Origin of the sequence: Pseudonocardia nantongensis (assembly GCF_046546495.1) — a bacterium.
GTDB lineage: Bacteria > Actinomycetota > Actinomycetes > Mycobacteriales > Pseudonocardiaceae > Pseudonocardia > Pseudonocardia nantongensis.
In genome coordinates, this window is record NZ_JBKGXT010000004.1 from 114616 (window position 1) to 170972 (window position 56357).

Here is a 56357-nt window from a genome sequence, read left to right on the forward strand (position 1 = left end):
GCCACCGTGGCGCTCGCCGCACTGGGTGGCGACGACCCCTCGGTCAAGGACCGCGCGTTCTACGAGGGCAAGGTCGGCGTCGCGTCGTTCTTCGCCAGGACCGTGCTGCCCCGGCTGACCTCGGAGCGCGCGATCGTCGAGAACGCGGACAACGCGCTGATGGAACTCGACGAGGCGGCCTTCTGATCCGCTGAGGCGACGGCGACGAAGACGGCGACGGCCCGGGCACGGACTCCCTGCCCGGGCCGTCGTCGTGCGTGGCCCTCGGGTGCGGCTACTGCGCGATGTAGGACTCCAGCTGCTCCCGCTCGAGTTCCAGCATGTCCATCCGGGCCTTGACCAGGTCGCCGATCGAGACGATCCCGGCCAGCCGGCCGTCGACGAGTACCGGCAGGTGCCGCACCCGCCGGTCGGTCATGATCCGGGCGAGGTCGCCCACGCCGTCGTCCGGGGTGCAGGTGACGACGTCGTGCGTCATCACGTCGGCGACCCGCGCGTTCAGCAGCGCATCGCCCTGCTCGTGCAGCCGGCGGACCACGTCGCGTTCCGAGACGATGCCGACCAGGCGCTCGGCGTCCACCACGGGAAGCGCGCCGAGATTGCCCTCGGCGATGTAGCGCAGCACATCGGTCACCGGATCCCCCGGTGCCACGGTGGTCACCGCGCTGCCCTTGCCCTTCAACACGTCCGCGATCCGCATGGATGTCCCCGATCCCTCCGCCGCTGTGCCGGAGGGATCAGGGTACGAACGTGACACACGTCTCGTCAGCACCTGAGCGAGATCGTCACCGGATCAGCCGCCGCACTGCACGATCGGCTGAGGGTTGTACTTCACCGACCGGGTGTCGCTCCGGGTCTCCCCGGTCTGCACGTTGCGCATGACCCGGGTGTCGGTGGCGGTGAAGCCCGGTGAGCCCTTGCTCGGGCTGCACGCCTCGCCGGGCGGGATGTTCACCAGCTGCGGCTCGGTCGGGTTGGTCCGCGGCCCGGGCTGCGAGGTCACGTCCCACACCTTCTGGCCGAGGAACGACACGGTGACCCGGCTCGGCGTCCAGGACGTCTTGATCAGTACCGCGGTCGGTCCCTCGTTGCGGAACTTCACGTCGATGATGTCGTCGAAGACCGTCGCCTCGCGGGCCACCGGATACCGGCTGATGTAGTAGCTGTGCTCCTGGTGCTCCACGTCGGTCATGCCGGCGAAGTACGAGGCGTTGTACAGCGTGGTGGCCAGCTGCGAGACGCCACCGCCGACCCCGCGGGCCGGGTGACCGTCCTCGATGATCCCGGCATCGACGTAGCCGTTCGCGGCGTTCCGCGGGTTCGTGATCCCGTTCAGGCTGAACGTCTCGCCCGGCTGGACGATCTGGCCGTCGATCGCCTCGGCGGCCCGCTTGATGTTCTGCCCGGAGTCCGCGGCGAACCCGCCGGTGCTGAAGGTGCTGATCTCCTGGGCGTTGCCCAGCGACTGCAGGTCCTCCGTGGTGATCTCGGCAGGCTTCTGCGCGTAGATCGCCTGCACCTGCCGCGGCCCCTCGCCGGTCAGGATCGGCAGGACGTTGGTGAAGGTCGCCGGGTAGTCGATGCCCCGGCCCTCCTGGGACGGGATCACCCGGGGCGGGTTGGCCGCGAGATCCAGGGTCGCGTCGATCCCGGGCTTCTCGGTGCTCGCCAGCTGCTCCTTCGCGGCGTCCTCGAGGATCTGGTCGCTGACCTCGGGGACCAGCTTGGTCGCGCCCTGCGGGTCCGGCGTGAAGCTGAGCGCCTTGGCGATGTCCTCCGGCTGGATGGTCGCGTTCTTGCCCTCGCCGGTGACCACCAGCGGACCGGACACGGCCGGCTTCGCGACCTCGTCGATCGCCTGCTGCACGTCGCCGGGGGTGGTGCTGGCCTGCTCGATGATCAGCGGCAGCTGCACCGGCTCGCCGGAGGCCCACCGCTGCTCGACGACCGAGACCGCCGCGTCCACGTCGAGCTGCTGGCCCGGCTCGGGCGCGACCGGGACCGGGTCGAGGCCCTGGAACTCGATCGAGCCCTCCTTGGGCTTCTGCATCACCAGCGGCGCCATCTGCTCCAGGGCGGTGCGGACCGCGCGGTCGTCGGCGGAGTTGACGACGGCCACGTCGCGGGTCGTGAAGAACGAGCCGATCCGGGTGATCGGGTTCAGCGGCTGCTCCCCGGCCTCGTCCAGGGTGCGCTCGTAGTCGACCTCCAGGCCGGCCGCCTTCGGGTCGATCTCGCTGCGCACCTCACCGGCCTGCACCGGCACCGGCGCCGAGGTCCTCGGCTCGATCGCCGCCTGCAGCTTCTCGGTGGCGGCGGCCCGGGACAGGCCACCGATCTGCTGGTCCGCGACGACGACGCCGCGCGGCACGCTGCCCGAGCTGAACACCAGGTCACCGACGTAGGCCAGCCCCAGCACGCCGAGCACCGCGGCCGCGACGATCAGGCCGGTGCGGCGCTTGCGCCCGGTGGGGCCGCCGTCGCCGTCCGGGCCGGATCCGCCGGGACCGCCCGGACCGCCGGGCCCGCCCGGCCCTCCGGGGCCACCCGGTCCACCGGGGCCGGGTGCTCCGGCCGCACCGGCCGCTCCGGCACCGGGGGCCGTGGTCCCGGGCTGGGGCAGCCGCTCGGTCCGCTCCCCGCCACCGGCCTGCGCGGACGCGGGAGCGACGCGCGGCAGGACCCGGGTGCGCTCCTCGCCGATCGGCGCAGCCCGGACGGTGTCGTCGTCGGCGCCCGGGCGCGCACCGGCCGGATCCCCGACGACCGGCTGCCGCTCGGTGGGTGCATCGGGATCCGTGCCACCGGCCGCGGCGCCCGGGGCGGGGGCCGGCGGAGCCGGAGCTGGGGCCGACGGCACCGACCGGTCCGGTTCGACGGCCTGGCCGGTGATCGAGCGGGCCGCGGTGGAGCCCGCCGGCGCCTGTTCCGCGGCCTCCGCGGGGTCGACGGCGGGGCGCGGGCCGGGGGAGGGACGGCGCGCGGACATCATCGGCCGGTCGGACGGGCCCGCATCCGGCGATCCGGCGGCGCGCTCTCCCGATCCCGGGTCCGCCGGATTCACCTGGTGCTCGGTGTCCCCGCCGGCCGGGGGCTGACGCTCGGGCATGACGTGGGACTTCCTTTCCGCACTGCCGTCATTGCTGGGGAGTCGACCGCGGTCCGCCCGCGACGCCCGCAGGATCAGAGGTACACGCCGGTCCCGTGGTCGGTGCCCTCGGCGGCCACCGCGTGCAGGTCCCGCTCGCGCATGACCAGGTAACCGACCCCGTGGATCTCGACCTCGTACTGGTCGTCGGGGGCCAGCAGGACCCGGTCGCCCGGCTTCACCGTGCGCACGTGCTGACCCACACCGGCCACCTCCCCCCACACCAGACGTTTGGCGACCTGTGCGGTTGCCGGGATGACGATTCCGGCCGAGCTCCGGCGCTCGCCGGCGCCCTCGATCATCTTGATCATGACGCGGTCGTGCAGCATCTGGATCTCGAGTTTGGGCTCGGCCACTCGTCCGATGCTACGGCCCGCCCCCGACACGCCCGGCGGCGCCCGGCGGGGGCGACAGGCGGCCCCGAACGTGGAACGCCCCGCGACTCCATCGGGTCGGGGGTCCGCTGGAGCCACGGGGCTACGTGGGTTTTCGTCGTCCGCCACCCGGGCGTTACAGCGGGCCGGTCGTCAACCGGATTTCACTCGTCCGGACCTGTGCGGGGCGAGCGGTTCAGGCGTTCGCGAGCAGGTATCGCCCGAAGTGCGGCACGGTGAAGGCGATCTGTCCCCGCTGGGCGGAGAACACCAGGCCCTTCTTCAACAGGCTGTCGCGGGCCGGCGACAGCGAGGACGCCCGCCGGTCCAGGTGCTTCGCGATGCCCGAGGTCTCCACCGCGTGGTCCTCGCCCTCGGTCAGCTCGGCCATCGCCCGCAGGTACTCGCGCTCGGCCGGGGTGGCCCGCTCGTACCGGGACCCGAAGAACCCGACGGCCAGCTCCGCCTCCGCCTCCGGCGCTGCCATCGCGACGTCCTGCGCACCGATCGGGCTGGTCGGCGCGGCGTCCCAGGCCGCCTTCCCGTACGCCTGCACGAAGTACGGGTAGCCACCGGAGCGGTGGTAGAGCTCGTCGAGCGCGTCCTGGTCGAAAGTGGCGTCCTCCCGCTCGGCCGGGGCGAGCAGCGCGAAGTCGGCGTCCTTGCGGTCGAGACGGTCGATCCGGGCGTAGGAGAACAGCCGCTCCGAGTACGACTTCGACGCCGACAGGACCGCGGGCACGTGCGGCAGTCCCGCCCCGACCACGACCAGCGGCGCCCGCTCCTGGGACAGCTCGTGACAGGCCGCGCACAACGCGGACACGTCCTCCGGCTTGAGGTCCTGCATCTCGTCGACGAGCAGCGCGATCCCGGATCCGACGTCCTGGGCCAGCTCGGCGACCTCGGTGAAGAGCTCGACCAGGTCGATCTCGATGTCCCCGGAGTCGGCCCGGCCGTTCTTCACGGGGACGTCGATGCCGGGCTGCCAGCGTTCGCGCAGCTTCGTCCCGTCCGGCGACGAGCGCAGCGCGAACGCCTTGAGCACGCCGAGCACCTCGTCGATGCGCTCCGGGGCGCGGTGCCGGACGGCGAGGTCCCGGATCGCCCGGTGCAGCGCCGCGGACAGCGGCCGGCGCAGGTCGGCGTCCGGCCGGGCCTCGATCTTCCCTGCCCCCCAGCCCGCGTTCATGGCCAGCGAGCGCAGCTCGCCGAGCATCACCGTCTTGCCGACACCGCGCAGGCCGGTGAGTACCAGGCTGCGTTCCGGGCGCCCGCGCGCGACCCGTTCGAGGACGATCTCGAACGCGTCGACCTCGCGTTCCCGCCCGGCGAGCTCGGGCGGGCGCTGCCCGGCACCGGGGGCGAACGGATTGCGCACCGGATCCATGGTCGACGACGGTATCCGGCGATCTTGCCCGTGCCGTAGACGTCGCTATGGAATGTCCGGCGTGTCGCGCCGAGCCACCCGGGTGGCCCAGTACCCCGCCGCGCCGGAAGTCATACCGGCTCGTCGACGTCAGATCACTCAGCGTGGCCGGGTTCGCGCCGCGGGGCCCGGTTCCGACGACGCCCGGCGGGCCTCCCGTCGACGGCCGGTGTACCGCCGGGTGCCGAATCACACCGGTGTCGTCACGATCCGGTGGCCTCGTGCACACCCCCTTCCGGTGCCCGGCCCGACCAGCGACACTTCCCCGTGACGCCCGGCCACACCGGATTCGCCGTGGGAGGAAGCGCCGTGACCCGACACCGCGGACGGCACCGCGCCGCCGCACCGACGCATCACTCGACGTTGCGGATGCGCCCGATCACTCAGCGTCGCAGTCGGCTGGACGTGCTGCGCGCACTGCTCGCCGGGTCCCGCCCGGGCTGGTGACGCCGGCGCGGCGATTCGCGCACAGCGCCGGAGCGGCCCCTCAGGAGTCGCGGGGCGGGCGGTCGTCGACGATCTCGCCGTCGATCACCGGACCACCGCCGGAACCGCCCGCGGGTCCGGAGCCGGGTGCCGGCCCCGTGATCGTCGGGTGCTGCCGCTGTCCGGGGGCCGTGTCCGGGCCGACGGTCTCACCGTCGACGACGGTGGCCCCGTACCGGATCCGCGCCGTGCGCAGGCCGGGTGCGCGCCGCTCCGCGGCGTCCACCAGCCGGCGCCGGGCCAGCGCCCGGGTCGGCGGGAACACCAGGGCCAGCCCGAGCACGTCGGTGATCAGGCCGGGCAGGAACAGCAGTACCCCGGCCAGGGCGACCAGCAACCCGTCGGTGGCCTCGGCGTGCGCCAGCTTCCCGCGCTGCACGGCGGTGGCCAGCGCACGGGCGGCGCGCACGCCCTCGCGGCGGGCCAGCAGCAGGCCCAGCAGCGACCCGACGAGCAGCACCAGCACGGTCCAGCCCGCTCCGATCCAGGACGCCAGCGCGACGATCGCCAGCACCTCGAGGACGACGTAGAGCAGCACGAACGGCATACCCGGACAACGCGCGGGCACGCCGTTCTGCTCCCGATCCGCCCGGATTCGTCCGGATCGGGAGCCGAACACCCCCGGACGGAGCAGCCTCACCAGGTGAGGGCGAGGCCCGGGTCCTCCAGCAGGGAACCGACGTCGGCCAGGAACCGGGAACCCTCAGCGCCGTCGACCAGCCGGTGGTCGAACGACAGGGCGAGCTGGCACACCGTGCGCACGGCCAGCTCGCCGTCCACCACCCAGGGCATCGGCTTGATCGAGCCGACGGCCAGGATCGCCGACTCCCCTGGGTTGAGGATCGGGGTCCCGGTGTCGACGCCGAACACGCCGACGTTGGTGATCGTGAAGGTGCCGCCGACCAGGTCCGCGGGGGCGGTCCGGCCGGCCCGCGCGGTCTCGGTCAGGTCGGTGAGCGCCTCAGCCATCGCCCGGAGGTCGAGGCCGTCGGCATCCCGGATCTTGGGCACGACCAGCCCGCGCGGGGTGGCCGCCGCGATCCCGAGCTGCACGCGCTCGTAGTAGACGATCTCCCCGGCGGTCTCGTCCCAGCTCGCGTTGACCGCGGGGGTGCGGGCCGCGGCCAGGCAGGCCGCCTTGGCGGCGAACGCCAGCGGGGTGAGCTTGACCCCCGCGAACTCCCGGGACGCCCGCATCCGGTCCCGCAACGCCATCGTCGCGGTGACGTCGACGGCGAGGAACTCGGTCACGTGCGGTGCGGTGAACGCGCTGGACACCACCGCCGCGGCGGTGGCCTTGCGGACCCCGCGGATGGGTTCGCGCCGGTCGCCGGCGACACCCCCGGTGGCGGCCGCGCCCCCGGTAGCGCCGGCGTCGGCCGCGGGCGCTGCAGCGGTGGCCGCCCCACCGTGAGCGGCCGCAGCGGGAGCGGGAGCGGGGGCGGCGCCGGCGGGTGCGGCGGAGGCGGCCTGCACGTCGTCCCGGGTGATCCGGCCGTCCGGACCGCTCCCGGTGAGGTCGTGCAGGTCGACACCGAGGTCGCGGGCGAGCTTGCGGACCGGCGGCGGGGCGAGTGGCACCAGCCCCGCCGTCGGCCCGGCCGGCGTGCTCGTCCCGGTCGGCGTGCTCGTCCCGGCCGGGGTGCTCGTCCCGGCCCCGGCTCCGCCGGCCGCCCCACCCGGTGCCGCCGTGGCCGACCCGGTCGGTGCGGTGCCGGCCGGCACCGTCTCGGCTGGCATGGTCTCGGCCGGTGTGTCCGGCGAGACGGGTGTGGTTCCACCGCCCGCGAGCGCCCCGGGAACGCGGTCGCCGGGCACGCCGCCGGCAGGAACATCCCCGGCGGGCCCGTCACCTGACGCCGCGTCCGGGCCGGACGCCCCGGGGAATCCCGCACCCCGGCGCGGGCGGCGCTTGGCCGCGCCCTGCCGCGGCCCGTACCCGACGAGGGTGGCGATCCGCCCGTCCTTGCCCGCCTCGCCGATCTTCGCCCCGCCCTCGCCGGCGTCCGCCGTGCCCTCTGAGCCACCGGTCCCGGAGCCGCCGTCCCCGGTGCCCCCGGCCGGGGCGTCGCCGGCGGTGTCGATCGCGATGATCGGTGTCCCGACCTCGATGGTCACCCCGGCCTCGACCAGCAGCTCGCCGACCGTACCGGCCCAGGGCGAGGGCAGCTCCACCGCCGCCTTCGCGGTCTCGATCTCCACCAGCACGTCGTTCACGGCGACCGTGTCACCCGGACCGACCCGCCAGGCGACGATCTCGGCCTCGGTCAGGCCCTCGCCGACGTCGGGCAGGTTGAACAGCTCTCGCACGCGGTCCTCCTCTACCAGGCCAGCGATCGGTCGACAGCGTCCAGCACCCGGTCCAGGTCCGGCAGGTAGTCGTCCTCCAGCCGGGACGGCGGGTACGGGGTGTCGAAGCCGGTCACCCGCAGCACCGGCGCCTCCAGCGAGAAGAAGCACTCCTGCTGGATCCGGGCCGCGACCTCGGCGGTGATCGACGACTCGCCCGGCGCCTCGGACACGATGACCAGCCGTCCGGTGCGGCGCACCGACTCCATGACCGGGCCCAGGTCCAGCGGGGACAGCGTGCGCAGGTCGAAGACCTCGAGTTCCTGGCCGTCCTCGGCGGCCGCGGTGGCCGCGTCAAGGCACGTCTTCACCATCGGGCCGTAGGTGGCGACGGTGAGCGTCGAGCCGGGCCGGGCCACCCGCGTCGCGTGCAGCGGGAAGGCGGAGGACAGGGTGCTGGTCCCGATGTCGACCTCGCCCTTCTCCCAGTACCGGCGCTTCGGCTCGAAGAAGATCACCGGGTCGTCACAGGCGATCGCCTGCTGGATCATCCAGTGCGCGTCGGCCGGGTTCGAGCATGCGACCACCTTCAGGCCGGGGACGTGCGCGAACAGCGACTCCGGGGACTCCGAGTGGTGCTCGACGGCACCGATCCCGCCACCGAACGGGATCCGGACGACGACCGGGACCGGCACCCGGCCCTGGGTCCGGTACCGCAGCTTGGCCAGCTGGGACACGATCTGGTCGTAGCCGGGGAACACGAAGCCGTCGAACTGGATCTCGCAGACCGGCCGGAACCCGCGCACCGCGAGCCCGATCGCGGCGCCGATGATCCCGGACTCGGACAGCGGGGTGTCCAGCACCCGCTGCTCGCCGAAGTCCTTCTGCAGCCCGTCGGTGATCCGGAAGACGCCCCCCAGCTTGCCGACGTCCTCGCCCATCACCAGGACCTTGGGGTCCCGCTCCATCGCGGCGCGCAGGCCCTCGTTGAGCGCCTTCGCCATCGTCGAGGTCGCCACCTCAGGCCCCCTCGTCGACGAAGGACGCGTGGTAGGCCAGGTACTCGTCACGTTGCCGGGAAACCTGGGGGGAGTCGTCGGCGTAGACCTCGGAGAAGATCCGCTCCGGGCCGGGCTGGGGCATCGCCCGGCAGAACGCCCGGATCCGGGAGCCGAGCTCGTCGGCCTCGGCGTCGACGCCGTCGAAGAACTCCGGCCCGACGCCGTGCCGGCGGGCCAGGTGCACCCGGACCCGCTCGATCGGGTCCTTCAGCTTCCACAGCTCCACCTCGTCGGCGAGCCGGTAGCGGGTGGCGTCGTCGGAGGTGGTGTGCGCGTCCATCCGGTAGGTGAACGCCTCGATCAGCACCGGTCCGTTGCCGGTGCGGCACTCCTCCAGCGCCCACCGGGTGACGGCCAGGCAGGCCAGCACGTCGTTGCCGTCGACCCGGACGCCGGGGAAGCCGTAGCCGCGGGCCCGCTGGTAGAGCGGCACCCGGGTCTGGCGGGTCAGCGGCACCGAGATCGCCCACTGGTTGTTCTGGCAGAAGAACACCAGCGGCGCGTCGTAGGCGGCGGCCCAGACGAAGCCCTCGTGCACGTCGCCCTGGCTGGTGGCGCCGTCCCCGAAGTAGCAGATGGTGGCCTCGCCGGACTCCGGATCACCGACCCGGGACTCGAACCGCTGGCCCATCGCGTAGCCGGCGGCGTTCAGGCACTGGTTGCCGATCACGATGGTGTACGGGTGGAAGCGGGTCCCGGAGGAGTCCCAGCCACCGTGATCGGTGCCGCGGAAGATCCCCAGCAGCTCGGTCGGGTCGATCCCGCGGGTCCAGGCGACCCCGTGCTCGCGGTAGCTGGGGAAGGCCATGTCGGTGGGCCGCAGCGCACGGCCGGAGCCGACCTGGGCGGCCTCCTGCCCGAGCAACGGCACCCAGATGCCCAGCTCGCCCTGCCGCTGCAGCGCGTTGCCCTCCCGGTCGGCCCGCCGGACCAGCACCAGGTCCCGGTACAGGTCCTGCAGCTCGGCGACCGACACGTCCTCGGCGTAGCGGTCGAACCGCTCGTCGGGCATCCGCTCGCCCTCCGGGCTGAGCAGCTGAACGAGCTCGGCGCCGCCCTCGTCGACCCCCTTCAGCCCGGCGACGACCTGAGCCTGGCTGGGCCGCGACCGGGGGTCGGTCGGTACCCACGCCTGCGGTTCCTCCACGGCGTACCTCCTCGGTGCCGTCGTCCGGCCGGGGTGACGGCGGACGACGTGGTGCCCGAACCGGATCCCGCACGGGGTGGGCGGACCCGGGACACGATGCGCGTCACCACGATCCTGGCACGCGACCGGGTGCCGGGGACAGGATCGCCCCGCGCCGGGCGGGTACGTGCGGAGCTGGCCGCACACGACGGCCCCGGCACCGTGGGTGCCGGGGCCGTCGGAGGACGCGGCGGGATCAGGCCCCGCGCGGGTCACCCGGGTTCGGCGGGAACGCCGGGGGCTGCTGCCCCTGGCCGCCGCCCTGGCCGGCCTGCGGGTAGTCGCCGGGCCGGTGCCCGTTGCCCCGGTCCGGGGGGTTTCCGGCAGCCGGCCGGCCCGGGGCCGGCGGGGTGGTGCCGGGGGCGCCGTAGCCGAACCCCGGCTGCGGGATGCCGGCGGCGTCCTTGGCCTTGCGGGTGGCGCCGCTGATCTGGTTCGTGTACTTGCCCTTCGTCTGCTTGTCGACGAACTGGGCCGCCTTGTCCAGGGCGCTACCGGCCTTGTCCGGGTTCGAGCGGGCGTAACGGCGGGCGGCCTCGGCCGCCCCCGCGAGAACGGTGAGTCGGCGGAACAGGGACATGTCGAACCTCCGTGAAAGGTGCCGTACCGGCTCGTCGGCGAGCCGAGGGCGATGGGACCACGGTAGGGGAACGGACGGCGTCCGGCTCGGGGTTCCCGGGCCCGCCGGTCCTGCCGGGACCGGACGACCGGGACCGACCGGGACGATGGCACGATCTCGGCCACCATCACGACTCCCCCGAGAGGCCCCGCATGACGCCGACGCGAGCGGGCCGGTCGTTCGCCTGGTTGGCGGCCGCCGCGCTGCTGCTGGCCGGTTGCGGCGTCGGCGGGGACGGCAGCGGCGGCACCGATCCGGGCGCCGCCGCCGGGATCGCGCCCGGCGCCGACGTCGTGGTCCCCCCGGTCGACGCGAACGACGCGCTGGCCGCGCGGGTGCCCGGCGAGATCCGGGCCGACGGACGGCTGACGATCGGCATCGAGCCGACCTACCCGCCGAACGAGTTCACCGCCCCGGACGGGACGACCGTCGTCGGCATGGGGGTCGACCTGGGCAGGGCGGTCGCGGACCGGCTCGGGCTGACCGCCGAGTTCGCCACCGGCCAGTTCTCCGGGATCATCCCGGGCATCCAGGGTGGCCGGTACGAGGCCGGGATCTCGTCGTTCACGGCGAACCCGGAGCGTGCCGCGGTCGTGGACATGGTCGGCTACTTCTCGGCCGGGACCAGCCTGGTGGTGCGGACCGGCAACCCGCTCGGTGTCCGGCCCGACGAGCTGTGCGGCCGGGCCGTCGGGGTGCAGGCCGGCACCGTCCAGGTGGAGGACGTCGCCGCCCGCAACGCCGACTGCACCGCGAGCGGCCGGGAGCCGATCGCGGTCACCGAGCTGCTGGCCCAGACCGACGTGACCCTCGCGCTGGCCACCAGCCGGATCGACGCGATGCTCGCCGACTCCCCGGTCGCGTCCTACGCCGTGACCACCACCGGCGGGATGGTCGAGGTCGTCGGAGCGCCCTACGACACCGCGCCGTACGGCATCGCCCTGAGCAAGGACCGGGGCGGATACACCGACGCCGTGCGCGGCGCACTGCAGACGCTGATCGACGACGGCACCTACCGGGCGATCCTGGACCGGTGGAACGTCGCCGACGGTGCGATCGGAACCGCGGAGGTCTCCGGATGAGCGACGGCCCGACGAGAGCCGAGCCGCGGGACGCCGTCCCGGTCCGGCACCCGCTGCGCTGGGTCGCGGTCGCGGTACTGGCCGTGCTGGCGTCGATGCTGGTCAACACGGTGCTGACGAACGAGAACCTGCGCTGGGACGTGGTCGGGGAGTACCTCTTCGCACCGCCGGTGCTCAACGGGCTCCGCAACACCCTGGTGCTGACCGTGCTGGCGATGGCGATCGGGCTCGTCGGCGGGGTCGTGCTGGCGGTGATGCGGCTGTCGCCGAACCCGGTGCTGTCCTCGGTCGCCGCGGTCTACCTGTGGGTCTTCCGCGGGACACCGCTGATCGCGCAGCTGCTGTTCTGGAACTTCCTGTCCGCGCTGTACCCGCAGCTCTCGCTGGGGATACCGTTCGGACCGGAGTTCGTCGTGTTCGACACGAACGTGCTGATCAGCCCGTTCGCGGCGTGCCTGCTCGGGCTCGGGCTGAACGAGGCCGCCTACATGGCCGAGATCGTCCGCGGCGGGATCGGCTCCGTCGGCCGGGGCCAGACCGAGGCCGCCGACGCGCTCGGCATGACCCGGGCCCAGACCCTGCGCCGGGTGGTGCTGCCGCAGGCCATGCGCGTGATCATCCCGCCGACCGGCAACGAGACGATCGGCATGCTGAAGACGACGTCGCTGGTCGTCGTGGTCGGGTACTTCGAGCTGCTCACCTCGGTGCAGCGGATCTACTCGGCGAACTTCCAGGTCATCCCGCTGCTGATCGTCGCCGCCGCCTGGTACCTGGCCCTGACGTCGTTGCTGACGCTCGGGCAGCGCTCGATCGAGCGCCGGTTCGGCCGCGGCGTCCCGGGGTCGGTGACCGGGACCGAGGGCCCGATGCTGCTGCGCACCGCGCGGAAGCTGACCGGCCGGAACTCCGGAGGTGCCGCATGACGCCGATGGTGGAGGCCCGCGGGGTCGGCAAGAGCTTCGGCGACGTCGAGGTGCTGCGCGGGGTTGACCTCGTCGTCGAGCCCGGACAGGTGTGCTGCGTGATCGGCCCGTCCGGGTCCGGCAAGTCCACGCTGCTGCGGTGCGTCAACCACCTCGAGGCGATCGACACCGGCCGGCTGTGGGTGGACGGCGAGCTGATCGGGCTGCGCGCGGCGGACGGGCGGCTGTACCGGCTCTCCGCGGCCGCGCTGAGCCGGCAGCGTCGCGACATCGGGATGGTGTTCCAGCAGTTCAACCTGTTCCCGCACCGCACCGCCGTGGAGAACGTGCTGGAGGCGCCGGTCGTCGTCCGCCGGGAACGGCGGTCCGACGCGCGGCGCGACGCCCTGGAGCTGCTCGACCGGGTCGGGCTCGCCGACCGCGCCGACGCCTACCCCGCGCAGCTGTCCGGCGGGCAGCAGCAACGGGTCGCGATCGCCCGCGCGCTGGCGATGCGGCCCCGGCTGATGCTGTTCGACGAGCCCACCTCGGCGCTGGACCCGGAGCTGGTCGGGGAGGTGCTCGACGTGATGCGCGAGCTCGCGGCCGAGGGCATGACGATGGTGGTCGTGACCCACGAGATGGGCTTCGCCCGCGAGGCCGGTGACACCCTGGTCTTCATGGACGAGGGCCGGATCGTCGAGTCCGGCGACCCGCGTGCGGTGCTCGCCGACCCGCAGGAGGAACGCACCCGGGCGTTCCTGTCGAAGGTGCTCTAGGAGCTAAGGAGCGTGGTTACCGGCCCATCCCGAAGAACTCCGGGTTCGGCCGCAGCGCGGTGAGGTGGGCGAGCCGGTTGGACATCGCGAACAGTGCGGTGATCGCACCGATGTCCCAGATCTCGTCGTCGGTCAGGCCCGCCGCCCGCGCCTCGTCCACATCGGCATCGGCCAACGCCTCGGACTGCCGGGCCACCAGCAGCGCCAGGTCGACGATCGCCCGCTGCCGCTCGGAGAGCTCCGCGGCGTACGGGTTGGACGCGACCCGGTCGGCGATCTCCGGGTCCTTGTAGCGGATCCGCAGGATCGCGCCGTGCGCCACCACGCAGTACGTGCAGTGGTTCGCCCCCGACGTGGCGACCACGACGAGCTCGCGCTCGGCCTTGCTCAGTCCGTCGTCGGAGTCCATCAGCGCGTCGTGGTAGTCGAGGAACGCCCGCAGCTCGGCGGGCCGGCGGCCCAGCGCCCGGAAGACGTTCGGGACGAAACCGGACCGCTCGGCGATCGCGCCGATCCGTTCCTTCAGGTCCGGCGGGAGGTCGTCGAGATCGACGTGCCCGAACCGGCTCACCTCGTGCCTCGAGGTCGCGGGGGTCGACATTCCCGCACGGTAGCCCGGCGGGACGGGGTGTGACGAGGCCGCCGCGACACCGCCCGCGCCACGACCCGCGTCACGGCCCGGTGCCGGTCCGGCGGCCGGGCCCCGGCCTCCGGAGGAGGCGGCGCGGATCGGGGCTTCTCGGGCGGCCCGGGATCCGGGATCATGTCTCGGCATGGGAGTCCCGGAGGAGGTACGCCGGCATCTCGCCACCTGGTGCGCGACGGTGCTCGGCGAACCCGAGCGGGAACACCGCCGGATCGGCTACACGACAGCGGGCGGCACCGTCACGATCCTGGACCGGCGGCCGCCGACGTTCCCGGAGCTGGGGGCGGCCTGGTCGTCGACGTCGCTGGCCCAGCTGCGGGCCGACGACCCGGAGCCGGGGAGCTGGTCGCTCTACATCCCGGCCGACCCGGCGTCCGGGCGGCGGTGGGAGCGCCGGGACCCGCCCGCGAACGACCCGTTCGTCCTGCTGGACCGGATCTCCGAGAGCGTCCGGGCCGCCGGGCCGGCCTGACGACCGGCCCGGACCGCCCGGCCGCGGTGCCGCTGCTTCGGCCGTCGACCGCCCGGCCTCAGTGCCGCTGCTTCGGCCGTCGACCGCCCAACCTCAGTCCTCCCGGACCGCCGGTGCCATCGCCGACGGTGTCGAGGGCCGCAACGACTCCGACCCGGTCGCCGACGCCGGCGGCCCGGTCCGCGGGGCAGGCACCTCGAGCGCCGGGCCCGCCCCCGTCTGCTGCGCCGGCACCGGGACGATCGGGGCATCGGCGGGCTCGGGCGCCTCGGCCGGCGGCACGGCGGGCGTCCGGTCCCCGGTGCCGCGCAGGAACCGGGCGGAGGCCTGGTTGAGCACCTCGACCAGGGTGGTCCCGGACGACGCGGCGCGGGACTCGCTGCCGACCACCGCCAGCAGCCGCGGCGCGGCCGTGGTCAGCAGCAGGTCGTCGGCCTGCAGCGCCCCGGCGCCGAGCACCACGACCAGGTCGGCGGCGTCGGCGGGCGGCAGCGCGGACAGCAGCCGCTGGACCGGGACCGGGTGCAGCAGCCCGAAACCGGGGGTGCCCGCGGTGGCGTCGGTGGCCCAGGCGCGGGCCAGGTCCGGTGCCGTCGTCGCGAGCTCGCCGAGCAGCGCGGACAGCTCGTCGCGGTCGGCGACCTCGCGACGGGCCCGCCCCAGCTCCTCGAGGGCGGTGGTGTAGGCCGCCGGGTCGTGCGCGCGCAGCGCCGCGACCGCGGCCGCGTGCTCGGGTGCCCCGGTGCCCACCGGCACCGCCGACTCCAGGCCTGCGGCCAGCCGCTCCAGCTCGTCGCCGGCCTCGGACGGGTCGCCGTGCTCGTCGTAGTCGACGATGGCGACGGCGACCCGCTCGGCGGCCGGCAGGTCCGGCACGGCGACCGGGGAGTCCTGCTGCAGGAACAGCACGTCGTGCCGCAGCGCGCCGACCGACCGCGCGGTCGCCGCGACCCGGTCCAGCATCTCGGTCATCGCGGGCAGATCCTCCGCCGAGCGCGGCAGCGCGAGCCCGAGGGCCGTGCACAGCCGGGCGATCTCGTCGTCCCGGCGGGCCAGGTCGAGATGGTTCACGATCGCCGCGACGTGGTCGAGCGTGTGCGGGGTGTCGCCGTCCACCCGGAACCGGCTCAGCGCAGGCTCCGCGTCCCGCTGGGCCTGCGGGCGGAAGTAGGTGCGGCTGCGGCCGCCGGCCTCCAGGAAGTCCAGGTACCCGCGGATCGTGTCGTCCGCGCCGTCCGGGAGCGGCTCCAGCGGCTCGACCACGGGGCCGGCGGCGAACCGGGCCCGGTCGTCGCGCTGGCGGGCGGCCAGTCCCTGCAGCTCCTCGAACTCGGTCCGCAGCCCGCCGTGCACCAGCCGCCCGACGACCTCGCGCAGCCGGTCCGCGTCCGGGGCCTCGGCCAGGATGCCGAGCGAGCGCCGCACGCAGCGGGCGACCTGGGTGACCGCATCCCGCCGGTCGGCGTCGAGCTCGCGCAGCAGCCCGGGCACCACCCGGGCCTCGGCGGTCTCGGCACCGGCCACGGTGCGCCCGGCCCGCTCGCAGCAGCCCGCGACGTCGGCCGGGGAGGGCAGGTCGGACGGTTCCGGCAGCTGCTGCCCGGCCCGGGAACCGGCGTCGGCACCCACGGTCGCGAGCAGCCGGCGCAGCCGGCTCAGGTCGGACGGGGCGAGCGCGGGCAGCCGGTCGACCACCCGGCCGGCGACGGCGGCCGGCAGCGCGGACCGGACGGCGTCCAGCCGCGCCGAGTCGTGGCCGGTCAGCAGCACCCGCATGCCGTATCCGGTGAGCTCGGCCAGTGCCCGGGCGAGCTCGTCGGCCTCGACGCCGGACAGCACGACCAGCGGCTCGCCACCGACGACGTCGAGCAGCGAGTCCGGGCGGCCGTCGTCGGCCTCGGACTGCGGCGGGACCGGCGACTCGAGCGACGCGGCGAGGGTCCGCAGCCCGGCAGGGATCCGGCCGGACCGGACCTCACCGGTGATCCGGGACGTCGCGGCCCGGACCGCCGGACCACGACTCCCGCTGCCGGCCAGTCGCTCGACGAACGCGACGAGCGACTCCGGGTCCGGAGTCTCGGACACCCGGCCATCGAGCATGTGGGCTCACACCTCCGCCGTGACACAGCACCGTCGTACTCGGGACGGCGCTCACGGTGTGTATCGCCGCGGGCCGCCCGGTGTTCCGCCCCCGGCGCTCGCACCGGCTGCGTCCCCGGTCACCGTCGTGACGATCCGCGACGGCCGGGCACCCGGACGGTGCACGCCGGGAACCCCCGCCGCATCGACGACGGGACACCGGTTCCCATCGGAGGCTACCCGGGACCCGGCCTGTACTGCGCCGATCCGTCGGCTTCCGGAAGGGACGCCACCCGGGCGGCCTCCGGCGTCCACACTCGGTGACCACGATCCGTCACGCACTGCTCCATCGGAGTGAAATACGCGCGGAGGGTGGCGCGACGAAGCGCCCCGCCCGAGTACGGGCGGGGCGCTTCGTCGGGTCCGTCAGGCTCCGAGGCGCTGCTTGAGGGCCTCGAACTCGTCGCGGATCGAGGTCGGCAGGTTGTCGCCGATCTTGGAGAACCACTCCTCGATCAGCGGGATCTCGGCCTTCCACTCCTCGATGTCGACGTTCAGCGCGGCCGCCACGTCGGCCGGGTCGGCGTCGAGGTTCTCCAGGTCCATCTGGTCCGGAGTGGGCACGTGACCGATCGGGGTCTCGACCGCGGCGGCCTTGCCCTCCATCCGCTCGATGCACCACTTGAGGACGCGGCTGTTCTCGCCGAACCCGGGCCAGAGCATCCGGCCGTCCTCGCCCTTCCGGAACCAGTTGACGTAGAAGATCCTCGGCAGCTTGTCCGCGTCGGCGCTCTTGCCGAGGTTCACCCAGTGCGCGAAGTAGTCGCCGACGTTGTAGCCGAGGAACGGCAGCATCGCCATCGGGTCGCGGCGGACCTGGCCGAGCCCGCCGGCCGCGGCCGCGGTCTTCTCCGACGACATGGTGGCGCCCATGAAGGTGCCGTGCTGCCAGCTGCGGGCCTCGGTGACCAGCGGGACCGTGGTCTTGCGACGGCCGCCGAACAGGATTGCCGAGATCGGCACGCCGTTCGGGTCCTGCCACTCCGGTGCGACCACCGGGCACTGCGCGATCGGCACGGTGTAGCGGGAGTTCGGGTGCGCGGCGTTGACGTCGGACCCGGGGGCCCAGTCGTTGCCCTTCCAGTCGGTGAGGTGCTCGGGCTCGCCCTCCAGCCCCTCCCACCAGACGTCGCCGTCGTCGGTCAGCGCGACGTTGGTGAACAGCGAGTTGCCCTGCTCGATCGTGCGCATCGCGTTCGGGTTGGTCTTCCAGTTGGTGCCCGGCGCGACGCCGAAGAAGCCGAACTCCGGGTTGATCGCGTACAGCCGGCCGTCGGCACCGAAACGCATCCAGGCGATGTCGTCACCGACGGTCTCGGCCCGCCAGCCCGGGATGGTGGGCTGCAGCATCGCGAGGTTGGTCTTGCCACACGCGCTCGGGAACGCGGCGGCGACGTAGTACGCCTTCTCCTCCGGGCTGATCAGCTTGAGGATCAGCATGTGCTCGGCGAGCCAGCCCTCGTCGTGCGCGATGGCCGAGGCGATCCGCAGCGCGTAGCACTTCTTGCCGAGCAGGGCGTTGCCGCCGTAGCCGGAGCCGTAGCTCCAGATCTCCCGGGTCTCCGGGAAGTGGCTGATGTACTTGGTCTCGTTGCACGGCCACGCGACGTCGGCCTGGCCCTCGGCGAGCGGGGCACCGATCGAGTGCAGCGCCTTGACCCAGCGGTCGCCGGCCGTGTCGAGCAGCGGGACGACGTGCGAACCCATCCGGGTCATGATCTTCATGGAGATCACGACGTACTCGGAGTCGGTGATCTCGACGCCGAGCATCGGGTCGTCCGAGTCGGTCGGGCCCATGCAGAACGGGACCACGTACATGGTCCGGCCCTTCATCGAGCCGCGGTACAGCTCGGTCATGGTCGCCTTCATCTCGGCGGGGGCCATCCAGTTGTTGGTCGGCCCGGCGCCGCGCTCCTCGGCGGTGCAGATGAAGGTCCGCTCCTCGACCCGCGCGACGTCGTCGGGGTCGGAGGCGGCGTGGAAGGAGTTCGGCTTCTTGTCGGGGTTCAGCCGGGTCAGGGTTCCGGCGTCGACCAGCCGGTCGGTGAGCCGGGTCCACTCCTGATCCGAACCGTCGCACCACACGACGCGGTCCGGGGTGGCCAGCTCGGCGATCTCCTGAACCCAGGCCGCGACGCCCTGGTTGGTGGTCGGTGCGTGGTCGATACCCGGAACGGTCGCTGCAGTCATGTCGTCCTGTTCTCCTCGCCGGCCCCGGTCCGCCTTCCGGGGGAACCACTGCGGGCCCCTACCGGAGAAGCACGGGCCCAGACGGAAATGGTGGATCCCGAGGCTACCCGTGGAATGGCGGCCTACCCATCGTCGGAGTTGAGAGGTCGGGCACAGCACCGATCATGTAAATCGATCCAGATGCCCTCTGACGACGGCATCGTCGTCCCTGGTGACGGGCATGCCACGCGAACGCGACCCGAGTCGGGCGACGGATTCGCCGCTCCCCGGCGAGAGCAATACGGAAAGACGCGGTCCGGCTCCGGAGAATGTCGTTCGCGAAGCCGGAACGACTCGCGTCAACGTATTGATGAAACGTTCTTTCGCATCACGAGTACCGAAGTGATGCCGACTGCCTCAGCGCGCGGCGGCGGTCGCCGCCGGAGCGGCCCGTGCGAGCTCCGGCACCATGATCGGGAGCCGGTGTGCGGTCACCTGCCAGTACCGGGCCTCCGGCTCCGCGGCCCGCCAGGCGTCGGCGAGCCGGGTCACGGCCTCCGGGTCGACCTGCCGGCGCGGCCGGGGCCGCATCCCGCAGCGCTCGCGCACACCCGCGTCGAGTGCCCGCCACGCGTCCCCGGCGGTGGTGTGCACGGTGACCTCCGGGCGCCCGCCCACGTCGTCCCCGAGCACCAGGGTGTAGGCGCTGACCAACTCGTACGGCACGGTTCGCTCCCACGGTCCGCAGTCCGACGGCGTCGCAGCCGTCCCGGTCGGCCGTAGTGAACCAGCCGGGGGACCCGGATCCGTCCGATCGAGGCCGGGCGGGCGCCGCGCGTCGCCGGAACCACTCCTGCGGGACGCCGGGTGGTCGCCCGTGCCGCTCACGAGTGGTCGCCGGGTGCTCACCGCGTGCGATCAACGGTGCGGATTCCGCGCCGTGTCGCCCGTGCCGTGCCCGCCTGCTCCGCGCCGGCGTCGATCTCGGCGGCGGCGGCCCGGTGGGCACGCCGGAGCCCGCGGCCCGCGAGCATCAGCACGCCCGCGACCAGCGTCGCGGCCACCCCGGCCGCGACGTCCACCCCGGTCACGAACGCCTCGCGTCCGGAGCCGAGCAGCTCGGCCGCCGGCCCGGGCGGCAGCGTCCCGGCAGCAGCGACCGCCCCGCCGAGGGTCTCCCCGGCCGCGGCGGGTGCACCGTCGGGCAGCGTCACACCGGCCCGGTAGACCGCGCTCAACACGCCGCCGACCAGTGCGGTGCCGAACACCGCACCGACCTCGTACGCCGTCTCGGACACCGCGGACGCGGCGCCCGCCTTCCGCGGTGGAGCGGCGGCGAGGATCGCGTCGTTGGTGACGGTCTCGGACAGGCCGATCCCCGCGCCGATCAGCACCGCCGCCGTCACCAGGAGCGCCACCGCGGAGTCGGCCCGCACCCACAGGCAGACCAGGTAACCGGCGAGCACCGTCGCCAGCCCGGCCGACACCAGCACGTGCAGCGGGAACCGGCGGGCGAGCCGGGCCGCGGCGAGACCCGCCGCGATCGTCACCAGGAAGCCCGGCAACAGCAGCAGCCCGGCCTGCAGCGGCGAGTGGCCGAGCACCAGCTGCAGGTACTGCGCGGAGAAGAACAGCAGTCCGGTCAGGCCGAACATGGTGGTCGCGTTGGCCAGGGCGCTGTGCCGGAGCACCGGCCGGGCGAACAGTTCCAGGTCGATCAGCGGGGTGCGTCCGGACCGCACCCGTCGACGGCAGTGCGCGACGAACCCGGCCGCGGACGCCACGCCGACGACCGCGGCGAGCCCGGCGCCGGGGGTCGGCCCGTCCGCACCGACGAGCTTGACGGCCAGCGCCAGCGGCCCCATCGCCAGCAACGACAGCAGAACGCCCACCAGGTCGAGCCGGTCCGGGTTCGGCTCCCGCGACTCGGGCAGCAGGACCGGTGCGACCAGGAGCATCAGCGCCATCGGGGGCACGCTCATCACGAAGATCGAGCCCCACCAGAAGTGCTCCAGCAGCACCCCGCCGACGATCGGGCCGAACGCGGCGCCCGCCGCGAACCCGGTCGCCCAGACGGCGAGCGCGAGCCGCCGATGGGTCCGGTCGACGAAGACGGTGCGCAGCAGGGCCAGCGTCGAGGGCATCAGCATCGCACCGAACACGCCGAGCAACGCCCTGGCCGCGACGAGCTGCGCGGCCGACGTCGCGAATCCGGCGGCCAGCGACACCAGCCCGAACCCGGCGACACCGATCATCAGTAGCCGCCGTCGGCCGATCCGGTCGCCGAGGGTCCCCATCGTGATCAGCAGGCCGGCCAGCACCAGGGGGTAGCTGTCGACGACCCAGAGCAGCGTCGACGCGTCCGGGCGCAGCGCGGCGCTGAGCGCGGGCAGCGCGACGCCGAGCACCGTGTTGTCGATCGACACCAGCAGCGTGGGGATCGACAGCACCGCCAGGGCGAGCCAGGCGCGCACGCCGGGCCGGTCCGGCGCGACCGCCGGGGTCCGGGTGGTGACGGCGGGGGTCATCTCGTGCTTCCTCTCGAGGCGTGACTATACCGTCCGGACGGTACAGTCCTCGACCCGGTCCAGGCCACCACCCGCGGCACGGGTGAGCCGGAACACCGCCCCTAGACTGCGCGGATGGCCGGCCGGGGACAGCGCAACGAGAACGCCCCGGGCCCGGCACGCGACCGGGTGCTCGACGCGTACGAGACGCTGCTGATCGAGCAAGGCCCGGCCGGCGCCACCCTGGACGCCGTCGCCGCGAGCGCCGAGGTGTCCAAGGGCGGGCTGCTCTACCACTTCGCGTCCAAGGAGTCGCTGGCCACCGGGCTGCTCGACCGCCTGCGCGAGCGCAGTGCCGTCGACGCCGAGCTGATGCGCGCCGACCCGCACGGCGCGGTGGCCTACTACCTGCGGACGTCGGTGCCCGGAGGCGCGTCCCCGGCCGGGCTCACCCGCACCTACCTGGCCACGCTGCGGATCGCCGACGGCAGCACGGTCGGCGCGGGCGCCCGCGCGGCACTCGCCGACGTGGACGCCGACGGCCTGGCCGCACTGCGCACCGAGATCGACGACCCGGTGCTGGCCTGGCTGGTGCAGCTCGTCGGCGACGGCCTCTACCTGCGCACCCTCACCGGTGCCCCGCTGACCGGCGGGGTGCCCCCGGAGGAGCTGCACGACGCGCTGCGCCGGCTGCTCGGAGGCACTCCCCGGAACGACTGACCGGCCCGCGCGCGTAGCGCGCAGGAACGGTCGCGCACGGTAGGCTCGGGCACTGCTCGCGTACGGGGGAGGGGGCCACGGTGCAGGGAACCGGCAGCTATCTGGCGCTGGTCCTGGTCGGAGTGCTGATCACGGTCGGCGTCGGCCAGATCCTGCTGCGCTCCGGTCAGCCGTTCCTGGAGGACGTCTTCCAGAACAACGAGACGGCGCACTCGATCAACCGGCTGCTGGTGGTGCTGTTCCACCTGCTGACCCTCGGCGTGCTCGGGATGATCTCGATCATCCCCGTCCCGTCCGACGCCGGACCCGCACAGACGATCGTGTTCAAGATCGGCGTCGTGCTGCTGCTGGTGGGGATCGCCTACGGCGTCTCGATGCTGGTGCTGCTGCGGATCCGCGAGCGCCGCAGGCAGGCGGCGGTCTCCGCGGCGATCGACGAGAAGATGGCCGAGCAGCGCCAGGGGCAGGGCAGGGGCGGGCGGTTCCGCCGCGGTGGCGCGGTCGGGCCGGACGGCGAGTCCGCCCAGGCCCCCTCCGAGCAACCCGAGGACTGAGACCTCCCCCTCCTCGCCGCTCGCGTTGTGGAGCCTTGATGCGAGTTCGGGCTGGACGTGACCGTGTCACGCTCCGGTCAGGCGCTGCACCAGCGCGCCGAGCAGACCGAGCGGGTCCGGGTCGTCGTCCGGCGCCCGCAGCGCGGCCGGCCCGTCGAGGACGGTGACCCGGTCGGCGAACCCGTCGGCGTCCAGGTCGGTCCACAGCGACATCCCACCCGTCCCCTGCACGAGCAGGGTGTCCGGCACGCCGTCGCCGTCGGCGTCCCGGGCGGCGGACCCGGCGATCGGGACCGCCGCGCCCGGCCGCAACAGCTCGTCCGGGTGCGGGGCACGGGGGACCGGCACGCCGGCCCACCAGGCCGGGCCGGGCCGGGACCAGGTCCAGCCCGCGGCCGCACCGGTCACCGCCACCGTCCCCCACGGACCCCGACCCGGGGGCCCGGGACGCGGAACCGCACGCCCCGGCGCCGGATCAGGCCACACGACCGGCACCCCGGCGCACCGCCGCGACCGCCCCGTCCGGCCGCGGGCCGGTCACCCCGGCGGCCCGCTCGGCCTCCAGCGACCGTCGCACCAGCTCCCGTTCCGCGGCCACGGTCACCGCCGCACCCACCCGCTCGGCCAGCGCTCGCGCCCGGACACCCCGGACGGCGTGGATCCGGGCCAGCACCGCGGCCCCGGCCAGGAGCAGCGCCCCGGCCAGCACCAGCAGCGTCGCCCACCCGCTGCCCGGCCATGCCCGCCCGATCCCGCCCACGCCCGACAGCACCGACCCGGAGAGCAGGCTCCCCGGGAGCACGGCGCCGGGCACGACGACACCGGCCGTCCCGGCACCGGGCGGGCGCCGGCCCGTGTGCCCCCGGCGGGCCGGGCGGCGGACCACCGGACCGGGCAGCACCGCAGCGGCAGCATCGACCAGCACCACGGCGCCACAACGTTCGGTGATCGCGGCCACGCCGACAGTCGCTCGAACGGGGGTGATTCCCGACACCCGACTCGGGTCGGGGGTGACCGTGTGCCATGCACGGGACCGGGCCCGCGCCCGCCGCACGGGCGGTCCCGCGAGCCGGGCCCAGCCGTCGTCGAGGGTCCGGCCCGGGGCCGTCAGCGCGGACGTCCACCACGTCCGGTCGCAGGCCCGTCGCGGGTCAAGCCCCGCCTCCGCCACCACGGCCGTGAGCTGCGCGGACAGTGTTACGGCGCAGTCCATCCGGGCCAGCGCCAGCGCCGGGCGGAGATCGCTTTCCGGGGCACTGCGGGCCAGTCGGGTGCGCGTCGTCGGCATGCGGCAGAGTCTCCGGGGCCGGGCCGGGACGGGGATGAGTAGGAACACCGAAACCGGCCGCCGGGCCCTCGGCGCGGGTGAGCAGCGGCGCCGCGAACCGCACGGAGAGTTCCGAACGAAACCACCGTCCGGGGCAACCCCTCGGGGCGACCACGCGTCAGAGCAAGTGGGTCCACCCCCTTGTTCGGCACGAGAACCGCAACCAGACCGTGACACCGTCGTTGGACGAGTAGAGCGGAACTGTATGGAGGAAGTGTGAGCGCCGTTACGCCCGCCCGCCCGGCCGTCACGCCCGAGTCGAGCGCGCCCGCGCGCCCGGGCCACCAGACCGGCTCCGGCGTGGGACAGACGCCCCTCCCGGCGAGTCCTGCCCGTGGCAACACCGGTGCACCCCGCACCCCGCAGCCGGAGGGTCCGGAGGGCTTCCGGCGCCCGCGGCCGCGGCCGGCGCCCCGCCGCAGCCCCAACCCGTCCGTCTCGGTGATCGTGCCGACCCGCAACGAGTCGCGGAACCTGGAGATCGTGCTGCCGGCCATCGCCGCGGTGCGCCCGGCCGTGCACGAGGTGCTCGTGGTGGACGGCAACTCCACCGACAACACGGTCGCCGTCGCCCGGCGCACGCTGCCCTGGTCGCGGGTGATCACCCAGACCCGCAAGGGCAAGGGCAACGCGATGGCCTGCGGTTTCACCGCCGCCACCGGGGACGTCATCGTCATGTTCGACGCCGACGGCTCGGCCGACCCGAACGAGATCCCGGCCTTCGTCGAGAAGCTCGTCGCCGGCGCCGACTTCGCCAAGGGCAGCCGGTTCCGCAAGGGCGGCGGCTCGGACGACATCACGCTGCTCCGCAAGACCGGCAACGCCGGCCTGAACGGCGTCGCGAACCGGCTGTTCGGCACCACCTACACCGACCTCTGCTACGGCTACAACGCCTTCTGGGCGGACCTGCTGCCGCAGCTGGAACTGCCGGACCCGGCGGCTCCGCAGCCGGAGGACGGCTCGATGCTCTGGGGCGACGGCTTCGAGATCGAGACCGTGCTCAACTGCCGGGTCGCCGCGGCGGACCTGACCATCGCCGAGGTGCCCTCGGTCGAGCGCGAGCGCATGTTCGGCGAGACCAACCTGCGGACCTTCGCCGACGGCACCCGGGTGCTGCGTACCCTGATGGCCGAGCACCGTCGCATGGAGCAGCGCCGCAGGTCGTCGGGTTACGCCCGCTAGACCCGCTCGGCACTGCCCCGAGATCACGGCACCACCCGGTCGCGGTACCCCGCGGCGTGCCATGACCCGAGGAGCGAGGACATCGTGAGCGCCCTGCCGACCGCCACCGTGGTCGTCTGCGTCTACACCGAGAAGCGCTGGTTCGACATCAAGGCCGCGGTCGAGTCGGTGGCGGCCCAGTCCGCCGGGCCGGACGGCACAGCACCGCTGGAGACGATCGTCGTCGTCGACCACAACGACCGGCTGCTGGAGCGTGCCGAGCGCGAGTTCGGCCCCGGCGGCGTGGTCGTCGTCCCGAACGACCGCACCCAGGGCCTGTCCGGCGCCCGGAACACGGCCGTCGACCTGGCGTCCGGCGAGGTCGTCGTCTTCCTCGACGACGACGCCGCGGCCCGCCCGGGCTGGCTGTCCGCGCTGCTGGCGCCCTACGAGGACCCGGACGTGATCGGCGTCGGCGGGATCGCGCACCCGAAGTGGCCGGACGGCCGCCCGCGCACCCTGCCCGGCGCCGCGCCCGGCGACACCGACGCGACCGGTGAGCTGGACTGGGTCGTCGGCTGCACCTACACCGGCCAGCCGGTCGAGCGGGCCGAGATGCGCAACCTGATGGGCTGCAACATGTCGTTGCGGGCCGAGGTGTTCAAGCGGGTCGGCGGGTTCGCCGAGGGCATGGGCCGGATCGGCAAGAACCCGCTGGGCTGCGAGGAGACCGAGCTCTGCATCCGGGCCCGGCAGGCCTACGTCGCCGACGGCCGGTCGCCGCGGATCCTGTTCGAGCCGGAGGCCGCGGTGGACCACCGGGTGTCCGACGACCGGGTGTCCTGGCGCTACCTGCTGCGCCGCGGCTGGGCCGAGGGGATCTCCAAGGCCGCGGTCTCGAAGGTCGTCGGGACCGGGGACTCGCTGTCCGCCGAGGGCAGCTACGCCCGGAAGGTGCTCCCGGCCGGCGTGCTGCGCGAGGCGCGGGACCGCAACCCGGCCTCCGCGGCGGCGATCGTCGCCTGCTTCGGGGTCACCGCGGCCGGTTACGTCCGCGGCCGGCTGCCCGGCGCGACCGCGCACGTGCGGATGCCCGCCGCCGGCGGGAACGGCAACGGTGCCTGAGCCGGACACCGCCGCGCCCCGCGACACCCGGATCCGCAGCTTCGTCCACCAGCGCAGTCGGCTCTCCGACGGCCAGCAGGCCGCATGGGACAGGCTCTGGACGGTCTGGGGCGACGAGGTCGCGGACCTCGTCGCCGGGCTGCGGCCGTGGGACCCGCACGCCGCGTTCGGGCGCCGCGCCCCGGTGGTCCTGGAGATCGGGCCGGGTATGGGGGAGACGACGGCCGCGCTGGCCGTCGCCGAGCCGGACGTCGACCACGTCGCCGTCGAGGTGTACGAGCCGGGACTGGCGCAGCTGCTGATGCGGATCTCCGATCTCGGCCTGACCAACCAGCGGCTGCTGCGCGGGGACGCGGTCGAGCTGCTGGAGCAGGTCGTCTCCCCCCGGTCGCTGGACGGCCTGCGGATCTTCTTCCCGGACCCGTGGCCGAAACGGCGGCACCACAAGCGGCGGCTGATCCAGCCGGACTTCGTCCGGCTGGCGGTCTCCCGGGTCGTCGAGGGCGGGCGGGTGCACCTCGCCACGGACTGGCCGCACTACGCCGAGCAGATGCGGAGGGTGTGCGATGCGGAGCCGGCGCTGCGCCCGGATGCCGCCCTCCCGGTGGGTCCGGACGGCTGGCAGGTGCGCCCGGACGAGCGGCCCACCACGAAGTTCGAGACCCGGGCGCGGCTCGAGGACCGTCCCGTGCGGGATCTCGTCTACACGGTCGCTCACGAATGTGCCGAAACTGACACACGGAGAGTGACCGATTAGGCTCGGGGTGCCCCCGACTTGGATCCCCGCCCGAGTGACTCCCTAAGGACGCCTGTGACGACGGTGGAGCACGCCGCGAGCACGCAGCCCGCCCGCCGGCCGGCCGGTTTCCGGCCCAGCCCGACACCACGTGACCCGGCAACCGGGCCCGCTCACGGCGACGACGAACCGGAGACCCGGGCGGTCACCCGGGTGTCACCGTCCGAGGCCGCCCCGACCGCGGCGACACCGACGGCGGCGACACCGACGGCGGCGACACCGACCGCGGTCGTCCCGGCCGCCGCTCCCGCCGCTGAGCGAACCACCCTCGCCGTCGCGCTGCCCGAGGGCACGACCGTCGCCGTCCCGCGACACGGCACACCGCCGTCGGCGCCGGAGGCGACGACCGTCGCGACCCGGCGCCCGGACGGTCCCGCGGTGGCGGCCACCACCGTCGTCGAGGCCCGGCCGGCCGCCTGCCCGGTCACCGGGCACGGCCGCTCCGGCGGCCACCCACCGCCGCCCGGCGTCCCGGACGAGCGCGCACCGGAGCCGGTCGACCCGGCCGCCGCCGAGGAGTTCCTGCGCCAGGTCTACGCCGAGACCGAACCGGAGATGCCGTTCACCGAGCGGCTCCGGCAGGTGCGCGGCGAGATCGACCGGACCGGGCTCTACAGCCACACCGGTCACGAGCTCGTGTTCGGTGCCCGGGTCGCCTGGCGGAACTCGGCCCGCTGCATCGGCCGCCTCTACTGGAAGTCGCTGCAGGTCCGCGACCTGCGCCGGCTGCACGACCCGGCCGACGTCGCGCAGGAGAGCGTCGGGCACCTGCGCGCGGCGACCCGGGACGGCCGGATCCGGCCGACGATGACCGTCTTCGCGCCGGACGGCCCCGGCCGGCCCGGCCCACGGATCCGCAACGACCAGCTGATCCGCTACGCCGGGCACCGCAACGCGGACGGCACCGTCACCGGGGACCCGGCGCAGGCCGACTTCACCGACCACGTGGTGGGTCTGGGCTGGCCCCGCCCGCAGCCGCGCGGCCGGTTCGACGTGCTGCCGCTGCTGATCACCGGTGCGGACGGGCGGTCCCGGCTGTTCGACGTCCCGCCGGACGCCGTGCACGAGGTCCTGCTGCGGCATCCGGACCTCCCGTGGTTCGCCCAGCTGGGGCTGCGCTGGCACTCGGTCCCGGCGATCAGCAACATGCCGCTGGAGATCGGCGGCGTCACCTACCCGGCCGCGCCGTTCAACGGCTGGTACCTCGACACCGAGATCGGCGCGCGGAACTTCGCCGACACCGACCGCTACGACCTGCTGCCCGAGATCGCCCAGCGGCTCGGGCTGGACACCCGCTCGGTGCGCACCATGTGGAAGGACCGGGCGATGGTCGAGCTGACCCGCGCCGTCATGTTCTCCTTCGACGCCGACGGCGTCACGATGGCCGACCACCACACCGAGGCCGAGCGGTTCCTCACCCACCTGGCCCGCGAGGAGTCCGCGGGGCGGAGCTGCCCGGCCGACTGGAGCTGGATCGTGCCGCCGATGTCGGGGGCGCAGACCCCGGTGTTCCACCGCTACTACGACGAGCCGGACCCGCAGCTGCGCCCGGCGTTCCTCGAGCCGACCCGGACGCCCTGAGCCGGCAGGGATCGAGCCGGAGGTCAGGCCGGTGGGGGCGCCGCGAGGCCCGGCACCTGCCGGGTCCGGCCGCGGAACTCGGCCACCACGGCGCCCTCGGCGGTGCGGACCGTGACGTCGTAGAGCCCGGCCCGCCCGGCCAACGACCGCTCGACGGCCTCCGCGCTCAGCACGTCCCCGCTGCGGGCCGGCGCCACGAACGCGATGTCCGCGCCGGTGGCCAGCGCGGACACGCCGTAGGCGTTGCAGGCGTAGGCCATCGCGGTGTCGGCCAGCAGGAACAGGTAGCCGCCGTGGCAGACCCCGTGCCCGTTGGCGTGGTCGGTACCGACCGTCATCGTCGCGACCGCCCGGCCGGGCCCGACCGAGGTGACGTCCACCCCGGCCGCCCGGGCGGCCCGGTCCGCGGCCCGCATCGCGGCCGCGCTCTGCTCGGCGACCCGCTGCGGGTCGGGACTCTCGGTCACGGGTCCCAGTGTCCGCCATTAGGCTCGCCCCCATGAGCACTGGGGCGATGTCGGTACCGGGCCAGGCGGGGCGCGGGGCGCCGACCGGCCCGCTGGAACGGGTGCTGCTGGTCTGGGACGCACCCAACATGGACATGAGCCTCGGATCGCTGCTCGGCGCCCGCCCCACCTCGGCCTACCGCCCCCGCTTCGACGCCGTCGGCCGCTGGCTGCTGGACCTGGCCGGAACCGAGACCGAGGCGGAGGCGTGCGTGTTCACCAACGTCGCCCCGGGCAGCATCGAGATCGTCCGGCCGTGGGTCGAGGCGCTGCGCAACGTCGGTTTCGCCGTCTTCGCCAAGCCGAAGACCAGCGAGGACTCCGACGTCGACGACGACATGCTGGCGCACATCGACATGCGCGCCGGCGAGGGCCGGCTGCGGCACGTCGTCGTCGCCTCCGGGGACGGGCGCGCGTTCAGGGAGCCGCTGGAGAAGCTGGTCGAGGTCGGCACCGACGTCACGGTGATCGGCTTCCGGGAGTACGCCGGGTTCGCGACCTCCTCCGAGGTGATCTCGTTCCTGGACCTGGAGGACATCGACGGGGTGTTCCGCGAGCCGCTGCCCCGGGTCTCGCTGGACACGCTGCCCGACGAGGGCGCCTGGCTGCCGCCGTTCCGGAGCCTGCGTTCGCTGCTGGAGCGCCGGTGACCGCCCCGATCACGGTCCAGCGGCTGACCGCGCCGGTCGCGCTGTCCTGCGCGCCCGGCTTCCCGGTCGTCCGGGACGCGGTGCTGGACGTGGACGACACCGGCCGGATCGCGTACTTCGGCCCCGCCCCGCAGGCCCCCGCCACCGATGCCACGGTCCGGCCGCTACCCGGCCTGCTGATGCCCGGGATGGTCAACACGCACTGCCACACCCCGATGTCGGTGCTGCGCGGGATGGGCGGCGACCTGCCGTTGATGCCCTGGTTGACCGGGGTGATGTGGCCGGCCGAGGCGCTGCTGACCGAGGCCGACGTCCGCGCCGGCATGCTCGCCGGCTGCCTGGACCTGCTGCGCACCGGATGCACCACCAGCGTCGAGATGTACTTCTTCACCGACGCCCTGGCCGACGCCGTGCGCGCCGCGGGCTCGCGGGCGGTGCTCACCCCGGGGATCATCGCCGCGCCCGGCTGGGACCGGCTGGGGACCTGGGAGCAGATGCGCGACGACATCTCGTCGCGGATCGACGCGCACGGCCTGATCCCGGACCTCGACGGCCGGATCGAGTACGGCTACGGCCCGCACTCGGCGTACACGCTGCCGGACGGGGCGATCGCCTCGGTGTCCGAGCACGCCCGCGAGCGCGGGGCGCTGGTACACACGCACATCGCCGAGTCGCTCGGCGAGGACGCGCACCTGCGCGGCGAGCACGGCTCGGTCCCGGCGATGCTCGACGCCGACGGCGCGCTCGGCGGCCGGATGCTGGCCGCGCACTCGGTGCACCTGTCCGACGCCGACATCGACACCTTCACCCGGCACGGCGTCGCGGTGGCGCACTGTCCCGGCTCGAACGCCAAGCTGGCCTCGGGCACGGCACGGCTGCTGGACCTGCGCCGATCCGGGCTGCGGATCGGGCTGGGCACCGACGGTCCGGCCTCCTGCGACGACCTGGACCTCTGGTCCCAGGCCCGGCTGGCCGGCCTGCTGGCCCGGGTCGGGTCCGACGACGCGGCCGCGCTCACCGCCGCCGACGTGCTGCTGATGGCCACCGCGGACGCCGCGCACGCGATCGGTCGCGACGACCTGGGCGTCCTCGAGGCCGGGCGGCGGGCCGACGTGGTGCACGTGGACACCGACGACACCGCCTTCGTCGCGCCGGAGGACGACGCCCAGCTGGTCTCCAACCTGGTGTGGGCCGGCGGCTCCCGGCTGGTCCGCGACGTGTGGGTGGGCGGCGAGCAGGTCGTCGAGGAGGGCGAGCCGACGAGGGCGGACCGTCGCGAGGTCCTCGCCGACCTCCGCGCCGTCTCCACCCGCCTGCGCTCCGCCCTGGCTCCCTGACTGTCCCGCACCGCGGGGGAAGGGCGCGGGGTCAGGGGCCCAGGAGGGTGGCCAGGTAGGGGTCGGTGAACCGGTGGTCCGGGTCGAATCGGTCCCGGGCGGCGCGGAAGGCCTCCCACCCCGGGTAGGCGACGGCCAGTTCGTCCGGGCCCCAGGCGTGCCGGGTGGTCCAGCAGGGCCGGCCGCCGGCGTCCTCGCAGACCGCGGCGGCGAGCCGGCGCACCGGCTCCTGGTCCGCGCCGCGGGTCCGGATCCGCAGGTAGGCGGTGTCCCGCCCGGACGCGGGGTGCACCAGGCCGGTCTCGGACCGCCCGGTGCGCACACGCACCGGGCGCAGCTCCCGGCCGCGAGCGGCCACCGCGGCACCGAGCTCGCGCAGCACCCCGCCCACCGCCGCGTCCGGGATCGCCCACTCGGACAGGTCCGGATCCCACGGCTGCGGGTCCGGCAGCACCTCGTGTGGCGGGCCCTCGGTCCCCGGCGCCCAGCGCTGCGGCGGTGGCCAGGACGACCGCGACGACCACCACGACGTCGCCAGCCGGGACACCGCGCGCCCCCACGACTCGGCGCCGCGCTCGGTGGCCTCCGGCTCGTCCGCGCCGACCGGATCGGCCCAGCGGGCGACCGCCTGCCCGCTGTGCACCGCCACGTCGCACTCGGTCCAGGCGTGTCCGGCGAGGAAGCCCTCGGCGAGCAGCTCGTCGGTGCGGGCGGCCCGCTCGTGCACGCGCAACCGGCGCAGCGGCACCGTGCGCAGGTCCACCGCGGTCAGCACGCCGAGCGCGCCGAGACCGCACCGGACCGCCTCCAGGTCCGGACCGTCGGTGACCTCCCGGACCCGGCCGGCGCCGTCGACCAACCGGGCCGCGCGGACCTGCGCCGACAGCGAGCCCTCGCCGGGCGCGCCGCCGTACATCCCGAGCTGGACCGCACCCCCGACGGTGGCCCGCGGGGCGTCGGGCACCGTCGCCGGTGCCCGGCCGGCGGCCGCGAGCGCGGCGCACAGCGCGGCGATCGTCTCCCCGGCCCGCACCCGGACCGTCCCCTCGCCGGCCGGCAGCTGATCGTCACCGGCCGTCATGTCGACGATGCCGGTGAGCGCCGAGGCGTCCAGCAGCACGTGGTCGGTGCGCACCAGCGGCCCGGGCACCCGCCCGCCGGCCCCGGACGGCCGCACCGGGGTGCCGCGCTCCGCCGCGCGGCGGACCGCCGTGGCGACTCCGGCCTCGTCCAGCGGACGGTCGGTCCGGCGGGGGCCGGCCGCCGCGGCGTCGATACTCATCCATCGGAGGGTAGAGCGCGGGGCGGCACCGTGCGGCGCGACGCCCCGCGGCTCCGGTGCCGGCGTGGCGCCGTCAGAGCGGTGGACGACGACGTCCGGACGCCTCTTGTGACGGCACCGGCCGACCGTTACGGTCACACTCCGTGGCGATCATGTTGCGCCACCCGGGTTCGGGCCGACGTCGTCCCGGGCTCCCCGCGTCGCACCGTCCGGAATCGCGCTCCCCACGGTTCCGGCCCGTCGCGACGACCGCCTCCGGCATCGCACGACCGTGCCGGGGGCGCGCGCGTGCGAGGGCCGGGCCCCGGTCGGCTCCCTCCGACCCGGCCGCCCGGCCCTCGCCTCGCGTGCTGACGGCCCTGCTCCCCAGCCGGCCGTCACCCACCCCGCGGCCCAAGGTCTCCGCGGGACGTCCTGCCCACCCGCGCCGGCCCGTCCCGGCCCCCACCGGGTCGAGCTCCTGCGACGTGCGGGTCGTGCCCCGGCCGGCATCCCCGACCGGCCGGGCGTCGTGCCGTCAGGCGCTGTGGCTCAGCCGGTGCCGTCCGGCCCCGCCCAGCAGGTCGGCGATCGCCGCCCGGTCGGCGGCCCGCTCGGCGTCCCGGCGGCGGCGCAGCATCGCCAGGGCCGCGTCGCCGGGCTCGGCGGCCGCCCGTCCGGTGGGCCGTCCGCCCGGTCCGGCGGGTGCCGGCACCGCCGGCTCGGTGTGGAACGCGGCGACCGCGTCCGCCGTCCCGGCCCCGGAGCGCCGGGGAGTGGTCCGGACCGTGCCGCGGTGGACGCGACGGACCGCGCGGCCGGAGGCCCCGCCGCGCTGGCGCTCGCGCCAGCCGCCGACCGTCAGCGCGTGGAAGATCGGCGTCTCGTCCTCGATCTCGGCGTGCATCTCGTGCCGGCCCGGGAACGGCCAGCCGTTCCCACCCTGCCCGGCACGCCGCCGCCGGACCGACGACTCGAGGCCCCTGTCGAACTCGTGCACCCGCCCTACCTCCTGCTCCCTGACGTCGTCGTGGGTCGGTATCGGCTAGACCGTGCATCGCACCGGACGTACCGCCGTTCAGCCCACTCACCCGGACAACGGGTGACACCCGAGCGGGGAAACGGCCGCCGCGCCGTCGTTACAGCCTTCCGGCAGGTTCCGCTCGGACGGGTGGCGTAGCCGCACTGTCACACTCCGTGGAGGACACGGAGCGTGCACATTCGGCGCTCTTGTGGAGCAGTGCGTGACCGTCTCCCGACGGTCACGCCGTCCGGTGCGAGCCCGGGGAACCCTTGTTCCGCAGGTGATCCCGGCATCTGCGCGCACGGTGACCGGGACACCACCTGTCGGTGTCGAGGCAGCCCTTCGGATCGTCCACTACACGGGTGTCGTTCGACGGAACGTGACCGGAATCGGTCGGCACTGCTCCGTCGGCACGGACGCTGGGCCGTCCGTGCCGATCCGTCGAGCAGCGGGACGGGTGGTCCACGGGCCTCCGGAACGGCTGCCGCACCCCGGCGTCGCGGGGCCCGGCGGGGCGCCGTGACCGGTGGCACGATCGGCGGCGTGCGATACCTCGTCACCGGAGCGACCGGCTACATCGGTGGGCGCCTGGCGCCCCGGCTGCTGGGCCACGGGCCGGAACCCGATCTCGTGCCGGACCCGGCCGGGGGGCCGGTGACCGTGCGCTGCCTGGTCCGTGACCCGGACAAGCTGCGCGACGTGCCCTGGGCCACCGACGCCGAGGTCGTCCAGGGGGACCTGCTCGACCCGACGAGCGTCCGGGAGGCCTGCCGGGACGTCGACGTCGTCTACTTCCTGGTGCACTCGCTGTCCGACGACGACTTCGCCGCCACCGACCGGCGGGCGGCGCTGATCCTCGGCGAGGCCGCCCGGGAGGCGGGCGTGCGCCGGATCGTCTACCTGGGCGGGCTGCACCCGGACGGTCCGCTGTCGGCGCACCTGGCGTCCCGGGTCGAGGTCGGCGAGACGCTGCTGCGGTCCGGCGTGCCGACGGTGGTGCTGCAGGCCGCGGTGATCCTCGGCTCCGGCTCGGCCAGCTTCGAGATGCTGCGGCACCTGACCGAGCGGCTGCCGGTGATGGTGACCCCGAGCTGGGTGCACAACCGGATCCAGCCGATCGCGGTGCGCGACGTGCTGCGGTACCTGATCAGGGCCGCGGAGCTGCCGCCCGAGGTGAACCGGACGTTCGACGTCGGCGGGCCGGAGGTGCTCACCTACCTCGACATGATGCAGCGCTACGCGAAGGTCGCGGAGCTGCGGCGGCGCCGGGTACTGCCGGTCCCGTTGCTCACACCGGCGCTGTCCGCGCACTGGGTCAACATCGTCACCCCGGTGCCGAAGTCGATCGCCGCGCCGCTGATCGAGTCGCTGGTGCATGAGGTGGTCTGCTCCGAGCAGGACATCCTCGGCCACATCCCGGACCCGCCGGAGGGCCGGATCGGCTACGACCGCGCGGTCCGGCTGGCACTGGCCCGGATCACCGACGCCGAGGTGGAGACCCGATGGTCCGGCGCGACGGTGGAGAACGTGCCGTCGGACCCGCTGCCCAGCGACCCGGACTGGGCGGGCGGCCGCGTCTACCTCGACGAGCGCGAGCAGCAGAGTGCGGCGGCCCCGGCCCGGCTGTGGGCCGTGGTGGAGGGCATCGGCGGCGAGCGCGGCTGGTACTCGTTCCCGCTGGCCTGGTCGGTGCGCGGCTGGATGGACCGGGCCGTCGGCGGGGTGGGCCTGTCGCGTGGCCGCCGCGACCCGCACGACCTGCGCACCGGCGACGCGCTGGACTGGTGGCGGGTCGAGCGCCTGGTCGAGCCGCACGACGACGAGTGGGGCCCCGACGCCGAGGCACTGCTGCGGCTGCGCGCCGAGATGAAGGTGCCCGGCCGGGCGTGGCTGGAGATGTCGGTGCGCCCGCGCCCGGGCGGGTCCAGCTACCACCAGCGAGCGGTGTTCATCCCGCACGGCCTGCCCGGCTACCTCTACTGGTGGTCGGTGGCCCCGTTCCACGGGATCGTCTTCGGGGGGATGGTCCGCAACATCACCCGGACCGCCGAGCGGGACGGCGGCGCTCCGGCCCCGCGCAACCGCCGGCCGTCCTGGCTGCGGTCGCGGTCGCACCGCACCGGGAAGGACCGGGCGGCCTGACCGCGGGCCGGGATCACCCGGGGGAGCGGGACCCGAGCATCGCGAGCGGCGGCAGGGTCTGCACGGCCTCCCGGCCGGCGACCGGAACGACCCAGCGGCCGCCCGCCGCCTCCACCTCCGGGAGCTGCGCGCGGACCTCGTCGGCCAGCGCGGGCAGGAACAGCACCACCCGGTCCGGCCGGGCCGCGGCGAGCTCGTCGGGGGAGACGATCGGGATGTCGGTACCCGGCATCCGCCGGCCCTGCTTGCCCGGCGCGGCATCACCGATCGCGGTGAGCAGGCCCGCGTCCAGCCCGGCCCGGCAGATCAGCGGCACCGCGCGGGAGGCGGCGCCGTACCCCGCCACGGTGCGGCCCGCGGCGCGCTCGGCGGCGAGCCAGTCGCGCAGCCACCGGACGTCGTCGGCGGCCTCCTGCAACCGGGCGAGCGCGGCCGGGTCGGTCACCCCGAGCGCGCGCTCCTCCTCGATCAGCTCGCGGGTCGCGGCGTCCGGGGCGGCGTCCGCGCGGGCGGTGACCAGCAACGTCCCGCCGGACAGCGGGTACCGCCAGGCCCGGTGCACCCCGAGGCCGAACCCGCGCAACGCGGCGTCCAGCGCGGGCAACGACCAGTAGGCGTAGTGCCCGTGCCGCAGGTCGTACCACTGGCCCTCGCGCAGCACGGTGCCCAACGGCAGGAGCTGCATCGCCAGCGTCCCGCCGGGCGCCAGCGCGGCCGCCCGGCGGTGCAGCGCCCGGTGCTGGTCCGGCTCGTGCAGCAGGCCGTAGAAGTCGACGATCAGGTCGGCGGTCCCGTCCGGGCATCCGGCGGGGTCCACGGCCGTCATCCCGCGGCCGGTCAGCCGCGGCAGCCACGACTCGCCGTGCGGGCTGCCGAACTCGACCACCCGGCCACCGGGACGGAGCAGCCCCTCCGCGGCGAGCCGGGAGACCGAGCGGTCGCTCTGCTCGACGACCGCCCGGGGCTCCACGGCGAACAGTTCCTCGACGTGCTCGGCGTCGGCCTCCAGCTGGGCCAGCCCGCAGTCCCGGCAGCACCACATGCGCAGCGGGTACGCGGCGTCCGGCAGCGGGGTGTCCCACGGCGGCATCCGGTCCCACGGCGGCTGCTCACCCAGGTCGAGGACGACCGGGCCGTCGGAGCCGTGGCAGGCGCGGCATCGTGTCGTGCCGTCCGGCATGGCCGCTCCGTCCGCTCGGCGAGGTCGATCGATCCGCTACCGCCGATGGTAGTGAGGCCGGGATCCGGTCGTGCGTGCACCCGGATGGAGCAGCGTGGCGTCGCGGTGCGTCACCGAGGTGCACCCGGCTCGTTGTCGTCACCAGGACAGCACGACAGTCGGCCGCGCCCCGCTCGCGGTGTGGCCGGCCCGGGACGGGAGGGGCAGCGATGCACGTTCACCGCACCGTCGTGCCGGGCGCGCTGCTGCTCGACCCCTCGCTGCCACCGCCCGGGCACGCCGGACCGACCGAACCGGGCGGGGTGCCGACCGGCTTCCGGTTCCGCCGCCGGCACCGGCTGGACGACGGCGCCGTGCACGGCCTGCACGGGAACCCGACCGGCCCCGTCCTGCTCGGCGTGTCGCACGGTTCCGGCTACGCCGTGGTCGTGGACGCCCGGCCGGCGGCCGAGACGTTCGGCCGGCTCGCCGTCGCCCTGCTGGACGCGGACACCCGGCAACGCCTGCTGGTGCCGCCGGGCTGCCTGTACGGCGCCCAGGCGGTCGGCGGCCGGGCACTGGTGGAGGTCCGGTCGGGTGCCCGCTGCCCGCGGGGCGAGCGGATCGTCGTCGACCCGGACGACGCGGATCTCGGCCTGCGCTGGCTCCGGCCACGCCCGAAGCACGTGCCCGGCCCCGCCCGGTCCTGGGCCGGCCTCTGCACCCGGCTGGGCGGGCCCGCCGGGCCGCGCCGGGATCGCGTCTCCATCTGGTGAGCCCCGCCGGCTCGGCGTCGGGAATCGGCGCCGCCACAGCGTCGATCCTTCGTGACCACGGCGCCAGGGTCATCGGCTGCGACCTGAGCGACGCCGACGTCATCGCCGATCTGTCGAGTCCCGCCGGCCGCCGGTCGCTGGTCGATCAGGTGACGAAGTGGGACCCAAGTGATCTTCGCCGACGCGGCGCCGAGGCGGCACTGCTCGGTGACCGTCACTGGTGGGCGTGACATCCGTCCTCCAGCGCCGGCACGCGTCCGGGCCGGAGATCGGGACGTGTTCGCGGGTGAGCGAGTCGCCGATTCGCAATAGCCCGCCCCCGAGGGCCCGGCGTCAGGGAATCCCGAAGGCCGCCGCGACAGTCAACGCGAGTAGGTGCTGAAGTCCTGATGATCGCCTGGAGGGTCCGCGCCTCTGCTGCCAGCATCCCTGATCGAGCCGCTGTGGGTCGAGTTCGCTGCCCTACGATCTCACCCATCCGAACGACCCGGGCTGGAGCCCGGACTCCGGTCGGCTCGGACGGGCCGTGCGGCGAAGCGTCATGAGGTCATCGAGGCCGTCCTGAGACGCGAAGGCCATCAGCCGTGCGCGAGGTCGGAGAACCGGCTGTAGTGCAGCTGGTGCGCCACGGTGACCGTCGTCGTGGGCCCGTTCCGGTGCTTGGCCAGGATCAGGTCCGCCTCACCGGCCCGCGGGTCGTCCTGCTCGAACGCGTCCGGCCGGTGCAGCAGCACGACCATGTCGGCGTCCTGCTCGATCGAACCGGACTCACGCAGGTCCGACAGCATCGGCCGCTTGTCGGTGCGCTGCTCGGGACCACGGTTCAGCTGGCTCATCGCGACCACCGGCACCTCGAGCTCCTTGGCCAGGAGCTTGATCTGCCGGGAGAACTCCGAGACCTCCTGCTGCCGGGACTCGACCTTGCGGCCGGAGGTCATCAGCTGCAGGTAGTCCAGGATGATCAACTTGAGGTCGTTGCGCTGCTTCATCCGGCGCGCCTTGGCCCGGATCTCCATCAGCGTCAGGTTCGGCGAGTCGTCGATGAACAGCGGCGCCTCGGAGATCTCCGACATCCGCCGGGCCATCCGGGTCCAGTCCTCGTCCGACATCCGGCCCGCCCGCATGTCGGCCAGCCGGATCCGGGACTCCGCCGAGAGCAGCCGCATCACGATCTCGGACTTGCTCATCTCCAGCGAGAAGAACGCGCTGGTCATGCCGTTGCGGATCGAGCACGACCGGGCGAAATCCAATCCCAGGGTGGATTTCCCGAGCCCGGGCCTGGCCGCGATGACGACCATCTGGCCCGGGTGCAGGCCGTTGGTGCACGCGTCGAGATCGGCGAACCCGGTCGGCACCCCGGCCGCCATGCCCCCGTTCGAGGCGATCGCGTCGATCTCGTCCATCGTCGGCTGGAGGAGCTCCTCCAGCACCACGTAGTCCTCCGTGGTGGTGCGCTCGGTGACCTCGTAGACCGCGGCCTGGGCCCGGTCCACGACCTCGTCGACCTCGCCGCCCTCGTTGCCGTGATAGCCGAGCTGCACGATTCGGGTCCCGGCCTCGACCAGCCGGCGCAGCACCGCCTTCTCGCCGACGATCTCGGCGTAGTACGCCGCGTTCGCCGCCGTCGGCACCGTCGCGATCAGGGTGTGCAGGTACGGCGCCCCGCCCAGGCGGACCAGCTCACCGCGCCGCTGCAGCTCCGCCGACACGGTCACCGCGTCGGCCGGCTCACCGCGGCCGTAGAGATCCAGGACCGTCTCGTAGACGGTCTGGTGGGCCGGCCGGTAGAAGTCCTCCGGGCGCAGCACCTCGACCACGTCGGCGATCGCGTCCTTGCTCAGCAGCATGCCGCCGAGCACCGACTGCTCCGCCGTGAGGTCCTGCGGTGGCTGGCGGTCGAAGGTGCCGTTCGGATCGGCGCTCTGCGAGCCCTCGCCGTCCCGGACCGCACGAGGACGTCCAGCGGGACGATCGTCCGTCAGAGCCATACGCAGCGTCACCCCCGGTGCACACCATACTCGAACAAGGGTTCGACACGCGAGCGGAGGCGTGCGCCGGCCGCGTGGATCCCCCGTGATCTCCGTGCTCCCGGTGGCGTGCGCGGGCAGCGCGGCCGGGAGGCCGCGCGGGATGCCCGCCGCCGGAGCAGGTGACCCGAGGCTAGGCCCGCGCGCCGGGCCTGCCTAATCGTGCTGTGTAGCGATCTGGGGATGACCTGTGCACGAACACCGCCCGACCTGGGACGGGCGTGTGGACAGCCTGGGGACAGTGGACCGATCTGCACGATAAGGGCAGGTCAGGGCGCTGATACTCGGTGTGGACAACATCGTCGTGCGTGTCGTCGATGGCGCCCGACCGGGCGTGTCGGAGGCGTGGCGACACCGTTCGCCGCCCAGCGCGTCCACAGGTCCGCCCGACGAGCGGGCCGTCACCACGTGGCGTGTCGCCTGCGTGACAACGGATGCGGATGGGATCACCCGTCCGCGGCCGCTCCGTCCATCCCGGCCCCCGGCGGGCATCGTCATCCGCCGCGGACGGGCCCACGACCGGGCCCCGACATGCGAAGGGGCGGTGCCCGGAGCACGAGGCTCCGGACACCGCCCTGACTACGCTCGGTGTTCAGCCGATCACCGCGGACCGTGCCGCGGCCACCGCTCAGCTCGCGATGACCGCGATCGACAGCTCGGTGGTGACCTCCGGGTGCAGGCGGACCTGCACCTGGTGCTTGCCGAGGGTCTTGATGTGCCCCGGGACGTCCACGGTGCGCTTGTCGAGCGTCGGGCCGCCGGACGCCTTCACGGCGTCCACGACGGCGGCCGGGGTGACCGAGCCGAACAGCCGGCCGCTGTCGCCGGCCTTCGCCGGAACGGTCACGTTCAGGTTCCGCAGCTGCGAGTCGACCTGCTGGGCGTGCCCCAGGTCCCGGATCTCGCGGGACTTCTGGGCCCTGCGGATCTGCTCGACCTGCTTCTCGGCGCCACGGGTGGCGACGACCGCGAGGTTGCGCGGCAGCAGGTAGTTGCGGCCGTAGCCGTCCTTGACCTCGACGATGTCGCCCGGTCCACCCAGGTTCGGGATGTCGGCGTTGAGGATGAGCTTCATGTGCGTTCTCCCCCTCGTCAGCGCGCGGTCGAGGTGTAGGGCAGCAGTGCGACCTCGCGGGAGTTCTTGACCGCGACGGCGACGTCCCGCTGGTGCTGCCGGCAGTTTCCGGTCACCCGGCGGGCACGGATCTTGCCCCGGTCCGAGATGAACTTCCGCAGCAGACCGGTGTCCTTGTAGTCGATCGGCTGCGCCTTGTCCTTGCAGAACGCGCAGACCTTCTTCTTCGGCTTGCGCACGATGGCCTTGGCCATGGTGGGTGCTCCTGTGGATCTACCGCCGGTGGGCGGTGCGGACGTGGATCAGAAGGGGGGCTCGTCGTCGGACGCCGCGCCGCTTCCCGCGGGCGGGGCCGAACCCCAGGGGTCGTCGTAACCGGCACCGCCGCCGGAGTTGCCTCCGCCGCCGGAGCCGCCGCCCTGCGGGCCGCCGCCGCTGTCGAAGCCACCGCCACCACCGCCACCGAAACCGCCGGAGCCTCCGCCCCGGCTGATCTTGTTGACCTTGGCGGTGGCGTACCGCAGCGAGGGGCCGACCTCGTCGACCTCCAACTCGACCACGGTGCGCTTCTCACCCTCGCGGGTCTCGAACGACCGCTGCCGGAGGCGCCCCTGCACCACGACCCGCGCACCGCGGGTCAGCGACTCGGCGACGTTCTCCGCCGCCTGGCGCCAGATGTTGCAGCGCAGGAACAGCGCCTCGCCGTCCTTCCACTCGCCGGACTGGCGGTCGAAGGTGCGCGGCGTGGACGCGACGGTGAAGTTGGCGACCGCGGCGCCGGAAGGGGTGAACCGCAGCTCGGGATCCGCCGTCAGGTTGCCCACGACGGTGATCACGGTCTCGCCGGCCATGAGAACCCCTCTCAGTCGGCGACGGGCGCCGGCGTACGGGTGACGTCCTTGCGCAGCACCTTGGTGCGCAGCACGGACTCGTTCAGGCCCAGCTGGCGGTCCAGCTCGGTGACGGTGGCCGGCTCCGCGGCGATCTCGACGACCGCGTAGATGGCCTCGGCCTGCTTGTTGATCTCGTAGGCCAGCCGGCGCTTGCCCCAGACCTCGATCTTCTCGACCGATCCGCCGTCGCTCTTCACGACGGTGAGGAACTGCTCCAGGGACGGCTGCACGGTGCGCTCGTCCAGGCTGCCGTCGAGGATGACCATGACCTCGTAGTGACGCATGAGAACCACTCACCTCCTATGGACTCGAAAACGGTCACGACCCGGGCGGCCGCGACAGGAGGTTCTCAGTGCACCCCGACAACGTCGCCGGCACGACGAGCGTGGACACGGTCGTCGCGTTCCGGAGGAACTCGGGATGCCGGGGCAGCCTACCAACGGCGATCCGGCCCCCGACCTGCGGGTACGCCGCCGCCCGCCGGGGCTCGCCCGGATCGGGAGCCGGGGCTCACCCGCTTGGCGAACGGCGGGCGGGGGGACGGTCCGCGGGGCGAGCGGCTGCGCGATGCTGTCGGGGGTGCTCGCTACCGTGGCACCCATGCAGATCGGGGCACACGTCCGGGACGCCGAGGACCCGCTGGCCGCCGCGGCCGAGGTCGGGGCCGAGGTGATCCAGCTGTTCCTCTCCGACCCGCAGGGCTGGAAGAAGCCGCCACCGCACCCGCGGGCCGGCGAGCTGGCGGCGTCCGGGACCGCCGTCGTGGTGCACGCGCCCTACACCGCGAACGTGGCGTCGCCGAACAACCGGATCCGGATCCCGTCCCGCAAGATCGTGGCGCAGCACCTGGCGGGGGCCGCCGAGGTCGGCGCGTTCGGCCTCGTCGTGCACGGTGGCCACGTCACGAAGGACGACGACCCGGCCGTCGGGGTGGACAACTGGCGCAAGTTCGTCGAGCGGCAGGCCGGTGAGCACGGGTTCGACGTGCCGGTCCTGATCGAGAACACCGCCGGCGGGGACAACGCGATGGCCCGCCGGTTCGACGCGCTGGGCCGGCTCTGGGACGCGGTCGGCGAGTTCGGCGTCGGGTTCTGCCTGGACACCTGTCACGCGTTCGCCGGCGGCGAGGAGCTGTCCGGGATCGTCGAGCGGGCCCGGGCGATCACCGGCCGGATCGACCTGATCCACCTGAACGACTCCCGGGACGCGTTCGACTCCGCGCGGGACCGGCACGCCAACATCGGCTCCGGGACGATCCCCCCGGACGAGCTGGCCGCCGTCGTCGCCGAGGCCGGGGCCCCGGTGGTCGTCGAGACGCCGGCCGAGGGCCAGGCCGCGGACATCGAGTTCCTGCGCGAGCACGCCCGGTCCTGATCCCGGGCGGCCGGGTCACCGCCAGGCGAAGACCGGCTGCTCCAGGTGCGCCACCCGGGTCGGGCGGCCGTGCAGCACGACCTCCCGGAACTGGTGGAGCACCGCGCCGGTGGGGGCGTGCACGTAACGGTCGAACAGCGGCACCTGGATCACCGGCGCGTCCGACTCCGGGATCGTCAGGAACCGGGGGGCGTGGTCGATCTCGGACAGGGCGGGCAGGTGCAGCTCGCCGACCTCGTCGGGGTTCGGCGCCGGTGAACCGGCGCCGCCGCCCCACAGCACCACCGGCGTGATCACGTAGCCGGAGCGAGTGGGGTAGTCGTCGAGCAGCCCGAGGACGGTGTCCGGGCCGAGGGCGAGCCCGACCTCCTCGGCCACCTCGCGCCGGCCTGCCTGCTCGGGCGTCTCGCCGGTGTCGATCCGGCCGCCGGGCAGCGCCCACTGACCGGAGTGCGCACGCAGCGACCGGGCGCGCCGGGTCAGGACGAACGCCACCTCGTCGGCCAGCGGGCCCTCGCCCGTCGCGCCGGGCACCGGCAGCAGGGTCATCGTGACCGCGGCCGCCCGCCTGCCCGCCCGGTCCGCCTCGCTCGCCGCCCGGCGTTCGAGCACCGGCAGGGCCGCCACCACCCGCTCGCGCAGCAGCCGCTGCACCCGGTCCGGAACCACCACGTCGTCCATGGAGGCGATGGTCGCGCACCGCTGCCCCGGTGCTGCGCCGGGGAGACACCCGTCACGACCCCCGAGAGGTACGTCGGCGTCGTCACTCCCTGATCGGACTACCGGCGTGTACCCGTCGATGCAGTGCGTCCGGCTGTGCCCGCGCGGCGGGCCGGGGGCGGGGCCCCGGCCACACCGGGTCGGGGTCCTGTCCGGCGACCGGCTCCGGGCGCAGGATCTGCCGCACCACCAGCACGCACAGCGCGACCACGACGGCGTCCCGCAGCAGCACCGTGAGCAGGAACGGCTCCATCGGCAGGCCCTTGTTCGCGGTGCCGAGGTACTGGAGCATCCGCGGCACCCAGACCAGCGCGTCCACCGCCATCCAGGCCAGCAGCGGCCGCCAACGGGGCAGCGCGAGCACCGCGAGGGGGACCAGCCAGAGCGAGAACTGCGGGCTCCACACCTTGTTGACCAGCAGGAACCCGGCGACGACGAGGAACCCGAGCTCGGCGACGGCGGGCGGACGCGGGGCGCGCAGCGCGAGCACCGAGACCGCGGCCACGACCAGCACCATCAGGCCGAGCACGACCGCGTTCAGCACTGCCGGGGCGGCGCCCGGCGGGAGCGGACCGTCGAACCCGGCCCAGCCGGTGAACCAGCTCAGCGCGTACCAGACCGAGTCGGGGTCGGCCGGGCGCTCGCCGGAGAGCCGGAAGAACTCCGACCAGCCCGGCGGCCAGAGCACCGCCACCGGCAGGTTCACCAGTACCCAGGTCCCGAGCGTGGTCCCGATCGTCGCGCCGGCCCGGCCCAGCCCGCCCCGGTCCCGGTGGCGCAGGCCGACCAGCAGCACCGGCAGCAGCAACAGCAGCGGGTAGAGCTTCGCGGCCGCGCCGAGGCCGAGCAGGACGCCTGCCCAACCGGGCCGGTCCCGGCGCAGCGCGAGCAGCGCACCGGTCGCGAACGCGACGGTCAGCGCGTCGAAGTTGGTGAACACGTGCACCAGCGCGAGCGGCGACAGCGCCACCAGCGCGGCGTCCCAGGGCCGTTCCGGGCGCAACGTGAGCACCGCCCAGACGACCGTCAGCCAGGCGGCCGCCAGCCAGAACGCGGTGACGTCGAAGTACACGACGACGTCCAGCGCGCTCGGCAGCGGCAACCGCTCGGCCAGCCAGACCCAGCCGTCGGTGAGCTGGGCGTTGATCCACTGGAAGAACCCGGTCAGCACCGGGTACTCCATGTAGCCCTCGCCATGGGGGTCCCGGTACGGGACGGCATCGTCGGCCAGTCCCTCCGCCGTGTAGAGCGGGACGGTGTCCGAGTAGCACATGGCGACGTACTGCCGGTCGCCCCGCCAGTCCAGCGCCGCCACGCCGTCCGGGGTGCGATACTCCTGCAGGCAGGCCGCCTTGCCCAGCCAGGACGCCGCCAGCACCACGACGGCGAGCAGCAGCACCACCCGCAGCGGGGTCCACCAGCGGGCCCGCCCGACCAGCGCGTGCCGGCCAAGCGGGCCGCCGACCGTCCGGCTCGCCGAGCGCGCCAGCGGCTCGGTCCAGCTCGGGATCACCCGCTCGCCGGGACCGGTCCGGGCCTGCCCGTCCCCTTCCGCGGGACCGGTGGGACGGGCGGGTCGGGTCAGTTGCCGCCTCCGCCGTCGTCCCCGCCGGCGGCCTCCTCGGTGCCGGGTGGGTCCCCGTCCTCGGACGGGTTGCCGGAGTCGCCCCCGTCACCGCCGCCGTCGCCGCCGCCGTTGTCGCCGCCGCGGTCCCGGTTCCGGTCGTCGCGGGCCTGGTCCCGGTCGCCCCGGTCACCGCGGTCGCCCCGGTCGCCGCCGTTGTCGCCGCCACCGTCGCGCTCGCGGCTGGGCTCGCCGGACTCGGTGGTCGGCGCGGACGGGTTCTGCTCGGTGCTGGGTGCGGTGACCTGCCGGGGCGGCGCCTGACCGATCGGTTCGAAGTCGGAGAACCGCTCGACCGGGGTGCCGCGCAGGACCCCGCTCATGAAGTCCTGCCAGATCGATCCCGGCAGCATCCGGCCGTAGATCGGGTTCCCGGCGGAGTTCCGGATCGGCGTGTTGTCGTCGGTACCGACCCAGACCGCGGTGGACACCGACGGCGTGTAGCCGACCGTCCACGCGTCGTTGTTCTGGCCCTCGGTCCCGCTCTGCACGGTGCCGGTCTTGGCCGCGACCGGACGGCTGTCGGAGAGCCCGATCCGGGACGAGCTCGCGACGTCGGTCATCGACTCGGTGACGTTGCGCGCCACCTCGGGGTCCATCACCTGCCGGCCGTTGTCGCCCGCTCCACGGTCGTAGATCACCCGGCCGTCGCTGGCGGTCACCTTGGCCACCAGGAACGGCTCCCGCCGCATGCCGTCCGCGGCGAAGGTCCCGTACGCCGAGGCCATGTCCTCCGGGTGCACCTCGCGGTCACCCAGCGAGATGCCGCCGGTCGGGTTGGGCAGCAGGTCCGCCGGGATGCCGGCCTGGTGCGCGGCCTCGGCGACCTTCTGCGGGCCGACGTCGAGGCCCATCTTGTAGAACACCGTGTTGATCGACTTGGTCATGGCCTCCTTGACCGAGCAGCTGGCGCAGCTCACGCCCTCGGAGTTGGTGACCTCGGTGCCGGCCAGCGTCTGCGGGGAGGAGCCGTTGTAGGTGGCCCCGAGCCCGATCGGCTCGGGAGCCTGCAGCGCGGCGGCCAGGACGAACGGCTTGAACGACGAGCCGGGCTGCTTGAGCACGGACGCGTAGTCCAGGCCGACGCCGTTGTCGCCGCCGTAGTAGGCGACCACCGCGCCGGTCTTCGGGTTCACCGACACCAGCGACGAGCGCAGCTTGTCCGGCTGGCCCTCCATCACCTTCCGGATCGCCTGCCCGGCCTCCTCCTGGGCCTTCGGGTCGATCGTGGTGGTGATGTTCAGACCCTGAGTGTTGATCTCGGTCTCGGAGATGCCGAGCTTCTCCAGCTCGCTGCGGGCGGCGTTGTAGATGTGTCCCTTGTCGTCACCGGGGATGCCGCTGCCGCCCTGGTTCCCGGCCGACTCGGTGAACTGCGGGAACTGCTGCCGCCCGCGGTCGGCAGGGGTCATCCAGCCCTGGGCGACCATCCCGTCCAGGACGAAGTTCCAGCGCTGCTGGGACATCTCCAGGTTCTTCGCCGGGTCCCAGTTGGACGGCGACTGGATCAGCCCGGCGAGCACCGCCCCCTCGGAGGCGGACAGGTCGGCGACGTTCTTCCCGAAGTACGCCTGCGCCGCGGCCTGCACGCCGTATGCGCCGCGACCCAGGTAGATCGCGTTCAGGTAGTTCTCCAGGATCTGGTCCTTGGTCATCTCCTTGGAGATCTTCGCGGCCAGCACGACCTCGCGGAACTTGCGGACCAGCGAGATCTGGTCCTGCCCGGTGGTCACCTTGATGTACTGCTGGGTGATCGTCGAACCACCGCCGACGCCGCCGGTCAGCTGGTTGATCACCGCCCGCCCGATGCCGGAGATGTCGAAGCCCGGGTTGGAGTAGAACGAGCGGTCCTCGGCGGCGAGCACCGCCTGGCGGACCGGTACCGGAACCTGGTCCAGGGGGACGCTGATCCGGTTGACGTTGTCCGGGCGCACGGTGGCCAGCGGGGCACCGTCGGCGTAGGTGAAGGTCGCGACCTGGGTGACGGCGATGTCCTCGGCGCTGGGCACCGGGAACACCAGCCAGCCGATCGCGAACGCGATCAACGGCCCGATCACCGCGACACCGGCGGCCGCGAGCACCCACTTCCGGATCCGGCGCCGCCGGCCGCCCCGGCCGCCGCCGCCGTCACCGGGACGGCGGCTGTCGCCACGCCCGGGCGGACCGGGCGGGCCGCCGCCACCACCGGTGCGGCCACCGGGGGGCGGCGGTGACCCGGGGGGCGGCGCCGCGGCGGTCTCACCCGGCCCGCCGTGCCCGGCACCGGACTCCTCGTGGGTCAGCAGCGGCGGCGGCCCGGACGGCGGTACCTGCCGGCCGCCGTTCGGCGACGGGGAGCCGGGACCGTTCGGCCCGGGACGGCCGGTCGGGGCCGGCCGGGCGGGCTGTCCGTGCGGCGGCGGACCGGGACGGCGCGGCACCTGACCCGGTCCCGGACGGGGAGCCGGCGGCGGGAGCGGACGCCCCTGGGGAGGCGGGGGGCCGGGCGGCGGGGGAGGCGGGGTGCGCCGGGTGGCGCGATCGTCGTTCACCTGGCGGCTCCGAGAAGGTCGCTGCTCTCGCGGGTCCGCCGGCGTCCGGGTCGGGGGAACGCGGTCCGGCGGGAGTCGGTGTGGCGGTCGGTGACGGCCGGTGGTCCGGGCACCGTCCTCGCCTCCGGCCTCGGGGTCGGGTTCGGGGTCACTCGCCTGCGGTCCTGCGTCCGGTGCGGCGCGGGCGGCGCCCGGTGCCCAGGACGAAGGACCGGACCAGATGGTTCCATCCGCAGGTCCGGCAGACCTCGACCACGTGCACCGTGAACTCGGGGTGGTGGGCGGCGAGCTGTTCCAGGTCGTCGGTGGACCGCGCCGACCCGGACACCTGCCGCAGGCTCTCCCCGAACACCCAGGAGACCTGGGCGAGCTGCTCCTTGCGGCACATCGGGCAGGTCTGGTCGACCGTCGTGCCGTGGAACCGGGCCGCACGCTGCAGGTAGGCGCCGGCGTCGCACGCCTCGGCCTGGTCCACGCGACCGGAGTGCACGGCGACCAGCAGCGCGCGGCGCTGCAGGGCGTAGTCCACCACCTGTCGCGGGCTGAGCACCCGGACAGGGTACCCGCGACCCACGGCACCGGCCCCCGTCGGTCGGCCGGGCACCAGCCGTCGCTGTCGCTCTCGTCCCTGGTGGTGGTCGATGTCCGGCGCGGAGCTGGCTGTGACGGCGATCATCGAACGGGCACCTCGATGTATCGGACCGATATGATTGCGCCGGGCGGTGAGAGGGAGGTGTGTCGGTGCTCGAGTTCGCCATCCTCGGACTGCTCCAGGAGGGTCCGCTGCACGGTTACGAGCTGCGCAAGCAGCTGGGCCGCCGGCTGGGCGGGTTCCGCGCCTTCTCCTACGGATCGTTGTACCCGGCCCTGCGCCGTCTGGTGCGGGCCGGGCTCATCGCCGACACCGAGGAGGGCGCGAGCGGACCGTCCGGATGGTCACGTCGTGGCCGCCGGGTCTACCGGGTCACCGCCGAGGGCAAGGAGCGCTTCGCCGAGATGCTCGCCGACGCAGGCCCGCAGGCATGGGAGGACGGAAGCTTCGGGGTGCACCTGGCGTTCTTCTCACGGACCCCGGCCGAGACCCGGCTCCGGATCCTCGAAGGGCGGCGGCGCACCGTGGAGGAACGCCGGGACGGGCTGCGCACCACGCTCGGCCGGACCGGCGAGCAGATCGACCGCTACACCCGCGAGCTGCACCGGCTCGGGCTGGACAGTTCCGAGCGCGAGGTGCGGTGGTTGAACGAGCTGATCGCCACCGAACGCGCGGAACAGGCTGCCGGTCCGGACGACCGGCGCGACAGGACCACCGGCGGGGACGCCGGAACGGACGCCGGACCCCGGTCCGGCGGGGAACGACAGGACGGACGAACAGGAGATGCCTGACATGAGCCAGGTTCGGGTCGCGGTCGTCGGCGTGGGCAACTGCGCCGCGTCGCTCGTGCAGGGCGTCACGTACTACGCGGACGCCGACCCGTCGACCCAGGTCCCCGGCCTGATGCACGTCGACTTCGGTGGGTACCACGTCCGGGACATTCGGTTCGTGGCCGCGTTCGACGTCGATGCCAAGAAGGTCGGCCAGGACCTCACCGACGCCATCGCGGCCAGCGAGAACAACACCATCAAGATCAGTGACGTGCCACCGCTGGGGGTGACCGTGCAGCGCGGGCCCACCCTCGACGGGCTGGGACGGTTCTACCGGGAGACGATCACCGAGGCGGACGACGAGGCGGTGGACGTCGCGCAGGCACTGCGCGACAGCGGGGCCGACGTCCTGGTGTCCTACCTGCCGGTGGGCAGCGAGGAGGCCGACCGGTTCTACGCCCAGGCCGCGCTGGACGCCGGGGTCGCGTTCGTGAACGCGCTGCCGGTGTTCATCGCCTCCGATCCGGAGTGGGCCGAGAAGTTCCGGGCCGCCGGCGTCCCGATCGTCGGCGACGACATCAAGTCCCAGGTCGGCGCCACGATCACGCACCGGGTGCTGGCGAAGCTGTTCGAGGACCGCGGGGTGCAGCTGGACCGCACGATGCAGCTCAACGTGGGCGGGAACATGGACTTCCTGAACATGAAGGAGTCCGAGCGCCTCGAGTCCAAGCGGGTCTCGAAGACCCAGTCCGTGACGTCCCAGGTGGACCGGGACATGGGCAGGGGCAACGTGCACATCGGCCCGTCCGACTACGTCTCCTGGCTGGACGATCGCAAGTGGGCATACGTCCGTCTGGAGGGCCGCGCGTTCGGTGACGTGCCGCTGAACCTGGAGTACAAGCTCGAGGTCTGGGACTCCCCGAACTCGGCCGGGATCATCATCGACGCGGTCCGCGCGGCCAAGATCGCCAAGGACCGCGGGATCGGCGGCCCGATCCTGTCGGCGTCGAGCTACTTCATGAAGTCCCCGCCGGAGCAGTACCGCGACTCCGAAGCGCGGGACCGGGTGCAGGCCTTCATCCGGGGCGAGAGCGAGAGCTGAGCCGGTAGCCGACCCGTGGGCGGCCTGGTGTCCCGGCGTGCGCGCCGGGCACCAGGCCGTCGCCGTTTCCAGGCCTGGAAATCTCCGGTTCGGAATCTTCTCGCAATTGTCCGTGAGGGTCGTCATTGTCCGATTGTGTCGTGCGTCATTTAGCGAGCCGATATCTGTTCGTAATGTGCCGCCCGGCCTTGCGCGACCGGATCCCACCAGGGGTGACGGGTGCGAGGTCACCGCCGGGCGACGACGCGGGCGGGCTGTGCGGCCGTCCGGCCCCGCCGATCCGGCGACCGGGCACCCCTTCCGCGACGCCCGTCCCCGCGGTCCCCGGAGGTGCGAACCCCGAGGAACATCCCGTGCCCCAGCGACATACCGTCCCGGCTGTCCGCGTCGCCGTCGTGGCCACCACCGCTGCCGCCGCCGCGGTCCTGTCCGTGCTCCCCGCCGCGATCGCGGCCCCGGCACCCGGCGCCCCCGCGCCGGCCGCTCCCGTGACCCGGGACGTCGCGCCCGCCGCGAACGTCCTCCCCGCCGCCTCCCCGGCCGCGGCGCACCCGGCCGCGCAGAACGCCGCGGCCGCCGCCGGTGCCGCCTCGGCCGCAGGCCAGGCCGCCGCCACCCGCACCAGCGCGATGTCCACCGCGATGGCCCAGGTCGGCAAGCCCTACAGCTGGGGCGCCTCCGGCCCGAGCTCCTTCGACTGCTCCGGCCTGATCAGCTACGCCTTCGAGAAGGCGGGCAAGGACGTCCCGCGGACCAGCCGCGCCCAGGCGAGCGCCGGCACCGAGGTCTCGAAGTCCGAGCTGCGCCCCGGCGATCTGGTCTTCTTCTACAAGCCGGTCAGCCACGTCGGCATCTACGTCGGTGGCGATCGGATCGTGCACGCCAGCACCAGCGGCGAGCCGGTCAAGGTGTCCGACATGGCCAGCATGCCGTTCAACTCGGCCCGCCGGGTCTGACGACCTCGCAGCCGCCCGACCGGCCCCGGCCGCCTGCTGCGCGGCGCGGGGCCGGTCGTCGTAGGTTCGAGGCATGACCGCTCCCCGCCGCCCGCTCGCCCTCGTCACCGGTGCCTCGCAGGGCATCGGCGCCGCCGTCGCCCGGTTGCTCGCCCCGCGCTACGACCTGCTGCTCGGCGGTCGGGACGAGGAACGGCTGGCCGGGGTGATCGCGGAACTGGCCGACGCCGGCCCGGTGAGCGCGACCGCGCTGCCGGTCGAGCTCACCGACGACGCCGCGCTGGCCGGGGCGCTGTCCGGGATCGACCGGCTGGACGCCCTGGTGCACTCGGCCGGGATCGGCGAGCTCGGGACCGTCGCGGACACCCCGGCGCAGGTCTGGCGACGGCAGTTCGACGTGAACGTCGTCGCCGTCGCCGAGACCACCCGGCTGCTGCTTCCCGCACTGCGCACGGCCGGCGCCGACGGCGGCGCGGACGTCGTCCTGGTCAACTCCGGGTCCGGGCTCACCGCCCGGGCCGGCTGGGGCTCGTACGCGGCGAGCAAGTTCGCGCTGCGCGCGTTCGGCGACGCGTTGCGTGCCGAGGAGTCCGGCCACGGCATCCGGGTCACCTCGGTGCACCCGGGCCGGGTGGACACCGCGATGCAGCGCTCCGTGGTGGAGCACGAGCGGAGCACAGGCGGAGCGAGCGCCGGGCTGAGCGACGGGGTCTACGACGGGTCGCGGTTCCTGCGTCCGGAGTCGGTGGCCGCGGCGGTGCTGGCCGCGGTGACCGCCACCCCGGACGCGCACCTGACCGACATCACGGTGCGCCAACAGGGCTGAACGGTGCGCCTGCAGGGCTGAGCCCGGCCCCGGCGACCGCCTGCAGCTCCGCCAGTGCGGCCCGCACCGGTGGGGTGCGGGCCGCGCCGTCCCGGAGCACCGCCATGATCGTGCGGACCGGCGTCGGCCGGACCACGCGCACCGTGCACACCCCTTCCGGCAGCCGGGCGGCCCCGAGCTCGGGCAGCACCGTCATCCCGACGCCGGCCGCGACGAACGCGAGCGCCGTCGGGTAGTCGTGCGCCTCGACGTGGAACGGCGGGCTGAACCCGGCCGCGGTGCACGCCTCGACCAGGTTGCGCCGGCACCAGCCGCGGGCGAAGTCGTTGTCCACCCAGTGCTCGCCGGCCAGCTCGGCCAGCTCCACCTCGGTCCGCCCGGCCAGCCGGTGCCCGGCGGGCAGCACGGCCAGGTACGGGTCGTCGAGCAGGTGCCGGGTGCTGAACCCGGGGCCGGGCACGAACGCCGGCCGCTCCACCGCGACCTGCAGGTCGGGCCGGGCCACCGGGTCGTCGGGCAGCCACTCCAGCAGCGACAGGTCCAGCCGGACCCCGGGGAACTCCGCGGTCAGCCGGCGCACCACCCGGGGCAGCCAGGCCGCACCGACCGAGGCGAAGTACCCGATCGACACCCGGCCGGTGCGGCCCGCCCGCAGGTCCGCGACGACCGTCTCCGCCTCCCCGAGCCGGGCCAGGATCGCGTCCGCCTGATCGGCCAGTGCCAGCCCGGCCGACGTCGGCCGCAGCCCGCGGCCCACCCGCTCGAACAGGGTCAGGTCCGTCTCCCGGGACAGCGCGGTGACGTGCTGGCTGACCGCGGAGGGCGTGTATCCGAGGTTGACCGCGGCGCCGGCCACCGAGCCGCTGGCGACCACGGACCGGAACACGCGCAGGCGATGGGTGTCGAGCACGCCGCGACCATACAGCGCTACTGAACCATCCGGAAGAAGAAGTCGCTGGTACTGAATGGTTCCGCCGCGCAGGCTGGACCGCATGGCGACCTCCCCGGCGGCACCCGTTCAGCGTCCACCCGGTCCGGCCCGCGTCCCGTGGGCGGCGCTCGCCGCCGCCGTCACGGTCCTGCTGTGGGCGTCGGCGTTCGTCGGGGTCCGCGCGGCCGGTCACGACTACCCGCCCGGGGCGCTGGCCCTGGGACGCCAGCTGGCCGCGACGGTCGCGCTCACCGGCGTGGTCCTCGCCCGCGCGGCCCGGCGCGGCCGGGCACCGCGACTGCCTCGCGGACGGACGCTCGCCGGCATCGCGGTGTGGGGCGCGGCCTGGTTCGGGCTCTACAACCTGGCGCTCAACGGTGCCGAGCGGCACCTGGACGCCGGGACGACGTCGTTGCTGGTCAACGTGGCACCGGTGCTCGTCGCGGTGCTCGCCGGGCTGCTGCTCGGCGAGGGCTTCCCGCGGCGGCTGCTGGCCGGGATCGCGGTCGCGCTGGCCGGCGTCGCCGTGATCACCCTGGCCACCTCCACCGGGCGGGCGGACACCGCGGGCGTCCTGCTCGGCCTGGCCGCGGCGGTGCTCTACGCCTCCAGCGCGGTCGCCCAGAAACGGCTGCTGCAGCAGGTGGACGCGCTCACGATGACCTGGCTGGGCTGCCTGGCCGGTGCCGTCACGACGCTGCCGTTCACCCCGGACCTGGTCGTCGCCGCCGGCACGGCCCCGGTGTCGGCCACAGCGACCGTGCTCTACCTGGGCCTGTTCCCGACGGCCGTGGCGTTCCTGGCCTGGGGATACGCGCTGTCCCGGACCAGCGCGGGCCGGCTCGCAGCGACGACCTACGCCGTCCCGGCGCTGGTGGTCGCGCTGTCCTGGCTGCTGCTGGGTGAGGTCCCTGCCCCGCTCGCGCTGACCGGCGGGGCGTTGTGCCTGGTCGGGGTGGCGGTCGCGACCCTGCATCGGGCCCGCCCCGCGCGGCCGGAACCGGCCGCGCCCGCCACGACGCCGCTCGCCACCGGGTGACATCCGGCTACGCTCGGAACCATGGGGGACCCGGGGGACGACGGGGGGCTGGTCCGGGTCTCGGACGCCGAGCGTCAGGAGACCGCGGACCGGCTGAAGATGGCCCACGACGAGGGCCGGTTGGCGCTGACCGAGTACGACGAGCGGATCCGCGATGCCTACGCCGCGCGGACCCGCGCCGAGCTGGACACGCTGCTAGCCGACCTCCCGGCGGTCCGGGCGACCGACGTGCCCGCGGTCCGCGAGCGCCGGGCCGCCGAGCAGCGAGCCGAGTCCCGGGCCGAGTACCTCACCCAGTGGCGGTCCTGGGCAGGCACCTCGGTGATGCTGATCGGGATCTGGGGCGTGATCTCGCTGGCGACCGGCAGCGCCGCGTTCTTCTGGCCGATCTTCCCGATCGGCATCTGGGGTGTCGTGCTGCTCTCCCAGCTGATCACCGGCCGGAACGGGGACTGACCCGCCCGCGGCTTCAGGGTTCGAGGCATGCTCGACCCGGTCGCGCGGGTCAGGGCACCACGTTCACCAGGCGGCCGGGCACCACGATGACCTTCTTCGGCTCCGCGCCCGCCAGTGCCGCGACGATCTTCTCCTCGGCCAGCGCGGCCGCCGAGATGTCCTCGCGCGAGGCGTCGGCGGGCACCGTGACCCGGGACCGGACCTTGCCGTTGACCTGGATCGGGTACTCGGCGGTGTCCGCCACCAGGTACCGCTCGTCGGACTCCGGGAACGGGGCGTAGGCCAGCGAACCGTCGTGGCCCAGCTTCTGCCACAGCTCCTCGGCGATGTGCGGGGCCAGCGGCGCCATCATCAGCACCAGCGACTCCGCGACGTGCCGCTCCACCGCGGTGCCGCGCTTGGTCAGCACGTTGTTCAACTCGATCAGCTTCGCCGCGGCGGTGTTGTAGTGCAGCGCCGGGTAGTCCTCCCGGACGCCGGCGATCGCCTTGTGCAGCGACCGCAGGATCTCCTCGCCGGGCTCGGCGTCGACGACGGTGACCTCCCCGGTCCCCTCGTCGACCAGGTTGCGCCAGACCCGCTGCAGGAACCGCTGCGGGCCGACGACGTCCCGGGTCGACCAGGGCCGGGATGCCTCCATCGGGCCGGTGTACATCTCGTACAGCCGGAAGGTGTCCGCGCCGTAGCGGTCGCACATGTCGTCGGGCGTCACCACGTTGCGCAGCGACTTGCCCATCTTCCCGTACTCCTGGGTGACGGGCTCGCCGTTCCACGTGAAACCGCCGGCACCGTCGGCCCCGCCACCCGACTCCACGACCTCCTCGGCCGGCACGTACATGCCGCGCGCGTCGGTGTAGGCGAAGGCCTGGATGTAGCCCTGGTTGAACAGCTTGCGGAACGGCTCCTCGCTGCTCACGTGGCCCAGGTCGAACAGCACCTTGTGCCAGAACCGGGAGTACAGCAGGTGCAGCACCGCATGCTCGACACCGCCGACGTACAGGTCGACACCGCCCGGGTCCGCGGCCGAGCGCGCCAGATCCTTGCCCAGCCAGTACTGCTCGGCCTCCGTCGAGACGAACCGGTCGGCGTTGTCCGGGTCCAGGTAGCGCAGGTAGTACCAGCAGGAGCCGGCCCACTGCGGCATCGTGTTCGTCTCGCGGCGGTAGGCCTTCGGGCCGTCACCCAGGTCCAGCTCGACGTTCACCCACTCGCTCGCCCGCGACAGCGGCGGCTCCGGCTCGGTGTTCGCGTCGTCGGCGTCGTAGGTCTTCGGCGCGTAGTCGTCGACGTCGGGCAGCTCGACCGGCAGCCGGTCCTCGGGCAGGGAGACCGGCCCGTGCTCGTCCCACACGATCGGGAACGGCTCGCCCCAGTACCGCTGCCGGGAGAACAGCCAGTCCCGCAGCTTGTACTGGACGACGCTCTCGCCCGCGCCCTTCGCCGCCAGCCAGTCGATGATCGTCCGCTTGGCCTCGTCGACGCCCAGGCCGTCCAGGCCGATCTCGTCGTTCGCCGAGTTGATCGCCGGGCCGTCACCGGTGAACGCCTCGCCGTCCCAACCGTCGCCGGGGTCCACGGTGCGCACGATCGGCAGCCCGAACGTGCGCGCGAAGTCCCAGTCCCGCTGGTCCTGGCCGGGCACCGCCATGATCGCGCCGGTGCCGTAGCCCATCAGGACGTAGTCGGCGACGAAGACCGGGATCGACGCACCGTTCACCGGGTTCTCCGCGTACGCGCCGGTGAACACGCCGGTCTTGTCCCGGCTCTCCTGGCGGTCCAGCTCGGACTTGCGCGCCGCCTGGGCGCGGTAGGCCGCGACCGCCTCCGCCGGCGTCGCGGCCCCGCCGGTCCAGCGGGCGTCGACGTCCTGCGGCCAGGCCGCCGGGGTGATCGCGTCGAGGAGCGGGTGCTCCGGGGCCAGCACCATGTAGGTGGCACCGAACAGGGTGTCCGGGCGGGTGGTGAAGACCTCGATACCGGTGGAGGACCCCGGCACCGGGAAGCGGACCTGCGCCCCTTCCGAGCGGCCGATCCAGT

At 74.1% G+C, this 56357-nt stretch carries 55 protein-coding genes (2 of these 55 only partly in view); 24 read left to right on the forward strand and 31 right to left on the reverse strand.

The window, feature by feature from the left end:
• Window positions 1-186 carry the 3' end of an acyl-CoA dehydrogenase gene (locus ACLFMI_RS06095; protein WP_410946737.1) on the forward strand. 1653 nt of this gene lie to the left of the window's left edge, so 186 of the gene's 1839 nt are visible here — the last part of the coding sequence; its start codon lies beyond the left edge, outside the window; its stop codon occupies window positions 184-186.
• Window positions 187-274: 88 nt separating this feature from the next.
• Here ACLFMI_RS06095 and ACLFMI_RS06100 read toward each other — a convergent pair whose 3' ends face one another.
• The 4 genes from ACLFMI_RS06100 to ACLFMI_RS06115 form a co-directional block, all read right to left on the reverse strand.
• Entirely contained in the window at window positions 275-700 is a 426-nt protein-coding gene (locus ACLFMI_RS06100) for a CBS domain-containing protein (RefSeq protein ID WP_410946738.1), read from the reverse strand.
• A gap of 93 nt (window positions 701-793) precedes the next feature.
• Window positions 794-3109 carry a VanW family protein gene (locus ACLFMI_RS06105; protein WP_410946739.1) on the reverse strand — a complete coding sequence of 772 codons (2316 nt, stop codon included), beginning with the start codon at window positions 3107-3109 and terminating at the stop codon, window positions 794-796.
• A 74-nt stretch (window positions 3110-3183) separates the two neighbouring features.
• Window positions 3184-3504 (reverse strand): GroES family chaperonin, encoded by a 321-nt coding sequence (locus tag ACLFMI_RS06110; protein WP_410946740.1) that lies wholly within the window; start codon window positions 3502-3504, stop codon window positions 3184-3186.
• Window positions 3505-3718: 214 nt separating this feature from the next.
• Window positions 3719-4909: an AAA family ATPase gene (locus tag ACLFMI_RS06115; RefSeq protein WP_410946741.1), complete on the reverse strand. Its 1191-nt coding sequence runs from the start codon at window positions 4907-4909 to the stop codon at window positions 3719-3721.
• 348 nt (window positions 4910-5257) lie between these two features.
• Between ACLFMI_RS06115 and ACLFMI_RS06120 the strand changes: the two genes are divergently transcribed.
• Complete coding sequence (locus ACLFMI_RS06120; RefSeq protein ID WP_410946742.1) at window positions 5258-5395, forward strand: hypothetical protein; 138 nt, start codon at window positions 5258-5260, stop codon at window positions 5393-5395.
• A gap of 40 nt (window positions 5396-5435) precedes the next feature.
• Here ACLFMI_RS06120 and ACLFMI_RS06125 read toward each other — a convergent pair whose 3' ends face one another.
• The 5 genes from ACLFMI_RS06125 to ACLFMI_RS06145 form a co-directional block, all read right to left on the reverse strand.
• Window positions 5436-6002 carry an FxsA family protein gene (locus tag ACLFMI_RS06125; protein ID WP_410946743.1) on the reverse strand — a complete coding sequence of 189 codons (567 nt, stop codon included), beginning with the start codon at window positions 6000-6002 and terminating at the stop codon, window positions 5436-5438.
• A gap of 68 nt (window positions 6003-6070) precedes the next feature.
• Entirely contained in the window at window positions 6071-7744 is a 1674-nt protein-coding gene (locus ACLFMI_RS06130) for a dihydrolipoamide acetyltransferase family protein (protein WP_410946744.1), read from the reverse strand.
• An 11-nt stretch (window positions 7745-7755) separates the two neighbouring features.
• Window positions 7756-8727, reverse strand: coding sequence for an alpha-ketoacid dehydrogenase subunit beta (locus tag ACLFMI_RS06135; RefSeq protein ID WP_410946884.1), 972 nt, complete (start codon window positions 8725-8727; stop codon window positions 7756-7758).
• Between the two features lie 16 nt (window positions 8728-8743).
• Window positions 8744-9931, reverse strand: a complete 1188-nt coding sequence (locus tag ACLFMI_RS06140; RefSeq protein WP_410946745.1) for a thiamine pyrophosphate-dependent dehydrogenase E1 component subunit alpha — start codon at window positions 9929-9931, stop codon at window positions 8744-8746.
• A gap of 235 nt (window positions 9932-10166) precedes the next feature.
• Window positions 10167-10550 (reverse strand): antitoxin, encoded by a 384-nt coding sequence (locus ACLFMI_RS06145; protein ID WP_410946746.1) that lies wholly within the window; start codon window positions 10548-10550, stop codon window positions 10167-10169.
• Window positions 10551-10741: 191 nt separating this feature from the next.
• Here ACLFMI_RS06145 and ACLFMI_RS06150 point away from each other — a divergent pair, with 191 nt between their 5' ends.
• The 3 genes from ACLFMI_RS06150 to ACLFMI_RS06160 are packed head-to-tail and all read left to right on the forward strand — an operon-like array spanning window position 10742 to window position 13352.
• Entirely contained in the window at window positions 10742-11671 is a 930-nt protein-coding gene (locus ACLFMI_RS06150; RefSeq protein ID WP_410946747.1) for an ABC transporter substrate-binding protein, read from the forward strand.
• Complete coding sequence (locus tag ACLFMI_RS06155) at window positions 11668-12594, forward strand: amino acid ABC transporter permease (RefSeq protein WP_410946748.1); 927 nt, start codon at window positions 11668-11670, stop codon at window positions 12592-12594. Before ACLFMI_RS06150 ends, ACLFMI_RS06155 begins: the two co-directional genes overlap by 4 nt.
• Window positions 12591-13352 (forward strand): amino acid ABC transporter ATP-binding protein, encoded by a 762-nt coding sequence (locus tag ACLFMI_RS06160; RefSeq protein WP_410946749.1) that lies wholly within the window; start codon window positions 12591-12593, stop codon window positions 13350-13352. The genes ACLFMI_RS06155 and ACLFMI_RS06160 overlap by 4 nt, the downstream gene beginning before the upstream one ends.
• A 16-nt stretch (window positions 13353-13368) precedes the next feature.
• Here the strand turns inward: ACLFMI_RS06160 and ACLFMI_RS06165 are convergent, their stop codons facing one another.
• Entirely contained in the window at window positions 13369-13953 is a 585-nt protein-coding gene (locus ACLFMI_RS06165; protein ID WP_410946750.1) for a peroxidase-related enzyme, read from the reverse strand.
• A gap of 172 nt (window positions 13954-14125) precedes the next feature.
• Between ACLFMI_RS06165 and ACLFMI_RS06170 the strand changes: the two genes are divergently transcribed.
• Entirely contained in the window at window positions 14126-14470 is a 345-nt protein-coding gene (locus ACLFMI_RS06170; RefSeq protein ID WP_410946751.1) for a DUF3024 domain-containing protein, read from the forward strand.
• Between the two features lie 93 nt (window positions 14471-14563).
• Here the strand turns inward: ACLFMI_RS06170 and ACLFMI_RS06175 are convergent, their stop codons facing one another.
• The 4 genes from ACLFMI_RS06175 to ACLFMI_RS06190 form a co-directional block, all read right to left on the reverse strand.
• Window positions 14564-16570, reverse strand: coding sequence for a thioesterase domain-containing protein (locus ACLFMI_RS06175; RefSeq protein WP_410946752.1), 2007 nt, complete (start codon window positions 16568-16570; stop codon window positions 14564-14566).
• Between the two features lie 405 nt (window positions 16571-16975).
• Entirely contained in the window at window positions 16976-18799 is a 1824-nt protein-coding gene (locus ACLFMI_RS06180; protein WP_410946753.1) for a phosphoenolpyruvate carboxykinase (GTP), read from the reverse strand.
• A 396-nt stretch (window positions 18800-19195) separates the two neighbouring features.
• A complete protein-coding gene (locus tag ACLFMI_RS06185; protein ID WP_410946754.1) occupies window positions 19196-19504 on the reverse strand; it encodes a hypothetical protein in 309 nt (102 codons plus the stop codon).
• Window positions 19505-19683: 179 nt separating this feature from the next.
• The gene (locus tag ACLFMI_RS06190; protein WP_410946755.1) at window positions 19684-21306 is read right to left on the reverse strand and encodes an MFS transporter; all 1623 of its coding nucleotides are present in this window, start codon (window positions 21304-21306) and stop codon (window positions 19684-19686) included.
• A 114-nt stretch (window positions 21307-21420) separates the two neighbouring features.
• Here ACLFMI_RS06190 and ACLFMI_RS06195 point away from each other — a divergent pair, with 114 nt between their 5' ends.
• Together ACLFMI_RS06195 and ACLFMI_RS06200 are read left to right on the forward strand one after the other, a co-directional pair.
• Complete coding sequence (locus ACLFMI_RS06195; protein WP_410946756.1) at window positions 21421-22005, forward strand: TetR/AcrR family transcriptional regulator; 585 nt, start codon at window positions 21421-21423, stop codon at window positions 22003-22005.
• Window positions 22006-22085: 80 nt separating this feature from the next.
• Window positions 22086-22559 carry a hypothetical protein gene (locus ACLFMI_RS06200; RefSeq protein ID WP_410946757.1) on the forward strand — a complete coding sequence of 158 codons (474 nt, stop codon included), beginning with the start codon at window positions 22086-22088 and terminating at the stop codon, window positions 22557-22559.
• A 66-nt stretch (window positions 22560-22625) separates the two neighbouring features.
• Here ACLFMI_RS06200 and ACLFMI_RS06205 read toward each other — a convergent pair whose 3' ends face one another.
• Together ACLFMI_RS06205 and ACLFMI_RS06210 are read right to left on the reverse strand one after the other, a co-directional pair.
• Window positions 22626-22967, reverse strand: coding sequence for a DUF6802 family protein (locus ACLFMI_RS06205; RefSeq protein ID WP_410946758.1), 342 nt, complete (start codon window positions 22965-22967; stop codon window positions 22626-22628).
• A gap of 67 nt (window positions 22968-23034) precedes the next feature.
• Window positions 23035-23517 carry a hypothetical protein gene (locus ACLFMI_RS06210; protein ID WP_410946759.1) on the reverse strand — a complete coding sequence of 161 codons (483 nt, stop codon included), beginning with the start codon at window positions 23515-23517 and terminating at the stop codon, window positions 23035-23037.
• Window positions 23518-24327: 810 nt separating this feature from the next.
• Between ACLFMI_RS06210 and ACLFMI_RS06215 the strand changes: the two genes are divergently transcribed.
• The 4 genes from ACLFMI_RS06215 to ACLFMI_RS06230 all read left to right on the forward strand — a co-directional run bounded on the left by ACLFMI_RS06215 (window position 24328) and on the right by ACLFMI_RS06230 (window position 28549).
• Window positions 24328-25068, forward strand: coding sequence for a glycosyltransferase family 2 protein (locus ACLFMI_RS06215; RefSeq protein WP_410946760.1), 741 nt, complete (start codon window positions 24328-24330; stop codon window positions 25066-25068).
• An 84-nt stretch (window positions 25069-25152) separates the two neighbouring features.
• Window positions 25153-26172, forward strand: coding sequence for a glycosyltransferase family 2 protein (locus ACLFMI_RS06220; protein WP_410946761.1), 1020 nt, complete (start codon window positions 25153-25155; stop codon window positions 26170-26172).
• The gene (gene trmB / locus ACLFMI_RS06225; RefSeq protein WP_410946762.1) at window positions 26165-26929 is read left to right on the forward strand and encodes a tRNA (guanosine(46)-N7)-methyltransferase TrmB; all 765 of its coding nucleotides are present in this window, start codon (window positions 26165-26167) and stop codon (window positions 26927-26929) included. Before ACLFMI_RS06220 ends, trmB begins: the two co-directional genes overlap by 8 nt.
• A gap of 54 nt (window positions 26930-26983) precedes the next feature.
• Window positions 26984-28549, forward strand: a complete 1566-nt coding sequence (locus tag ACLFMI_RS06230; RefSeq protein WP_410946763.1) for a nitric oxide synthase oxygenase — start codon at window positions 26984-26986, stop codon at window positions 28547-28549.
• Window positions 28550-28572: 23 nt separating this feature from the next.
• Here ACLFMI_RS06230 and paaI read toward each other — a convergent pair whose 3' ends face one another.
• On the reverse strand, window positions 28573-28965 hold the full coding sequence (gene paaI / locus ACLFMI_RS06235; protein WP_410946885.1) for a hydroxyphenylacetyl-CoA thioesterase PaaI: 393 nt from the start codon (window positions 28963-28965) through the stop codon (window positions 28573-28575).
• A gap of 83 nt (window positions 28966-29048) precedes the next feature.
• Here paaI and ACLFMI_RS06240 point away from each other — a divergent pair, with 83 nt between their 5' ends.
• Window positions 29049-29705 carry an NYN domain-containing protein gene (locus ACLFMI_RS06240; protein WP_410946764.1) on the forward strand — a complete coding sequence of 219 codons (657 nt, stop codon included), beginning with the start codon at window positions 29049-29051 and terminating at the stop codon, window positions 29703-29705.
• Window positions 29702-31042, forward strand: a complete 1341-nt coding sequence (locus ACLFMI_RS06245; RefSeq protein ID WP_410946765.1) for an amidohydrolase family protein — start codon at window positions 29702-29704, stop codon at window positions 31040-31042. The genes ACLFMI_RS06240 and ACLFMI_RS06245 overlap by 4 nt, the downstream gene beginning before the upstream one ends.
• A 31-nt stretch (window positions 31043-31073) precedes the next feature.
• Here the strand turns inward: ACLFMI_RS06245 and ACLFMI_RS06250 are convergent, their stop codons facing one another.
• Window positions 31074-32324, reverse strand: coding sequence for a D-arabinono-1,4-lactone oxidase (locus tag ACLFMI_RS06250; protein WP_410946766.1), 1251 nt, complete (start codon window positions 32322-32324; stop codon window positions 31074-31076).
• 517 nt (window positions 32325-32841) lie between these two features.
• Window positions 32842-33303: a hypothetical protein gene (locus ACLFMI_RS06255; protein ID WP_410946767.1), complete on the reverse strand. Its 462-nt coding sequence runs from the start codon at window positions 33301-33303 to the stop codon at window positions 32842-32844.
• 567 nt (window positions 33304-33870) lie between these two features.
• Here ACLFMI_RS06255 and ACLFMI_RS06260 point away from each other — a divergent pair.
• The gene (locus tag ACLFMI_RS06260; RefSeq protein ID WP_410946768.1) at window positions 33871-35469 is read left to right on the forward strand and encodes an SDR family oxidoreductase; all 1599 of its coding nucleotides are present in this window, start codon (window positions 33871-33873) and stop codon (window positions 35467-35469) included.
• A gap of 13 nt (window positions 35470-35482) precedes the next feature.
• On the opposite strand, the gene ACLFMI_RS06265 is transcribed toward ACLFMI_RS06260, so the two are convergent.
• Window positions 35483-36649 (reverse strand): class I SAM-dependent methyltransferase, encoded by a 1167-nt coding sequence (locus tag ACLFMI_RS06265; RefSeq protein WP_410946769.1) that lies wholly within the window; start codon window positions 36647-36649, stop codon window positions 35483-35485.
• A gap of 209 nt (window positions 36650-36858) precedes the next feature.
• Here ACLFMI_RS06265 and ACLFMI_RS06270 point away from each other — a divergent pair, with 209 nt between their 5' ends.
• Both ACLFMI_RS06270 and ACLFMI_RS06275 read left to right on the forward strand, forming a co-directional pair.
• Window positions 36859-37404, forward strand: a complete 546-nt coding sequence (locus tag ACLFMI_RS06270; RefSeq protein ID WP_410946770.1) for a dTDP-4-dehydrorhamnose 3,5-epimerase family protein — start codon at window positions 36859-36861, stop codon at window positions 37402-37404.
• Entirely contained in the window at window positions 37401-37634 is a 234-nt protein-coding gene (locus ACLFMI_RS06275) for a hypothetical protein (protein ID WP_410946771.1), read from the forward strand. Before ACLFMI_RS06270 ends, ACLFMI_RS06275 begins: the two co-directional genes overlap by 4 nt.
• A 348-nt stretch (window positions 37635-37982) precedes the next feature.
• Here the strand turns inward: ACLFMI_RS06275 and dnaB are convergent, their stop codons facing one another.
• The 5 genes from dnaB to rpsF form a co-directional block, all read right to left on the reverse strand.
• Window positions 37983-39392 (reverse strand): replicative DNA helicase, encoded by a 1410-nt coding sequence (gene dnaB, locus ACLFMI_RS06280; protein WP_410946772.1) that lies wholly within the window; start codon window positions 39390-39392, stop codon window positions 37983-37985.
• 667 nt (window positions 39393-40059) lie between these two features.
• A complete protein-coding gene (rplI, locus tag ACLFMI_RS06285; protein ID WP_410946773.1) occupies window positions 40060-40506 on the reverse strand; it encodes a 50S ribosomal protein L9 in 447 nt (148 codons plus the stop codon).
• A gap of 17 nt (window positions 40507-40523) precedes the next feature.
• Window positions 40524-40760 carry a 30S ribosomal protein S18 gene (gene rpsR, locus ACLFMI_RS06290; protein ID WP_010226886.1) on the reverse strand — a complete coding sequence of 79 codons (237 nt, stop codon included), beginning with the start codon at window positions 40758-40760 and terminating at the stop codon, window positions 40524-40526.
• Window positions 40761-40808: 48 nt separating this feature from the next.
• Window positions 40809-41357 (reverse strand): single-stranded DNA-binding protein, encoded by a 549-nt coding sequence (locus tag ACLFMI_RS06295; RefSeq protein WP_410946774.1) that lies wholly within the window; start codon window positions 41355-41357, stop codon window positions 40809-40811.
• 11 nt (window positions 41358-41368) lie between these two features.
• On the reverse strand, window positions 41369-41683 hold the full coding sequence (gene rpsF, locus ACLFMI_RS06300; protein WP_410946775.1) for a 30S ribosomal protein S6: 315 nt from the start codon (window positions 41681-41683) through the stop codon (window positions 41369-41371).
• A gap of 316 nt (window positions 41684-41999) precedes the next feature.
• On the opposite strand from rpsF, the gene ACLFMI_RS06305 reads away from it, so the two are divergent.
• Complete coding sequence (locus tag ACLFMI_RS06305) at window positions 42000-42773, forward strand: deoxyribonuclease IV (RefSeq protein ID WP_410946776.1); 774 nt, start codon at window positions 42000-42002, stop codon at window positions 42771-42773.
• Window positions 42774-42788: 15 nt separating this feature from the next.
• Here the strand turns inward: ACLFMI_RS06305 and ACLFMI_RS06310 are convergent, their stop codons facing one another.
• The 4 genes from ACLFMI_RS06310 to ACLFMI_RS06325 all read right to left on the reverse strand — a co-directional run bounded on the left by ACLFMI_RS06310 (window position 42789) and on the right by ACLFMI_RS06325 (window position 48198).
• Entirely contained in the window at window positions 42789-43454 is a 666-nt protein-coding gene (locus ACLFMI_RS06310) for an NUDIX hydrolase (RefSeq protein ID WP_410946777.1), read from the reverse strand.
• 82 nt (window positions 43455-43536) lie between these two features.
• The gene (locus ACLFMI_RS06315) at window positions 43537-45006 is read right to left on the reverse strand and encodes a glycosyltransferase family 87 protein (protein WP_410946778.1); all 1470 of its coding nucleotides are present in this window, start codon (window positions 45004-45006) and stop codon (window positions 43537-43539) included.
• 68 nt (window positions 45007-45074) lie between these two features.
• On the reverse strand, window positions 45075-47537 hold the full coding sequence (locus tag ACLFMI_RS06320) for a transglycosylase domain-containing protein (RefSeq protein WP_410946779.1): 2463 nt from the start codon (window positions 47535-47537) through the stop codon (window positions 45075-45077).
• Between the two features lie 259 nt (window positions 47538-47796).
• Window positions 47797-48198 carry a DUF5318 family protein gene (locus tag ACLFMI_RS06325; RefSeq protein WP_410946780.1) on the reverse strand — a complete coding sequence of 134 codons (402 nt, stop codon included), beginning with the start codon at window positions 48196-48198 and terminating at the stop codon, window positions 47797-47799.
• Window positions 48199-48389: 191 nt separating this feature from the next.
• Between ACLFMI_RS06325 and ACLFMI_RS06330 the strand changes: the two genes are divergently transcribed.
• From ACLFMI_RS06330 to ACLFMI_RS06345, 4 genes are all read left to right on the forward strand, one after another.
• Complete coding sequence (locus tag ACLFMI_RS06330; protein WP_410946781.1) at window positions 48390-49031, forward strand: PadR family transcriptional regulator; 642 nt, start codon at window positions 48390-48392, stop codon at window positions 49029-49031.
• A gap of 1 nt (window position 49032) precedes the next feature.
• Entirely contained in the window at window positions 49033-50112 is a 1080-nt protein-coding gene (locus ACLFMI_RS06335; protein WP_410946782.1) for an inositol-3-phosphate synthase, read from the forward strand.
• 353 nt (window positions 50113-50465) lie between these two features.
• Window positions 50466-51068 carry a C40 family peptidase gene (locus tag ACLFMI_RS06340; protein ID WP_410946783.1) on the forward strand — a complete coding sequence of 201 codons (603 nt, stop codon included), beginning with the start codon at window positions 50466-50468 and terminating at the stop codon, window positions 51066-51068.
• Between the two features lie 73 nt (window positions 51069-51141).
• Window positions 51142-51894, forward strand: coding sequence for an SDR family oxidoreductase (locus ACLFMI_RS06345; RefSeq protein WP_410946784.1), 753 nt, complete (start codon window positions 51142-51144; stop codon window positions 51892-51894).
• On the opposite strand, the gene ACLFMI_RS06350 is transcribed toward ACLFMI_RS06345, so the two are convergent.
• Complete coding sequence (locus ACLFMI_RS06350) at window positions 51872-52804, reverse strand: LysR family transcriptional regulator (RefSeq protein WP_410946785.1); 933 nt, start codon at window positions 52802-52804, stop codon at window positions 51872-51874. The genes ACLFMI_RS06345 and ACLFMI_RS06350 overlap by 23 nt on opposite strands.
• Window positions 52805-52886: 82 nt before the next feature.
• On the opposite strand from ACLFMI_RS06350, the gene ACLFMI_RS06355 reads away from it, so the two are divergent.
• Together ACLFMI_RS06355 and ACLFMI_RS06360 are read left to right on the forward strand one after the other, a co-directional pair.
• Window positions 52887-53864 (forward strand): DMT family transporter, encoded by a 978-nt coding sequence (locus ACLFMI_RS06355; protein WP_410946786.1) that lies wholly within the window; start codon window positions 52887-52889, stop codon window positions 53862-53864.
• A 21-nt stretch (window positions 53865-53885) separates the two neighbouring features.
• Window positions 53886-54320, forward strand: coding sequence for a DUF1707 SHOCT-like domain-containing protein (locus ACLFMI_RS06360; protein WP_410946787.1), 435 nt, complete (start codon window positions 53886-53888; stop codon window positions 54318-54320).
• Between the two features lie 49 nt (window positions 54321-54369).
• On the opposite strand, the gene leuS is transcribed toward ACLFMI_RS06360, so the two are convergent.
• Window positions 54370-56357, reverse strand: partial view of a leucine--tRNA ligase gene (gene leuS / locus ACLFMI_RS06365; protein WP_410946788.1) — the 3' portion only. It continues 880 nt past the right edge of the window; the window shows 1988 of its 2868 coding nt (coding positions 881-2868); its start codon lies beyond the right edge, outside the window; it ends in the stop codon at window positions 54370-54372.

Coding starts and splice junctions, on each gene's coding strand:
- ACLFMI_RS06100 (WP_410946738.1), bottom strand. CDS start 700: ATGCGGATCGCGGACGTGTTGAAGGGCAAGGGCAGCGCGGTGACCACC.
- ACLFMI_RS06105 (WP_410946739.1), bottom strand. CDS start 3,109: ATGCCCGAGCGTCAGCCCCCGGCCGGCGGGGACACCGAGCACCAGGTG.
- ACLFMI_RS06115 (WP_410946741.1), bottom strand. CDS start 4,909: ATGGATCCGGTGCGCAATCCGTTCGCCCCCGGTGCCGGGCAGCGCCCG.
- ACLFMI_RS06135 (WP_410946884.1), bottom strand. CDS start 8,727: ATGGCGAAGGCGCTCAACGAGGGCCTGCGCGCCGCGATGGAGCGGGAC.
- ACLFMI_RS06145 (WP_410946746.1), bottom strand. CDS start 10,550: ATGTCCCTGTTCCGCCGACTCACCGTTCTCGCGGGGGCGGCCGAGGCC.
- ACLFMI_RS06150 (WP_410946747.1), top strand. CDS start 10,742: ATGACGCCGACGCGAGCGGGCCGGTCGTTCGCCTGGTTGGCGGCCGCC.
- ACLFMI_RS06155 (WP_410946748.1), top strand. CDS start 11,668: ATGAGCGACGGCCCGACGAGAGCCGAGCCGCGGGACGCCGTCCCGGTC.
- ACLFMI_RS06160 (WP_410946749.1), top strand. CDS start 12,591: ATGACGCCGATGGTGGAGGCCCGCGGGGTCGGCAAGAGCTTCGGCGAC.
- ACLFMI_RS06165 (WP_410946750.1), bottom strand. CDS start 13,953: ATGTCGACCCCCGCGACCTCGAGGCACGAGGTGAGCCGGTTCGGGCAC.
- ACLFMI_RS06170 (WP_410946751.1), top strand. CDS start 14,126: ATGGGAGTCCCGGAGGAGGTACGCCGGCATCTCGCCACCTGGTGCGCG.
- ACLFMI_RS06175 (WP_410946752.1), bottom strand. CDS start 16,570: ATGCTCGATGGCCGGGTGTCCGAGACTCCGGACCCGGAGTCGCTCGTC.
- ACLFMI_RS06180 (WP_410946753.1), bottom strand. CDS start 18,799: ATGACTGCAGCGACCGTTCCGGGTATCGACCACGCACCGACCACCAAC.
- ACLFMI_RS06190 (WP_410946755.1), bottom strand. CDS start 21,306: ATGACCCCCGCCGTCACCACCCGGACCCCGGCGGTCGCGCCGGACCGG.
- ACLFMI_RS06195 (WP_410946756.1), top strand. CDS start 21,421: ATGGCCGGCCGGGGACAGCGCAACGAGAACGCCCCGGGCCCGGCACGC.
- paaI (WP_410946885.1), bottom strand. CDS start 28,965: ATGCGGGCCGCGGACCGGGCCGCCCGGGCGGCCGGGGTGGACGTCACC.
- ACLFMI_RS06240 (WP_410946764.1), top strand. CDS start 29,049: ATGAGCACTGGGGCGATGTCGGTACCGGGCCAGGCGGGGCGCGGGGCG.
- ACLFMI_RS06250 (WP_410946766.1), bottom strand. CDS start 32,324: ATGAGTATCGACGCCGCGGCGGCCGGCCCCCGCCGGACCGACCGTCCG.
- ACLFMI_RS06265 (WP_410946769.1), bottom strand. CDS start 36,649: ATGCCGGACGGCACGACACGATGCCGCGCCTGCCACGGCTCCGACGGC.
- ACLFMI_RS06270 (WP_410946770.1), top strand. CDS start 36,859: ATGCACGTTCACCGCACCGTCGTGCCGGGCGCGCTGCTGCTCGACCCC.
- dnaB (WP_410946772.1), bottom strand. CDS start 39,392: ATGGCTCTGACGGACGATCGTCCCGCTGGACGTCCTCGTGCGGTCCGG.
- rplI (WP_410946773.1), bottom strand. CDS start 40,506: ATGAAGCTCATCCTCAACGCCGACATCCCGAACCTGGGTGGACCGGGC.
- rpsR (WP_010226886.1), bottom strand. CDS start 40,760: ATGGCCAAGGCCATCGTGCGCAAGCCGAAGAAGAAGGTCTGCGCGTTC.
- ACLFMI_RS06295 (WP_410946774.1), bottom strand. CDS start 41,357: ATGGCCGGCGAGACCGTGATCACCGTCGTGGGCAACCTGACGGCGGAT.
- rpsF (WP_410946775.1), bottom strand. CDS start 41,683: ATGCGTCACTACGAGGTCATGGTCATCCTCGACGGCAGCCTGGACGAG.
- ACLFMI_RS06305 (WP_410946776.1), top strand. CDS start 42,000: ATGCAGATCGGGGCACACGTCCGGGACGCCGAGGACCCGCTGGCCGCC.
- ACLFMI_RS06310 (WP_410946777.1), bottom strand. CDS start 43,454: ATGGACGACGTGGTGGTTCCGGACCGGGTGCAGCGGCTGCTGCGCGAG.
- ACLFMI_RS06335 (WP_410946782.1), top strand. CDS start 49,033: ATGAGCCAGGTTCGGGTCGCGGTCGTCGGCGTGGGCAACTGCGCCGCG.
- ACLFMI_RS06345 (WP_410946784.1), top strand. CDS start 51,142: ATGACCGCTCCCCGCCGCCCGCTCGCCCTCGTCACCGGTGCCTCGCAG.
- ACLFMI_RS06355 (WP_410946786.1), top strand. CDS start 52,887: ATGGCGACCTCCCCGGCGGCACCCGTTCAGCGTCCACCCGGTCCGGCC.
- ACLFMI_RS06360 (WP_410946787.1), top strand. CDS start 53,886: ATGGGGGACCCGGGGGACGACGGGGGGCTGGTCCGGGTCTCGGACGCC.